The organism is Phocaeicola intestinalis (genome assembly GCF_014837065.1).
Taxonomy (GTDB): Bacteria; Bacteroidota; Bacteroidia; order Bacteroidales; family Bacteroidaceae; genus Phocaeicola; species Phocaeicola intestinalis.
Genome location: NZ_JACSPP010000027.1, coordinates 2,418 through 47,391, shown reverse-complemented (window position 1 = coordinate 47,391; position 44,974 = coordinate 2,418). Strand labels below are relative to the sequence as shown.

38 protein-coding genes, 1 tRNA gene and 1 pseudogene are annotated in these 44,974 nt (G+C 47.7%); 25 read left to right on the top strand and 15 right to left on the bottom strand.

Features of this window, described 5'->3' with window-relative positions; translation table 11 throughout:
• On the bottom strand, positions 1 to 577 hold a 577-nt coding region (locus H9625_RS09850; protein ID WP_191764131.1), incomplete at its 3' end, for an AAA family ATPase.
• Positions 578 to 819: 242 nt separating this feature from the next.
• On the opposite strand from H9625_RS09850, the pseudogene H9625_RS09845 reads away from it, so the two are divergent.
• Positions 820 to 942, top strand: a pseudogene (locus H9625_RS09845) (energy transducer TonB); the annotation flags it as partial.
• Here the strand turns inward: H9625_RS09845 and H9625_RS09840 are convergent.
• Positions 939 to 2,522, bottom strand: coding sequence for an ATP-binding protein (locus H9625_RS09840; protein ID WP_191764129.1), 1,584 nt, complete (start codon positions 2,520 to 2,522; stop codon positions 939 to 941). The pseudogene H9625_RS09845 and the gene H9625_RS09840 overlap by 4 nt on opposite strands.
• A 364-nt stretch (positions 2,523 to 2,886) precedes the next feature.
• Here H9625_RS09840 and H9625_RS09835 point away from each other — a divergent pair, with 364 nt between their 5' ends.
• From H9625_RS09835 to H9625_RS09820, 4 genes are all read left to right on the top strand, one after another.
• Complete coding sequence (locus H9625_RS09835) at positions 2,887 to 3,912, top strand: glycoside hydrolase family 43 protein (protein WP_022040208.1); 1,026 nt, start codon at positions 2,887 to 2,889, stop codon at positions 3,910 to 3,912.
• Positions 3,913 to 4,002: 90 nt separating this feature from the next.
• Positions 4,003 to 6,501 carry an alpha-L-arabinofuranosidase C-terminal domain-containing protein gene (locus tag H9625_RS09830; RefSeq protein ID WP_191764127.1) on the top strand — a complete coding sequence of 833 codons (2,499 nt, stop codon included), beginning with the start codon at positions 4,003 to 4,005 and terminating at the stop codon, positions 6,499 to 6,501.
• A gap of 20 nt (positions 6,502 to 6,521) precedes the next feature.
• Positions 6,522 to 7,802 (top strand): alpha-l-rhamnosidase, encoded by a 1,281-nt coding sequence (locus tag H9625_RS09825; protein ID WP_087250915.1) that lies wholly within the window; start codon positions 6,522 to 6,524, stop codon positions 7,800 to 7,802.
• A gap of 119 nt (positions 7,803 to 7,921) precedes the next feature.
• Entirely contained in the window at positions 7,922 to 10,234 is a 2,313-nt protein-coding gene (locus tag H9625_RS09820; protein ID WP_191764126.1) for a DUF2264 domain-containing protein, read from the top strand.
• A 143-nt stretch (positions 10,235 to 10,377) separates the two neighbouring features.
• On the opposite strand, the gene H9625_RS09815 is transcribed toward H9625_RS09820, so the two are convergent.
• Together H9625_RS09815 and H9625_RS09810 are read right to left on the bottom strand one after the other, a co-directional pair.
• On the bottom strand, positions 10,378 to 11,628 hold the full coding sequence (locus H9625_RS09815; RefSeq protein WP_191764124.1) for an ABC transporter permease: 1,251 nt from the start codon (positions 11,626 to 11,628) through the stop codon (positions 10,378 to 10,380).
• A 2-nt stretch (positions 11,629 to 11,630) separates the two neighbouring features.
• Positions 11,631 to 12,833, bottom strand: coding sequence for a pyridoxal phosphate-dependent aminotransferase (locus tag H9625_RS09810; protein ID WP_022040203.1), 1,203 nt, complete (start codon positions 12,831 to 12,833; stop codon positions 11,631 to 11,633).
• Between the two features lie 479 nt (positions 12,834 to 13,312).
• On the opposite strand from H9625_RS09810, the gene H9625_RS09805 reads away from it, so the two are divergent.
• The 16 genes from H9625_RS09805 (at position 13,313) to H9625_RS09730 (ending at position 30,366) form a co-directional block, all read left to right on the top strand.
• On the top strand, positions 13,313 to 14,548 hold the full coding sequence (locus tag H9625_RS09805) for a fucose isomerase (RefSeq protein WP_191764122.1): 1,236 nt from the start codon (positions 13,313 to 13,315) through the stop codon (positions 14,546 to 14,548).
• A 186-nt stretch (positions 14,549 to 14,734) separates the two neighbouring features.
• Positions 14,735 to 15,217: a DUF4494 domain-containing protein gene (locus H9625_RS09800; protein ID WP_087207283.1), complete on the top strand. Its 483-nt coding sequence runs from the start codon at positions 14,735 to 14,737 to the stop codon at positions 15,215 to 15,217.
• 114 nt (positions 15,218 to 15,331) lie between these two features.
• Entirely contained in the window at positions 15,332 to 16,000 is a 669-nt protein-coding gene (locus H9625_RS09795) for a YggS family pyridoxal phosphate-dependent enzyme (protein ID WP_022040200.1), read from the top strand.
• 44 nt (positions 16,001 to 16,044) lie between these two features.
• A complete protein-coding gene (locus H9625_RS09790) occupies positions 16,045 to 17,022 on the top strand; it encodes a dihydroorotate dehydrogenase-like protein (RefSeq protein WP_022040199.1) in 978 nt (325 codons plus the stop codon).
• Between the two features lie 256 nt (positions 17,023 to 17,278).
• Positions 17,279 to 18,937, top strand: a complete 1,659-nt coding sequence (locus H9625_RS09785) for an AMP-binding protein (RefSeq protein WP_022040198.1) — start codon at positions 17,279 to 17,281, stop codon at positions 18,935 to 18,937.
• A 129-nt stretch (positions 18,938 to 19,066) separates the two neighbouring features.
• Entirely contained in the window at positions 19,067 to 20,320 is a 1,254-nt protein-coding gene (locus H9625_RS09780) for an LA_2272 family surface repeat-containing protein (RefSeq protein WP_191764120.1), read from the top strand.
• A gap of 105 nt (positions 20,321 to 20,425) precedes the next feature.
• On the top strand, positions 20,426 to 21,022 hold the full coding sequence (gene hisH, locus H9625_RS09775) for an imidazole glycerol phosphate synthase subunit HisH (protein WP_087207291.1): 597 nt from the start codon (positions 20,426 to 20,428) through the stop codon (positions 21,020 to 21,022).
• Between the two features lies 1 nt (position 21,023).
• Positions 21,024 to 21,746, top strand: coding sequence for a 1-(5-phosphoribosyl)-5-[(5-phosphoribosylamino)methylideneamino]imidazole-4-carboxamide isomerase (gene hisA, locus H9625_RS09770; protein ID WP_013616980.1), 723 nt, complete (start codon positions 21,024 to 21,026; stop codon positions 21,744 to 21,746).
• Between the two features lie 15 nt (positions 21,747 to 21,761).
• Positions 21,762 to 22,517, top strand: coding sequence for an imidazole glycerol phosphate synthase subunit HisF (gene hisF / locus H9625_RS09765; protein WP_191764118.1), 756 nt, complete (start codon positions 21,762 to 21,764; stop codon positions 22,515 to 22,517).
• 38 nt (positions 22,518 to 22,555) lie between these two features.
• Positions 22,556 to 23,167 (top strand): bifunctional phosphoribosyl-AMP cyclohydrolase/phosphoribosyl-ATP diphosphatase HisIE, encoded by a 612-nt coding sequence (hisIE, locus tag H9625_RS09760; protein WP_087250891.1) that lies wholly within the window; start codon positions 22,556 to 22,558, stop codon positions 23,165 to 23,167.
• 6 nt (positions 23,168 to 23,173) lie between these two features.
• Positions 23,174 to 23,854: a cell division ATP-binding protein FtsE gene (locus H9625_RS09755; protein WP_022040194.1), complete on the top strand. Its 681-nt coding sequence runs from the start codon at positions 23,174 to 23,176 to the stop codon at positions 23,852 to 23,854.
• 121 nt (positions 23,855 to 23,975) lie between these two features.
• A complete protein-coding gene (locus tag H9625_RS09750; protein ID WP_191764116.1) occupies positions 23,976 to 25,298 on the top strand; it encodes an aspartate kinase in 1,323 nt (440 codons plus the stop codon).
• Between the two features lie 104 nt (positions 25,299 to 25,402).
• Positions 25,403 to 26,563 carry a diaminopimelate decarboxylase gene (gene lysA / locus H9625_RS09745; RefSeq protein WP_022040192.1) on the top strand — a complete coding sequence of 387 codons (1,161 nt, stop codon included), beginning with the start codon at positions 25,403 to 25,405 and terminating at the stop codon, positions 26,561 to 26,563.
• Positions 26,564 to 26,870: 307 nt separating this feature from the next.
• Entirely contained in the window at positions 26,871 to 29,498 is a 2,628-nt protein-coding gene (locus tag H9625_RS09740) for a valine--tRNA ligase (protein WP_191764114.1), read from the top strand.
• A gap of 100 nt (positions 29,499 to 29,598) precedes the next feature.
• On the top strand, positions 29,599 to 29,883 hold the full coding sequence (locus H9625_RS09735) for a DUF4884 domain-containing protein (protein ID WP_191764104.1): 285 nt from the start codon (positions 29,599 to 29,601) through the stop codon (positions 29,881 to 29,883).
• A gap of 213 nt (positions 29,884 to 30,096) precedes the next feature.
• Positions 30,097 to 30,366: a hypothetical protein gene (locus H9625_RS09730; protein ID WP_191764102.1), complete on the top strand. Its 270-nt coding sequence runs from the start codon at positions 30,097 to 30,099 to the stop codon at positions 30,364 to 30,366.
• Positions 30,367 to 30,640: 274 nt separating this feature from the next.
• On the opposite strand, the gene H9625_RS09725 is transcribed toward H9625_RS09730, so the two are convergent.
• The 5 genes from H9625_RS09725 to H9625_RS09705 form a co-directional block, all read right to left on the bottom strand.
• The gene (locus tag H9625_RS09725; RefSeq protein WP_087250848.1) at positions 30,641 to 31,639 is read right to left on the bottom strand and encodes an MBL fold metallo-hydrolase; all 999 of its coding nucleotides are present in this window, start codon (positions 31,637 to 31,639) and stop codon (positions 30,641 to 30,643) included.
• Positions 31,640 to 31,722: 83 nt separating this feature from the next.
• Positions 31,723 to 32,172, bottom strand: coding sequence for a hypothetical protein (locus H9625_RS09720; RefSeq protein ID WP_022040524.1), 450 nt, complete (start codon positions 32,170 to 32,172; stop codon positions 31,723 to 31,725).
• A 55-nt stretch (positions 32,173 to 32,227) separates the two neighbouring features.
• Entirely contained in the window at positions 32,228 to 33,232 is a 1,005-nt protein-coding gene (locus tag H9625_RS09715; RefSeq protein ID WP_191764100.1) for a DUF6340 family protein, read from the bottom strand.
• 77 nt (positions 33,233 to 33,309) lie between these two features.
• Entirely contained in the window at positions 33,310 to 33,549 is a 240-nt protein-coding gene (locus H9625_RS09710) for a hypothetical protein (RefSeq protein ID WP_191764098.1), read from the bottom strand.
• Positions 33,550 to 33,721: 172 nt separating this feature from the next.
• A tRNA-Arg gene (locus tag H9625_RS09705) sits at positions 33,722 to 33,793 on the bottom strand.
• Positions 33,794 to 34,024: 231 nt separating this feature from the next.
• On the opposite strand from H9625_RS09705, the gene asnA reads away from it, so the two are divergent.
• Together asnA and H9625_RS09695 are read left to right on the top strand one after the other, a co-directional pair.
• The gene (gene asnA / locus H9625_RS09700) at positions 34,025 to 35,065 is read left to right on the top strand and encodes an aspartate--ammonia ligase (RefSeq protein WP_191764096.1); all 1,041 of its coding nucleotides are present in this window, start codon (positions 34,025 to 34,027) and stop codon (positions 35,063 to 35,065) included.
• Positions 35,066 to 35,174: 109 nt separating this feature from the next.
• Positions 35,175 to 35,837, top strand: coding sequence for a uracil-DNA glycosylase (locus tag H9625_RS09695; RefSeq protein ID WP_087207307.1), 663 nt, complete (start codon positions 35,175 to 35,177; stop codon positions 35,835 to 35,837).
• 475 nt (positions 35,838 to 36,312) lie between these two features.
• Here the strand turns inward: H9625_RS09695 and H9625_RS09690 are convergent, their stop codons facing one another.
• The 4 genes from H9625_RS09690 to H9625_RS09675 all read right to left on the bottom strand — a co-directional run bounded on the left by H9625_RS09690 (position 36,313) and on the right by H9625_RS09675 (position 40,208).
• A complete protein-coding gene (locus H9625_RS09690; RefSeq protein ID WP_087207309.1) occupies positions 36,313 to 36,987 on the bottom strand; it encodes an ABC transporter ATP-binding protein in 675 nt (224 codons plus the stop codon).
• Between the two features lie 88 nt (positions 36,988 to 37,075).
• A complete protein-coding gene (locus H9625_RS09685) occupies positions 37,076 to 37,246 on the bottom strand; it encodes a hypothetical protein (RefSeq protein WP_158100135.1) in 171 nt (56 codons plus the stop codon).
• 95 nt (positions 37,247 to 37,341) lie between these two features.
• Positions 37,342 to 38,082 carry a tRNA threonylcarbamoyladenosine dehydratase gene (locus tag H9625_RS09680; RefSeq protein WP_191764094.1) on the bottom strand — a complete coding sequence of 247 codons (741 nt, stop codon included), beginning with the start codon at positions 38,080 to 38,082 and terminating at the stop codon, positions 37,342 to 37,344.
• Entirely contained in the window at positions 38,061 to 40,208 is a 2,148-nt protein-coding gene (locus H9625_RS09675; protein ID WP_191764092.1) for a cation:proton antiporter, read from the bottom strand. Before H9625_RS09675 ends, H9625_RS09680 begins: the two co-directional genes overlap by 22 nt.
• 178 nt (positions 40,209 to 40,386) lie before the next feature.
• On the opposite strand from H9625_RS09675, the gene H9625_RS09670 reads away from it, so the two are divergent.
• Positions 40,387 to 41,397, top strand: coding sequence for an aspartate-semialdehyde dehydrogenase (locus H9625_RS09670; protein ID WP_022040517.1), 1,011 nt, complete (start codon positions 40,387 to 40,389; stop codon positions 41,395 to 41,397).
• A gap of 102 nt (positions 41,398 to 41,499) precedes the next feature.
• Positions 41,500 to 43,476, top strand: coding sequence for a family 43 glycosylhydrolase (locus H9625_RS09665; RefSeq protein WP_022040516.1), 1,977 nt, complete (start codon positions 41,500 to 41,502; stop codon positions 43,474 to 43,476).
• A gap of 117 nt (positions 43,477 to 43,593) precedes the next feature.
• On the opposite strand, the gene H9625_RS09660 is transcribed toward H9625_RS09665, so the two are convergent.
• Positions 43,594 to 44,301 (bottom strand): AlkZ-related protein, encoded by a 708-nt coding sequence (locus tag H9625_RS09660; RefSeq protein ID WP_022040515.1) that lies wholly within the window; start codon positions 44,299 to 44,301, stop codon positions 43,594 to 43,596.
• On the bottom strand, positions 44,298 to 44,861 hold the full coding sequence (locus H9625_RS09655; protein ID WP_191764090.1) for a flavin reductase family protein: 564 nt from the start codon (positions 44,859 to 44,861) through the stop codon (positions 44,298 to 44,300). Before H9625_RS09655 ends, H9625_RS09660 begins: the two co-directional genes overlap by 4 nt.
• Positions 44,862 to 44,974: the final 113 nt, after the last annotated feature.

The following is a 44,974-nucleotide window of genomic DNA, read 5'->3' as shown; positions in this document are numbered from 1 at the left end:
ACTGCAGGTCATCGTCCGCAGCCTTGAATACCGAATAGAATCCTTTCAGCACTTCCCGGTTCCGGTCCTCCAGCAGCATTTCCTCCTGTTCTCCCTTAATGCCCGTATCAAGCACGTCCAGGATAGGCTTGTCGTATTCGTCAATCAACACCACGCACCGTCTTCCCGATTGCTCATGGGCTTGTTTGAGCACGTAGGCAAAACGTTTCCCAATATCCGTATAGTCCTGGCTCTTTCCGTATTCCCGTTCCCAACCTTTTATGGTGCCCTCCAGTATATCTTCCAATGTACCCGGAACGGTGAAGTTGCTTCCGTTGAAGTCGATGTGGAATACGGGATATTCCCTCCATTCCGTTTCCAGTTTCTCGATGGCAAGTCCTTTGAACAGCTCTTTCTTGCCTAAGAAATAATTTTTCAAAGTAGATACAAGCAGGCTTTTCCCGAACCTGCGCGGACGGCTGAGGAAATAAATCTTCCCTGTTGATACCAGCTGGTATATCAGGGCGGTTTTGTCTACATACGTGTAGTGGTCCTCTCTTATCTGTGCAAAGCTCTGGATGCCTATCGGGTATTTCATATCGTATGCTTATTGGTATAGCACAAAAATAGTGAGAATATTTTATATTGCCAAATTTATTAGGGACGCAGAATTTTTCGTATATTGGGGCATGGAGTTATGGATAGGCTATGAGAGTAAATACATTGATATGGTTTGTGTTATTGGTTTTGACCGGGTGCGGAGGCAGGCAAATGCGAGGAATCGATTCTTCGGATACATTGGTGGTAAAATCCTCACCTGTGGAAACGGAAAAGCTTACTGCCCACCTTTATCCCGATGTGCATCCCAACAAACCCGGACGTTACCGTTATTTCAAAGAAATCACGATTGGGGATAATCGTGAAAAGATTCTGTTAATGGCAGAGTTCCGTCTGGAAGATTAGCCTTGAATCTTCCAGTCGTCAATGGTCCCGGTCTGTGAAGAGAAGCTGGAACCTATTTTATAGATAAGTCGCCTGTCGGAAGCATACGGGCGTGCGTAGCCTTTTTCTTCTATCTGCTTTAGGGCTTCGTCTGCCGAACCGTCCAGTTTGAACTCGAAAATGTAGACGTAATCGGGTGTCTCTACGATGCAGTCCACCCGTCCTTCGCTCTGTTCCTTTTCGGTATAGACCGTATAGACGCTGACCAAACGGAATATCAGGTAGAACGTATAGTGGAAATAACGCTCCCTTTCCCTCTCGTCCTGCTTGCGACGCATGGTGTAGGGGATGTCGGCAAGGAAGGAGGTGAACAGCTTGTTTAATTTCTCCAATTCTCCTCTGCGCAAAGATAGGACCACATTACGCACCCAACTGCCCATTTCTTGCCGGGGCTTCAAATAATCTGAAGCAATCAATGCCACAAATCCTTTCTTGACTTCGTTGTTGGGGAAGTCGAGCAGGAATGTCCCGAAATCGCGGTCATAACCTTTGATAGTGAGATACCCGCTCTGGTAAATCATCGGCAACGGTTTTTCTACGTTTGCCTTATAGTCGATAAACTCCTGCGGGTCGTAATATTTTCCGGTCAGTTCATCCAGGTTCTCATCGGTATGCGCAAGCAGGCGGATTAGGTATGAAGGCGTACCGCTACGGAACCAGTAATCACGGATAGAGCCGGAAGCAAAAGCATTGAGCAGGCTGAAAGGATTGTAGACATCGGTCATCTTCTCACTGAAATGATATCCGTCGTACTGGCGTTTGAGCAGACCGGTCATTTCTTCCTTGGATATGCCTTCCCTGTCTGCCATATCACTTATCGGACCGGCAAAGTAGTGTTCCAGTTCTTCCTGGGTGATACCGCACAGGGCTTCATAGCGTATGTCCATGCTGATGTCTGCAGGCTGGTTGAAACCGCTGAACACGCTTACCTGCGAGAACTTGGTAACCCCCGTAAGCAAGACGAACTGCAGGTCATCGTCCGCAGCCTTGAATACCGAATAGAATCCTTTCAGCACTTCCCGGTTCCGGTCCTCCAGCAGCATTTCCTCCTGTTCTCCCTTAATGCCCGTATCAAGCACGTCCAGGATAGGCTTGTCGTATTCGTCAATCAACACCACGCACCGTCTTCCCGATTGCTCATGGGCTTGTTTGAGCACGTAAGCAAAGCGGTCTCCCACATCCGTCAGATAAGTGCTTTTCCCGTATTGGGCTTCCCAACCGGCAATGTATCCTTCCAGTTTCTTTTCCAACGTTCCCGGAACGGTGAAGTTGCTTCCGTTGAAGTCGATATGGAATACGGGATATTCCCTCCATTCCGTTTCCAGCTTCTCGATGGCAAGCCCCTTGAACAGCTCTTTCCTACCTGAGAAATAGTTCTTCAGGGTAGACACAAGCAGGCTTTTCCCGAACCGCCTCGGACGGCTGAGGAAATAAATCTTCCCTGTTGATACCAGCTGGTATATCAGGGCGGTTTTGTCTACATACGTGTAGTGGTCCTCTCTTATCTGTGCAAAGCTCTGGATGCCTATCGGGTATTTCATATCGTATGGCTTATTGGTATAGCACAAAAATAGTGAGAATATTTTAGAAACAGCTTTTAATTTCTACAAAAAGTTTTTCTTGGCTTGATGTGTTCGTTTTCGTATGCGCTTTGGACAATAAATTCGAAACAGTTTCTGAATGTACGCAATCAGACTAATCAGGAATTACCAAGAAGCATTTCCTGGAGACTGTTTACACCTACGGATATTCTCACGCCATGTATTTGCGCATTCTAATGGAACATTCAGGGGCAAAAAATACAGATTGCAGATTTTTCCATCTTTTTTGCTTATTTTTTTGCCTTACTTTCTCAATGGGAAAACCTATCTTTGTGTGACATTTTTTTATAAAAAACATACGACCATGAAAAAAACATTTTTGATTGCTGGAATCATAAGCTTGTTCCTGGCTTTCCCACTGGTGGGTAAAGCACAATACACAGAGTTCCGTCCTGGAGAAGTATGGAACGATACGGAAGGAAACTATATCAATGCACACGGTGGAGGCATTCTTTACCACAACGGTACATACTATTGGTATGGAGAATACAAGAAAGGAAAGACCATTTTGCCCGAAGGAGCTACGTGGGAATGCTACCGTACGGATGTGACAGGAGTGGGATGTTATTCATCGAAAGACCTGATGAACTGGAAATTCGAGGGTATCGTACTGCCTTCGGTAAAAGATGACCCTAACCACGACCTGCATCCATCGAAGGTATTGGAACGCCCGAAGGTTATCTATAACCGAAAGACGGGAAAGTTTGTGATGTGGATGCACGTAGACAGTGCCGATTATGGCAAGGCAAGTGCCGGTGTAGCAGTATCCGATTCGCCTACGGGAACATTTACTTATTTAGGCAGTTTCCGCCCCAACGATGCGATGAGCCGCGACCAGACCGTGTTTGTAGACGATGACGGACGTGCCTATCAGTTTTATTCTTCGGAAAACAACGCAACGATGTATATCAGCCTCCTTACCGATGATTATCTGAAACCTTCGGGACGTTTTACACGTAACTTTATCGGCATGTCGCGCGAGGCTCCGGCTGTATTCAAGCACGATGGAAAATATTATCTGATTACATCGGGATGTACAGGTTGGGACCCGAATGTAGCAGAAATAGCCGTAGCGGACTCCATTATGGGTGAATGGAAAACCATCGGTAATCCGTGTACAGGACCGGACGCCGAAAAGACATTTTATGCCCAAAGTACATTCGTAATGCCAGTAGCCGGCAAGAAAGATGCTTATATCGCGATGTTCGACCGGTGGAACAAAACGGATCTGCGCAACTCGCGCTATGTATGGCTTCCAATTGTATTCAAGGACGGAAAGGTTACGATTCCCTGGCGCAAAGAGTGGACATTGGACGTATTTGGCAAATGACAAGTTTTTGCCTGTTTACTTAGGAATTCTGCCGGAATAACCGTATCTTCGCAGGAAAAGACCTGTCAAACAATTTAAACTTTTGGTAACATGAAATGGAAACACTGGGTTGCTTTAGGGGCAGCGTTATGCTTTTTGCCGGATATGTCTTATGCACAAGACGTAGCAAACCGGCTTGACTCGGTTTATATTTTCTCGTATGCTACAGCCTCTGATGCCGGACGTAGCGGACTGAAACTGGCGTGGAGCCGGGATACTGAACGCTGGTACAGCGTGGGCGACGGTTATGGCTATGTAAAGAGCGACTATGGAGCATGGGGCTCGGAAAAAAGAATGATTCGCCCACATCTCATGCGGGGAACAGATGGCAAATGGCATTGCGTATGGCAATTGAATGAAGAGGGAAAAGAACTGGCACATGCAGCATCTGCCGACCTGACCGACTGGAAACGCCAGACGTATTTCCTAAAAGGGAACGAAAGACAAATAAAACCGGAATTTACTCCTGCCGGCCATGAGCAACCTGCAAGTGTATGGGTAGAAGGTACCCTGCAACAAGGCTATGTGCAGAAAGCCGCCTGGACGGAAGTGGATCACCTGATTCGGTTTGCAAGCTATCGTGCCAATAAAGCAAGAATGGAAGGTGAGCAGACTGTACAAGATGCCGAACGCTTTGCCGGACTGAAAGAAGTGAACCTGCAAGTAGATGTACATCCTGACAAGGCACGCCCCATCAGCGATAAATTAATAGGTGTATTTTTTGAGGACATCAACTATGGAGCCGACGGAGGACTTTATGCCGAGCTGATACAGAACCGGGACTTCGAATATTCGTCTGCCGACCGGAAAGAATGGAACGGAGCGTATGCCTGGACCCTGGAGGGTGATGGTGGAAAATTTACAGTAGAGGCCGGTACCGAACCGATACACGCCAACAATCCTCATTATGCCATACTCGACATACACCAGCCGGGAGTAATGCTGAAAAACACAGGCTACGACGGCATTGTATTAAAGAAAGGTGAAAAATACGACTTCTCTTTGTTCGGACGGATACCGGCAGGCAAAAAGGGAGGCAAAATACATGTACTGCTACTGGATAAGGACGGAAAAGAAGTAGCAAGGACTTCGGTGAAAATCACCTCGGCAAACTGGAAGAAGCAACAGGCAGTGCTGAAGGTGAACGCAGATGTCAATGCAGGCTCACTGGCACTGATACCCCAGCAAGCCGGTACGTATGAACTGGACATGATTTCGCTCTTCCCACAACACACGTTCCACGGGCATACAAACGGGCTTCGTGCCGACCTGGCACAGGCTATAGCCGACCTTCATCCACGTTTCGTACGTTTTCCGGGTGGATGTGTAGCTCATGGAAACGGTATTGCCAACATTTACGACTGGAAAGGTTCTATCGGTCCGCTGGAAGCCCGCAAGCCTCTGCGCAACTTATGGGGTTATCACCAGACACGCGGATTGGGTTATTTCGAATATTTCCAGTTCTGCGAGGATATGGGAGCCGAACCCGTTCCGGTAGTAGCTGCCGGCGTACCCTGCCAGAACTCGGCATGTATCCCGGGCAAGCTCTTGAGCGGAGGCCAGCAAGGAGGTATCCCGATGGAAGAAATGGATGCCTACGTGCAAGACATACTTGACCTGATTGAATATGCTAACGGTGATCCCCAAACCAACAAGTGGGCAAAAATGCGTGCCGAAGCCGGACATCCCGAACCGTTCAACCTGAAATACATCGGCATCGGCAACGAAGACCTGATAACCGACATATTCGAGGAACGCTTTACGATGATATACGAGGCTGTAAAGAAACAATATCCCGAAGTGACCGTCATCGGTACGGTAGGACCATTCTACGAAGGATCTGACTATGAGGAAGGCTGGGAACTTGCCACTCGCCTCAACGTGCCGATGGTGGACGAACATTACTACAACACACCAGGATGGTTTATCAACAACCAGGACTTTTACGACCGCTACGACCGCTCGAAACCGAAAGTTTATCTGGGAGAATATGCCGCGCACTTGCTTGGACGTCCCAACAACATCGAGACAGCACTTGCCGAAGCGCTTTACCTCACTTCGGTAGAACGGAACGGCGATGTAGTACAGATGTCATCATACGCTCCGCTGCTGGCAAAGGAAGGACACACCCAATGGAACCCTGACCTAATTTACTTCAACAACCAGGAAGTGAAGCCTACGGTGGGCTATTATACCCAGCTGCTTTACGGACAACATACAGGCGACAGTTACTTGCCTTCGGAAAACCGTACAGATAATCCACGCGCTGATGTGAATAAACGCATCGCCTCATCGGTAGTACGTGATAGCCGCACAGGAGATATCATCGTGAAGCTAGTCAACCTCTTGCCTGTAACGGTGAATACCCAAGTAAACCTTCCGGCAGGTATTGATGGAAAAACGGCAACCTTGTACATGCTTTCAGGCAAGCCTGATGACAAACAGGCAAAACCTACAGAAAGTACGCTGGAGGTAAACAATGCATTCGCATACCAAATGCCAGCATACTCGCTGAACGTCATCCGTATCCCGATGGGAACCGAGAAATAATGGTAAATGTAAATGAAATCATGAAACAGCAAACATTCATTTTGTGGATACTTCTTTTCGTTTCCAGCACCATCTGTGCCCAGCAGTTGGTGAGGGTAGGCGAAGGATATAGCAATACATCGGTCAACACCACGGTGTTCCGCAACAATTCGCTGGTGACCCAAGGCAATACGCAATACATCGCCTATTACGCCCCCGACGGATACCTGATGCTGGGCAAACGTACACTGGGTGATACCGAATGGACTTTGCACCGTTCCCAATATAAGGGAAATGTGGAAGACGCACACAACATCATCAGCCTGATGGTGGACGGAAAAGGATACCTGCATGTAGCCTTCGACCATCACGGGCATCCGCTCAATTATTGCCGAAGCATAAAACCCGGCTCGCTGGAACTAGGTGACAAGGAATCCATGACGGGTACCGATGAACAAGACGTGACTTATCCGGAGTTTTACCGTATGCCCGACGGGAACTTGATATTCGTCTATCGCTCCGGAGCATCGGGACGAGGCAATCTTATCATGAACCTATACGACGTGACGACACGCCGGTGGGAACGGATACAGGATGTCCTGATTGACGGTGAAGGCAAGCGTAATGCTTACTGGCAACTCTATGTAGATACGAAAGGCACAATACACCTCTCGTGGGTATGGCGCGAAACCTGGATGGTAGAAACCAACCACGACCTGTGTTATGCCTATTCGCCCGACAAAGGAAAAACCTGGTACAAGTCGACAGGAGATGCATATACCCTACCCATCCGCGAATCAAATGCCGAATGTGCCTGGCATATTCCTCAGAACAGTGAACTGATAAACCAGACCAGCATGTGTACCGATGCCGAAGGACATCCTTACATCGTCACTTATTGGCGTGATGCCACCTCGGAAGTACCGCAATACCGAGTGGTATGGAACGACGGTACCCGCTGGAACATGCGTGAAGTGATGCATCGCAAGCTGGCCTTTTCCCTGAAAGGTGGAGGAACCAAGATGATTCCGGTTTCACGCCCGCGCATTGTAGTAGACGGAAACAAGGCTTACTTTATTTTCCGTGATGCAGAAAGAGGAAGCAAAGTCTCAATGGCATACACCGATGATTTGAAGCAAGATGACTGGCAAGTGAAAGACCTGACCGACTTTCCGGTAGAAGCCTGGGAACCAAGCCTGGACACTGAGCTTTGGAAAAGCCGGAAACAATTGCATCTCTTCGTACAGGTCACCTACCAGGGTGATGGAGAGAAAACCGTCGACCAGGCTCCTACACCGGTATATGTACTGGAATTGGAATGAACGCAGGCTACAAGTTGACAAGCAGACGAGTGTAAAAAACTTCAAGCAAGCATTTAAGACCTTGTCTTCTTGTCAACCGATACCTCAATCAAACACTAACCATAAAAATAATAAGACCCATGAAAAAACTTTACCTGTTGGCTAGGGCATGCCTACTCGCCCTCTTACCCCTTACTTGCGCTTTCGCCAAGCCCTCTGAGGCAGAGAAGGTGCGCCAAATTATCGACAAAGTGAATCAGCACTGGCAAGCGAAAAATCCGCCCGAAGTACGTGCCTTTTGGGACAATGCCGCCTACCATACTGGCAATATGGAAGCTTATTACCTGACCGGAAACCCTGCTTATCGAGCTTATTCCGAAGCATGGGCTACACATAATGAATGGAAAGGAGCAAAAAGCAACAACCGCTCCACATGGAAATATTCGTATGGCGAGACTGATGAGTATGTGCTCTTCGGTGACTGGCAAGTGTGTTTCCAAACTTACATCGACCTATACCAGCTCGACCCAGACGACCGGAAGATACGCCGCGCCCGTGAGGTAATGGAATATGAAATGAGTACCCCCCGGCATGACTACTGGTGGTGGAGCGACGGACTGTACATGGTGATGCCCGTCATGACCAAACTCTACAAGCTGACCCATAACCCACTGTACTTGGACAAGCTGTACGAATACATCACCTACTCAGACAGTATCATGTTCGACCCCGAAGAGAACCTGTATTACCGCGATGCTAAATACGTCTATCCCAAACATAAAAGCCTGAACGGGAAAAAAGACTTTTGGGCACGGGGCGACGGATGGGTATTGGCCGGACTGGCGAAAGTGTTAAAGGACTTACCCGCCGACTATGCACACCGCAGGTTCTTTATAGAAAAATACCAAAAGATGGCACAAGCGGTAGCAGCAATCCAACAACCCGAAGGATACTGGACACGCAGCATGATGGACCCCGAACATGCTCCCGGACCTGAGACCAGCGGTACAGCTTTCTTTACCTACGGACTATTATGGGGAGTAAACCATGGTTATCTGGACGAAACCACCTACATGCCTGTCATTAGCAAGGCATGGACGTATCTATCAGAAACCGCATTACAAAAAGACGGTTCAGTAGGTTACGTGCAACCCATTGGTGAAAAGGCGATACCCGGACAGGTGGTCGATGCCAAGTCTACCGCCAATTTCGGTGTAGGAGCTTTCCTGCTGGCGGCATGCGAGTACGTACGCTATCTGGAAGCTGGAAGCCAGCCCGACCGTGCTTACTGGTGTAAGCTGGCTTATGACATGGCAGCTCCTGTATTAAGCAACATGGCAAAAGAGGAACTGCAGAAAAACATGCAAGTGGAAGTCAGTCCTACCTGGGACGGACGCGACAAGCGAGTCACTTATATGGAATGTTTCGGACGCCTGATGGCAGGCATTGCCCCATGGCTTGCCCTGCCCGATGATGAGACCGAAGAAGGAGCCATGCGCAAGCAGTTGCGTGAATGGGCATTGCAGAGCTACGTTCATGCAGTCGACCCTGATTCGCCCGACTATCTCTTATGGCGCAACGAAGGTCAGCCGCTAGTGGATGCCGCATACGTGGCAGAAAGTTTCCTCCGTGCCTTCGACCAGCTTTGGATGCCACTTGATGAAACTACGAAGAAACGTTACATCGAAGAGTTTACCCAGCTTCGGCGTATCGACCCGCCTTATACCAACTGGCTGCTCTTCTCAGCTACTATCGAGAGTTTCCTCGCCAAGGCCGGTGCACCTTTTGATATCTACCGCATCAATTCTGCCATCCGCAAGGTAGAAGAATGGTATACAGGCGACGGCTGGTATGCCGACGGACCTTCATTTGCCTTCGACTATTATAGCAGCTATGTATTCCACCCTATGTACCTCGAAACCCTTGATGCACTGATTGACGCCAATAAACATTCACGCCTTGACTATCCGAAGTATTACCGCCGTGCACTGAAACGTGCGCAAAAGTACAGCCTGGTACTGGAACGGTTTATCTCGCCCGAAGGAACCTTCCCAGTCTTCGGCCGTTCTATCCCTTACCGCATGGCTACGATGCAACCTTTGGCTCTGATGGCATGGTACCGTGAATTACCAGCCAGTGTCACTCCAGCCCAAGTGCGTTGCGGACTTACTGCCGTACTGAAGCGTATGTTTGCCAATGGGGATAACTTTAATGAAGGCGGATTCCTTACCATCGGATTTACCGGACGCCAACCTAACGTAGCCGACTGGTACACGAATAACGGAAGCTTGTATATGACCTCGCTCGCCTTCCTTCCGCTGGGACTTCCGGCAAGCGATGCCTTCTGGACAGATGCTCCGCAAGACTGGACCAGCAAGAAAGCATGGAGCGGCCAACCCTTCCCGAAGGACCATCATTGGAGCGATGACATCGTAACAAGAGACCTTTATTGATTGGGAGACATGTCAACCATCATAACAGGCAAATGACCCGGAAAGGCGTATACGGACACAGATTTTCATTTACTCTTCTGTGTTTCTCTATGCCTTTCCGGGTCATCTGTATGCCATGAGACAATTACCGTACACCATATATATTATTCGAAACGGATGGAACGTGCCGGATGGATACGGCTAATCAGGTAAGAAGGTCCCACCAGCATCAGAACCGATACTACCAGCGTACCGGCATTGAGTAACAACCATATCCATAGATTCAACTCTATAGGGACGGCATCGATGTAATATACCGCAGGGTCGAGCCTGACAGGACGGAAAAAATACTGCACGGCACAACAGGTCAGGGCAATGACATTTCCCCACAACATCCCTTTCCGGATAAGGAACACGGCAAACGAAAGGAAAACCTTACGGATAGCAGTATTGTCTGCACCCAATGCCTTCAGCACACCAATCATGTTGGTACGTTCCAGAATAATGATAAGCAACCCTGAAATCATTGTGAAACCCGCCACACCAACCATCAAGACCAGAATAACCCATACGTTGATGTCAAGCAGGTCGAGCCATGCGAAAATTTGCGGATATACCTCTTCAATGGTTTGTGCATAATAACGACCTCCATACTTGTCGGTCTTCTTATCGAGTGAAGACAGTATATACCCGTTTGTTTCATCTAGCAAGTCATAATCGGTCACCTGTATTTCCAAGCCACCCACCTGCCCAGGCTCCCAATTGTTCAGCCGCTCCACCGTGCGAAGGTCGGTCAGCAGGAAAAGGTCGTCGTATGAAGAAAAATTAGTCTGATAGATACCAGCTACGGTCAGCCGACGGGCACGAATATTGTTTTCCAAATAATATGTATAAAGTTTGTCTCCCACTCTCACCCCCAGACGGTCGGCTATCGTTTTCGAAACCAACACCTGATTGGAAGAAACCGAATCGGTAAAAGCGGGAATATGCCCTTCCTCCAAATGACGGTGGAGGAACGTCGTGTCATATTCTTGCCCGATACCTTTCAATACGATTCCCTGAAAATTATCGGAAGTCATAATCATACCCGGCTTGGTGGCATAGCGCTGCACATGTTTTACACCCGGCATCTTTCCCAATGCCGATATCAGACTATCGTCACCTACCACGGGAGTGACTTGATACGACTGTACTACATCCAGACTGGTTACCAGAATATCCGCCCCTAGCCCGATGACCTTATCGCGCACTTCATGCTTGAAGCCGACAACCACTGCCACCGAAAGAATCATCACGGCAAGCCCGATGGCAATGCCCACCATCGCAATGCGTACGGCAGGCTTCGAAACATTCCGGTCACCTTCCTTTTCTTTGGTCTGATAAATCCGGCGGGCTATGAAAAGCTTCCAGTTCATGATTAGTCGTCTACACGTCCGGGATAAGCCTCCAATGCCTTACGTAATACAAACAACGCCCGGAGCAAGTCTTCTTTCTTCAAGACGTATGCCAAACGCACCTCGTTCACTCCAGCCCCCGGTGTGGTGTAAAACCCTGCAGCAGGAGCCAGCATCACAGTCTCGCCTTCGTAATCGAAATCGCTCAGACACCATGCACAGAACTTCTCGCTATCATCCACCGGAAGCTTTGCTACGGTATAGAATGCCCCCATCGGGATAGGAGAATATACGCCCGGTATGCGGTTCAACCCGTCTATCAGACATTTGCGGCGTTCCACGTATTCATCGTACGTTTCCCGTGCATATTCTTCAGGTTCGTCGAGCGAAGCCTCGGCTGCTATCTGCCCGATGAGCGGAGGACTCAAGCGTGCCTGGCAGAACTTCATCACCGCCTTACGCACTTCTTCATTCTTCGTAATCAACGCACCGATACGGATGCCACACTCCGAATAGCGTTTCGACACCGAGTCTATCAGCACCACGTTCTGCTCAATCCCCTCCAGGTGACAGGCAGAAATATAAGGAGAGCCGGTATAGATAAACTCGCGATACACTTCATCGGAAAAAAGAAACAGGTCGTATTTCTTCACCAGGTCACGAATTTGGTTCATCTCGCGACGTGTATAAAGATAGCCGGTCGGATTATTGGGATTACATATCAGAATACCCTTCGTCCGTTCGTTAATCAGCTCTTCGAACTTCTCCACCTTGGGCAACGAAAAACCTTCATCGATGGTAGTAGTCACCGTACGGATTACCGCCCCTGCTGATATGGCAAAAGCCATGTAATTGGCATACGCCGGCTCGGGCACAATGATTTCGTCGCCCGGATTCAGACAGCTCAGAAAAGCAAACAATACGGCTTCCGACCCGCCTGTGGTGACGATAATATCATCGGCATCCAAATGGATATCGTATTTCTTGTAATAGCCTACCAGCTTCTCGCGATAGCTGCGATATCCCTGACTCGGACTATACTCCAGCACCGTGCGGTCGATATGGCGAATCGCATCAAGGGCCGCTCGCGGGGTAGGAAGGTCTGGCTGACCAATGTTCAGGTGATAGACGTGGATTCCTCTCGCTTTCGCAGCTTCTGCCAACGGCGCCAATTTCCGGATAGGCGACTCGGGCATTTCTGTTCCTCTGATGGATATATGTGGCATAAATACAAATTTTATTAAATGTGCTCGCAAAGATAGTTATTTTTGAACACAGAGACACAAAGACACCGTGTTTTTTTATTTTTTAGACAGGAAGAGGTTGAATACTGAATACAAGAACACCCGTATCCGCCCCATTATACATAAAGGATCATTCGCCGTAAGATTAATAATCTTCAGGCTGCAAGATTATTAATCTTACAAGCGGAAGATTATTAATCTTACACCAGACGAAGTTATCTGCGTGCAAAACGAAGATATCTTCATAAGGCATTTCAGTTGGTTGCTACAGCCCATGAAGACAACTGAAACGATAAAGGTATCCCCTCAAAAAGAAAAAGGCAGTTCACTTCTGCCCTTGAATAAAAGGACACTAAACTCTATCAAAAAACATAAAAAGCCCTTGCCCGTTTGCCCGCTTATCAGGAAAAAGCCCTATATTCGTCCACGTTAATAATCTCTTCTGTTTTAACTTAACGATTATGGATTTATATTTGCTCATATTCACATCTGAAGACTACCGCGCGGAACAAATTTACAAGTGCCATCAAGAACTTTTCATGGCATTAGAGAAGCATTTCACCCTCCATCTGGTACCCTACACCGAAGTAGACCACATTCCGGCAGGAGCCTACAAGATGCCTTTCATCGCCGACGGATGTGTGGCAGATGTCGTAATCCGCAACTTCAGCATATTCCCCTATCCCATCACCATATTGAGCGACGGACAGAACAATTCGCTGGCAGCAGCCCTCGAAATAGCAGCCTGGATAAGGACAAAAGACATGCGGGCGACTATCATTTACGGAAAAGTATCCGACATGGTACGTCAAGTATTGTTTCATTACCAGGCTTTTGCCGCCAAACACAAGCTGAAAGGAAAGCGCATCGGACTGATAGGAACACCTGCCCCGTGGCTAGTGGCAAGTCATGCCGACTATCTGCTGACCAACCGCCGGTGGGGAGTAAATTTTATTGACATACCGGCCGAAGAAGTGTACAAGCTCTATTACGACATCACCGATGAAGAAGTAGGCGTGGAAGCCTCGATACTTGCCAACAGAGCCCAAGCCTGCCAAGACACCACCCCTGAAGACCTGCTCCGGGAAATGCGTCTGTATTATGCTACCAAGCAAGTATGCGAAAAATACCAGCTGGATGCCGTGACCCTTTCCAGTTTCTCGATGTATCAGGATTTAAAAAGTACGGGCTGCCTGGCGGTGGCACTCTTGAATGATGAAGGCATACCAGCCGGAAGTGAAGGCGACCTGCAAGCCATCATGACTCTGCTGATGGTGAAAGTGCTAACCGGACAACAGGGCTTCATCGCCAATCCATCGTTCATCGATGTTGAAAAGAACGAAGTATTGTTGGCACACGACACCATCGGTACAAAAATGGCCGAACGGTTCATCCTCCGAAGTCATTTCGACACCGAAAAGGGCATCGCTGTACAAGGCATCCTCCACGAAGGAGAAGTAACCGTATTCAAATGTGGAAGCGAATGTCTGGACGAATATTATGTGTCGCCCGGCTACCTGACCGAAAACACCAACATCATCTCTTTATGCCGCACACAACTGCTGGTAAAACTGGGCAAGCCTGTAGAGTATTTCCTGAGAAATCCGCTGGGCAATCACCACATCCTCATTCAAGGGAACTATTGCGACATAATACAGGAGTTCATGCAACAAAACCGGTGTAAACTGAGGGATTAAACACAGCAGACAGGGTATCGGTTGACAAGGTTCTGAATGCTATCCAAAACCTGGTCAACTTGCCAACCGATACTCCGTCAACCCATAAATTTACACCCCGCCAAGCATTACCGTATCAAATTTATGCGTACCTTTGCACGAAAAGAAAACAAATATATTCATCTTCAAAACAGAAAAAAGACATAAATTATGATGCATAATTGGTTCGAATGCAAAATCCGCTACGAGAAAGTGGCAGAAAATGGCATGAACAAGAAAGTAACAGAACCCTATCTGGTCGATGCGCTGAGCTTCACAGAAGCCGAATCGCGCATCATCGAAGAAATAACCCCGTTCATCAGTGGAGAATTTACCGTTGCCGACATCAAGCGGGCAAACTACAGCGAACTTTTCCCTTCTGAAGAAGAAGCCGCCGACCGCTGGTTCAAGTGCAAGCTCTATTTTATCACCCTTGACGAAAAGAGCGGAGCGGAAAAGAAAACATCTGCCAACATGTTGGTACAAGCGGCCGACCTGCGCGATGCCGTGAAAAAACTCGATGAAGGCATGAAAGGCACTATGGCGGATTACGTCATCGCATCCATCGCCGAAACTGCTATCATGGATGTATACCCTTACTCGGCAGAGCCTGACGTGAAGCCAGAGTTTCCCGATGCTGACAAAAGATAAAAACGACCTATAAATGTCCTGTTTTTTAGTTTTTGAGTTTGTAAGTTTATCAGTTTTGACATACTTCAGCTTAAAAACTAAAAAACGTACAAACTCTAATAAACGTATCTATTTATGGACATCCAGACAAATTTACGAAACGTGCTTGCCGAACTGCCCGACGGCGTACGGTTAGTGGCGGTATCCAAGTTCCATCCCGCCGAAGCCATCCGCGAAGCCTACGAAGCAGGGCAACGCATCTTCGGTGAAAGCAAGGAACAAGAACTGGCAGAAAAACAGAAAACACTGCCCAATGACATCGAATGGCATTTCATCGGGCACCTGCAAACCAACAAGGTGAAATATATCGCTCCTTACATCGCCCTGATACAAGCCGTAGACTCGTATAAGCTGCTGGCGGAAATCAACAAGCAGGCAGCAAAATATAACCGTGTCATCCCCTGTCTGCTCGAAATACATATTGCACGCGAAGAAAGCAAGTACGGATTCACCCCCCAAGCTTGCCGGGAAATGCTGGAAGCAGGTGAATGGAAAAAACTGGACCACGTCCGCATAGCCGGTGTGATGGGAATGGCGACCAACACCGATGATGAGGAACAGATAGCACACGAGTTTCATACCCTGAAAGACTTGTTCGATGAATGGAAACAGGCTTTTTTCGCCGAAGAACCGACTTTTAAGGAAGTCTCGATGGGTATGTCGCACGATTATGAAATCGCTCTCCGAAACGGTACAACCCTGGTGCGGGTAGGCACCAAAATATTCGGAGAAAGAGTTTATTAAGTTGACAACTTGCCAACAATCCATTAACCTAATTATACAAAGCCATGGCAAACCTGAAAACCACATTTGCGGGACTGAAACTGAAAAACCCCGTTATCATCAGCAGTTCGGGACTGACCGACACCCCCGACAAAATCAAACAACTGGAAAATGCTGGTGCGGCAGCCGTTGTACTGAAATCGGTATTCGAAGAACAAATCCATGCCCAGACTGGAACTCTTCATGGATATGGCTCACCCGAAGCCGACGATTATCTGAACACCTACGTCCGTTCGCACATGCTTGATGCGCACATAAGCCTCCTGAAAGAAACAAAAAAACATTGCACCATTCCCGTTATAGCCAGCATCAACTGTTACAGCGATCAGGAGTGGACCAACTTTGCCGTGCTGATGGAGCAGGCAGGCGCCGATGCTTTGGAAATCAACATTCTCGCTCTACAGACCGAAAAGAACTATATCCCCGGCAGCTTCGAACAACGTCACCTTAACATTCTACGCCGTGTGAAGAAGGAAGTGAAAATACCTGTCATCATGAAACTGGGAAACAACTTCACCAATCCCGTAACTCTTATCGACCAACTCTACGCTAACGGTGCAGATGCCGTGGTTTTATTCAACAGGCTCTACCAGCCCGACATCGACATCGACCGACTTACCATCGGTAGCACCGATGTGATGAGCCAGCCGGGCGAACTAGCCTCCCGCCTGCGTTGGACCGCTATAGCTTCCGCTGCCGTACCCCAACTAGACTACGCCATATCAGGAGGCGTACACAACGGGAAATGCCTCGCTAAGTCAATCTTGGCAGGAGCTGCAGCCGCTGAAGTCTGTACGGCTGTATACCGTCATGGTACCCCTGTCATCGCTACCATGCTTGATGAATTGTCACAATGGATGGACAACAAAGGTTTTGATACGCTGGCGCAATACAAAGGCAAACTCAACGCACAAGTGGCAGGCGACATCAATCCTTTCGAGCGCACGCAATTTATGAAATATTACAGCGAACACCACGAATAAATAAATTCAGGACAAATCGTCAAAAGCCCCCTTAAACGAACATAAGTGATAAGACTGACTCACTTATGTGAAACGCCCGACTTACTTATGTGAAACGGCCAACTCACTTATGTTCATCAAAATGCATGCTTGAAGTCACGATGACGCAGGGAAACACATATTTTGCAAAGAAAACGCCCGTATCATTGCACAGGTAAGAATAAAAGGATATATTTGCACAATATCGCACGAGTTGTGCAACCAATATACCCTAATTATGGAAAAAAGTTTCTTAGCGCTCATAGAGCAGAGCATCAAAACGAACTGGGATCTTGATGCGCTGACCGATTACAAAGGTGCCACCCTGCAATATAAGGATCTGGCACGAAAAATAGAAAAGCTGCATATCCTGCTAAAGGAAAGCGGCATACAGGCCGGCGACAAGGTGGCCATCTGCGGCAGGAACAGTTCGCACTGGGGAGTGGCATTCCTCGCCACACTGACCTACGGCGCAGTGGCAGTACCTATCCTCCACGAATTCAAGGCAGACAATATCCATAACATCGTCAACCATTCGGACGCGCGTCTGCTCTTTGTGGGTGACATGGCATGGGAAAGCCTCAACGAAGCTGAGATGCCCCGGCTGGAAGGCATCATTCTGATGACCGACTTCACCCTGCTGGTATGCCGGAGCAAACAACTGGAATACGCACGCGAGCACTTGAACGAGCTGTTCGGTAAGAAATATCCCCGCAATTTCCGCCGCGAACACGTGACCTACCGTCGCGATGCGGAAGAAGAACTAGCAGTAATCAACTACACATCAGGTACTACCAGCTTCTCAAAAGGAGTTATGCTACCCTACCGCTCACTTTGGTCGAACACCCAGTTCGCCTTCGAAGTACTTCCCCTCCAGCCGGGTAACCGCGTAGTGTCAATGCTTCCTATGGCGCACATGTATGGGTTGGCTTTCGAGTTTCTTTACGAGTTATGCGCCGGGTGCCACGTATTCTTTCTCACGCGTATGCCCAGTCCGAAAATCATCGCTCAGGCATTTACTGACGTGAAGCCACACATCGTTATTGCCGTGCCGCTCATCATCGAGAAAATCATCAAAAAAGGTGTACAGCCAAAAACTGAAACACTCAAGATGAAAATGCTCATGAAACTCCCCATCATCAACGGAAAGATAAACGAAGCCATCCGTGAACAACTGGTGAAGGGATTCGGAGGACAGTTCTACGAAATCATCGTAGGCGGCGCCGCTTTCAACAGTGAAGTGGAAACTTTCCTGAAAGGGCTGGATTTCCCCTACACCGTAGGCTACGGAATGACAGAATGTGGTCCCATCATTAGTTACGAAGACTGGAAACGATTCCGCCCAGGCTCATGTGGAAAAGCTGCGCCACGGATGGAAATACGTATCGATAGCCCCGAACCACATTATACGGTGGGCGAAATTCTGGTGCGGGGTGACAACGTAATGTTAGGTTACTACAAGAACCCCGAATCTACCGCCCAGGCAATTGATAAGGACGGATGGCTACATACGGGCGATTTAGGCATCATCGATGCAGAAGGCAATCTCTTTATTAAGGGACGGAGCAAGAACATGTTGCTCGGTCCGTCAGGACAGAACATCTACCCGGAAGAAATCGAGGAACAACTGAACAACCTTCCGTTCGTAGCAGAATGCATCGTCATCCAACAACGCGACAACCGGCTGGCAGCCTTGATATATCCTGACTTTGAAGCTGCCTATGCTCAGGGGATGACCGACCAAGACATTGAAGCAAAAATGGAAGAAAACCGGACGATGCTGAACGCCGCCCTCCCTTCGTACTCGCAGATAGCCGCCGTACGCATCTATCCCGAGGAATTTGAGAAAACCCCGAAGAAAAGTATCAAGCGTTTCCTGTATCAGGAAGTCAAGTAAAGAGAACGGATTCAATGTATGTCATTTATTCTCATCACGGAGTATGCAGATTCACACGGAGGTTTTTATTTTTCAACGTCCGGTTTTCTCCGCAACTGTATACTCTGTGATAGACAACATTCAAATTATATGAAACCAAACACGCTATTGGCAGGTATTTTATATACCTGCCTGCTTATAGCCACAGTGCTGCCGGCAAACGCCCAACTACACACCCAGAAAGGACAGAAAAAGGGCATCCACCTTGCACTGAACATTACAAATCAGAAAAAGCAGCCTTCGCGCACATACTTCAACCTTGGACTACTGAGTAACTACCCATGTTTGAACGGTATGGGCATCAACGCCTTGTCCAGCGTAACCTACCACCATTCAAAAGGTCTTCAGGTAACAGGACTGACCAATATCACAGGGGTGGACGCTGCAGGATTCCAGCTGGCAGGCATTGCCAATGTAACGGGCAGGAACACATCCGGCATCGTGTTGGGCGGCCTGGTCAATGTAAACGGAGGAACGATAAACGGATTCGCATTGTCAGGCATTGGCAATATGAGTGCAAGAAACACGCGCGGCATTCTTTTCAGCGGGTTGCTGAATATGAGCAATGGAAATTCATCGGGAGTGCAGCTTGCAGGAATAGCCAATATTACCGGACAAGACCAAAACGGACTGATGTTGGGAGGACTGATGAATGCTTGTAAAGACACCATACGCGGTATGCAACTCACCTCTTTACTGAATGTAGTGGGCAGTGCCAACCAAGGCGTACAACTAGCAATGTTAGGTAATGTAGCGGTCACGAACCAAGGCGTGCAACTAGGTCTGGGAAACTACAGTGCTGAAAACAAAGGAGTACAGCTTGGAATAGCCAATATCTCCAGCCATGGTCACAAAAGCCTGCAACTGGGCTTTTTCAACCTCAGCTCAGACAGCCTTGCTCACCAGATAGGGTGCATCAATATTTCACCACGCACACACATTCAGCTGATAGTTTCGAGCGGGAACTTGAATAAAGCAAACGTGGCGGTGCGCTTCAAGAACCGGTTCACTTACACCGAACTGGGCGGAGGTGCATGGTACTTCGATCTTGACCACGATCTCTCGGCTTCTGCTTTCTACCGCGCCGGTATATACCTCCCGCTTTGCCGCCTGTTGGAAATCAGTGCCGATGCAGGATTTTACCACATCGAAACACTTGATAACAAACACAAAGGATATCCTGCACGGACTTATGCCCTTCAACCACGCCTGAATCTGGAGTTCCGCATAACGAAAAGACTGGGCATCTTCGCCTCGGGTGGCTATGCCTGGACACGCCCGTATAGCAAGGGACACACCTTAGACCACAAAGGGACTTTCGAAGCCGGTATCGTTTTATTCTAAATGCAACACATTCCAAACAAAACTACATCTTTCTGCTACAAATAATAGGAATTCAACAATAATTCGCTATTTTTGCAAAAACAAAAAAGAAACAAGAGAAAAAGCATGAATGTAGCGATTATCAAATACAATGCAGGAAACATCTTCTCGATAGACTATGCCTTGCGCCGGTTAGGGATAGAGCCGGTCATTACCGCCGACAAGGAACTTATCCGAAAAGCGGATAAAGTCATCTTTCCGGGCGTCGGAGAAGCCAAGAACACCATGGAATACCTTCAGGAGCATCAGCTGGACCGGCTGATCACCGACCTGAAACAACCCGTTTTAGGCATTTGCCTGGGCATGCAATTGATGTGCCGGCATTCGGAAGAAGGTGATGTCCCGTGCTTGGGCATTTTCGATGTAGATGTCAAGCGTTTCCAGCCTGTCCGCCACGAAGACAAAGTGCCCCACATGGGTTGGAATACCATCCAATGCACAGACAAGCTATTGTTCAACGGTTTCGAACAAGAAGAATTTGTCTATTTCGTGCATAGCTATTACGTTCCGCTAAACGATTTTACGGCAGCCCGGACAGACTATATCCTGCCCTTCAGTGCCGCCCTGCACAAAGACAACTTCTATGCCACCCAGTTTCATCCCGAAAAGAGCGGGAAAACCGGAGAACGTATATTACAGAACTTTTTAAACATAGCATACTGACATGATAGAACTAATCCCAGCCATCGACATCATTGATGGAAAATGTGTCCGTCTCTCGCAAGGCAATTACAATTCGAAGAAGGTCTACAACGAGAATCCGCTGGAAGTAGCCAAAGAGTTCGAAGCATACGGCATCCGCAGATTACATGTGGTCGACTTAGACGGAGCCGCATCCCACCATATCGTGAATTACCGCACATTGGAACAGATTGCCACTCATACCTCGCTCATCATCGATTTCGGCGGAGGAATCAAGACATCGGGCGATATCGAAATCGCATTCGAGAGCGGTGCCGAAATGGTCACACTGGGCAGCGTAGCCGTGAAACACCCCGAATGGTTCTGTGAATGGCTGCAAACCTACGGGAACGAGAAAATCATTCTGGGAGCGGATGTGAAAGACCGCAAAATCGCCATCAACGGCTGGAAAGAAGAAAGCCCGATGGAACTGATGCCCTTCTTAGAGCAATACACACAAAAAGGAATCACCAAGGTATTGTGTACCGACATCAGCCATGACGGAATGCTGGACGGTCCTTCCCTCCCGCTCTATCAAGACATACTGAAAGCCTGTCCGGGACTTTACCTGATAGCCAGCGGAGGCATCAGCTGTATGGATGATATCCTGAAACTGGATGAAGCAGGCATCCCAGCCGTTGTATTCGGGAAAGCCATTTACGAAGGACGGATTTCACTAAAAGAACTTAGCCACTATATAATATAATAAGGAGTAGAGCGCATGTTAGCAAAACGAATCATACCCTGTCTGGATATAAAGAACGGACAAACCGTAAAAGGAACCAACTTCATCAACTTGCGCGAAGCAGGCGACCCCGTGGAACTGGGACAACTCTACAGCGGGCAAGGAGCCGATGAACTGGTCTACCTGGACATTACAGCCAGCCACGAAGGACGGAAAACGTTTACCGACTTAGTGAAACGCATAGCTGCCTGCATCAATATCCCGTTTACCGTAGGCGGAGGCATTCACGAGCTAAGCGATGTGGAGCGCCTGCTGAATGCCGGTGCCGATAAAGTATCGGTCAATTCTGCCGCTATCCGGAATCCCCAACTCATTGATGACATAGCCCAGCATTTCGGTTCTCAAGTATGTGTGGTTGCCATTGATGCCCGCCAAACGGAAAAAGGATGGAAATGTTATCTGAACGGAGGACGGGTGGAAACCGAAAAGGACTTGTTCAATTGGGCGCATGAAACCAACGAACGGGGAGCCGGAGAGATACTTTTCACCAGCATGGACCACGACGGAGTGAAAAACGGATACGCAAACAAGGCACTGGCAATACTGAGCGACACATTAACCATTCCGGTCATCGCTTCGGGAGGAGCCGGGAACAAACAGCATTTCAAAGACGCGTTCACGCAAGGGAAAGCCGATGCGGCACTGGCGGCAAGTGTATTCCATTTCGGCGAAATACCCATACCCGAACTGAAAGCATACCTCCATACGGAAGGCATTAACGTAAGAATTTAACTGATTATATATCTCATAACCCTTAAAATGAAAAAACTATGCAACCCGACTTTGATAAAATGGACGGATTAGTCCCTGCCATTATCCAAGACAGCTACACCCAAAAAGTGCTTATGCTTGGATTCATGAACAAAGAAGCCTACGAAAAGACCTTGACAACAGGCAAAGTCACGTTCTATAGCCGTACCAAACAACGCTTATGGACGAAAGGCGAAACCAGCGGGAACTTTCTGGAAGTAGTTTCCATAAAGAGCGATTGCGACAATGATACCTTGCTCATTCAGGCACACCCGACCGGTCCTGTATGCCATACGGGCACCGACACCTGCTGGGGAGAAAAAAACGAGCAAGACATCATGTTCTTGAAAGAATTGCAAGACTTCATCGACAAGCGCCACGAAGAAATGCCCGAACACTCGTATACTACCAGCCTGTTCCGCTCCGGAGTCAATAAGATGGCACAAAAAGTAGGCGAAGAAGCTGTAGAAACCATTATCGAGGCTTGTAACGGTACTGATGAACGTCTGATTTACGAAGGAGCCGACCTGCTGTATCACCTGATTGTACTACTCACCTCAAAAGGATACCGCATCGAAGACCTGGCACGGGAATTGAAAGAACGTCATAGCGCAACCTGGAAAAAACATTGATGACTTATGGACGAAACACCGCTAATCCGATACAAAGGAGTGGAAATCGACCAACAGGCTCTCTGCGTCCTGCATGATGTGGACTTCGAACTGCATAAAGGAGAGTTCGTCTACATCATCGGCAAAGTGGGAAGCGGAAAATCTACTCTCCTGAAAACAATTTACGGAGAACTGGACATTGCGAAAGGAGAAGCCACCGTATTGGGCTATGATATGAAAAAACTGAAGCAAAAGAATATTTCCGAATTGCGGCGTAAACTGGGTATCGTGTTCCAAGACTTCCAGCTACTTATCGACCGGACCGTACACGACAACCTGGAATTTGTGTTGCGTGCCACCGGATGGAGACAACGGCAAGCCATCGAAAACCGTATTGCGGAAGTACTCGAACGGGTAGGCATGGAAAACAAAGGCTATAAGATGCCCAACGAACTGTCCGGAGGCGAACAGCAACGCATCGTGATAGCGCGCGCCATACTGAACAGTCCAGATATTATCCTCGCCGATGAACCGACGGGAAATCTGGATGTGGAAACCGGACGAAACATCGTGGAACTGCTGAAGGAAATATGCAATCAAGGCTCGGCTATCATTATGACTACCCATAACCTTCACCTACTCTCCGAATATCCGGGAATCGTTTACCGTTGCGAACAGCATCATTTGCAACGCATTGGCGAATCCTAAAAAAAACAAAGAGACCAAGATTTTAGCGGCAAATCATAAAAAGACCGTGAAATATTCGTATCTTTGCGCACAGAAAAGAAAAAAGTATTTAAACAGAACAATTAAAAATTCGAAACTGAAAATGAAAGTTTTAAAGTTTGGAGGAACGTCGGTAGGCTCGGCACAGAGAATGAAAGACGTTGCCAAATTGATTACCGACGGCGAACAGAAAATCGTAGTCCTGTCTGCCATGTCGGGTACAACCAATACCTTGGTCGAAATTTCAGATTATCTGTACAAGAAAAACCCAGAAGGTGCGAATGAAATCATCAACAGGTTGGAAAGCAAATACAAACAACACATTGATGAACTTTATTCTACAGAGGAGTACAAACAGAAGACACTGGAATTTGTAAAATCGGTATTCGATTACATCCGGTCGTTTACAAAAGATATTTTTACGTTGTTCGAAGAAAAGGTAATCTTGGCACAAGGAGAAATCATCTCTACCAACATGGTTACCAACTACCTGTGCGAACAAGGCGTAAAAGCCTATTTGATTCCTGCACTGGAATTCATGCGCACGGACAAAAACAGTGAACCTGACTTGAATTATATCCGCGAGAAACTTGCCGCACAGCTGGAAGCACATGCGGGACAAGACATCTACATCACCCAAGGATTCATCTGCCGCAACGCATACGGCGAAATCGACAACCTGCAACGGGGCGGAAGCGACTATACCGCATCCCTCATCGGAGCCGCTATCAACGCTTCTGAAATCCAGATATGGACCGACATCGACGGCATGCACGACAATGACCCGCGTGTGGTTGACAAAACATCGCCCGTACGCCAGCTGCATTTCGAAGAAGCCGCAGAACTGGCATACTTCGGTGCTAAAATCCTGCACCCCACCTGCATCCAGCCTGCCAAATATGCCAATATTCCGGTGCGCCTGCTGAATACGATGGAACCAAGCGCCCCCGGTACCTTGATTTCAAATGATACCGAAAAGGGGAAAATCAAAGCCGTAGCTGCCAAAGACAACATAACAGCCATTAAAATCAAGTCGAGCCGTATGCTGCTGGCTTACGGGTTCTTGCGGAAAGTATTCGAAATATTCGAAAGCTACCAGACCGCCATTGATATGGTCTGCACCTCGGAAGTAGGCGTATCGATGTCGATAGACAATACCAAACATTTAAATGAAATTGTCAATGACTTGAAGAAATACGGCACCGTTACCGTTGACCACGACATGTGCATCGTCTGTGTTGTGGGCGACCTGGAATGGGAAAACGTGGGCTTCGAAGCCAAAGCGCTCGATGCGATGCGTGACATTCCGGTACGTATGATTTCATTCGGAGGCAGCAACTATAACATCTCGTTCCTGATTCGGGAATGCGACAAGAAGAAAGCCTTGCAATCCTTGAGCGACGTGCTGTTCAATGCCGGCAAGTAATGAAATCTTCTTCATAACTTTTATATAACACGAAAAGCGGATGGTACGGTTGTAACACAAACCGCATCGTCCGCTTTTTTTATAATACTTAATACAAATCGATTATGAAAGGTATTTTTCCTGTAGAGAGATTCCAAAACGTAGAAACTCCTTTTTATTATTACAACGCCGACCTGTTGCGCGAGACCTTAAACGTTATCCGCACCGAAGCCGGAAAGTACAACAAATTCTGTGTGCACTATGCCATCAAGGCAAACGCCAATCCTAAAATCTTAGGCATCATCCGCGAGAGCGGACTGGGAGTGGATTGCGTAAGCGGCTGGGAGATAGAAGCGGCTATCCAAGCAGGGTTTCCCGCAAGCAAGATCGTATTTGCCGGCGTAGGCAAGACCGACAAGGAAATCAACCTTGCACTCGACCACGACATCTTTTGCTTCAACGTAGAGTCTGTTCCCGAACTGGAAGTCATCAACCAGCTGGCTGCCGGCAAGAACAAGATAGCACGCGTAGCTTTCCGCATCAATCCCGATGTAGGAGCACATACACATGCCAATATCACCACAGGCCTTGCCGAAAACAAGTTCGGCATCAGCATGCAGGATATGGATAAGGTTATCGACCGGGCACTCGAAATGAACCACGTGAAGTTCGTCGGCCTGCACTTCCACATCGGTTCGCAAATCCTGGACATGGGAGACTTCATCGCCCTGTGCAACCGTGTAAACGAATTGCAGGAAAAACTCTACGCACGCCAAATCATCGTGGAACATATCAACGTAGGAGGAGGGCTGGGCATCGATTACGCGCATCCCAACCGTCAATCCATCCCCGACTTTGCCGAATACTTTGCTACCTACCACAAGCACCTGAAGCTTCGCCCGCAACAGACTTTGCACTTCGAGCTGGGCCGTTCTGTAGTAGGACAATGCGGAAGCCTCATCACACGCGTCATATACGTGAAACAAGGCACCAACAAGCAATTCGCCATCGCCGATGCAGGTATGACCGACCTCATCCGCCCTGCCCTTTACCAGGCATACCACAAGATAGAAAACATTTCCTCCGAAGAACCGGTGGAAACCTACGATGTAGTAGGGCCTATTTGCGAATCGTCCGATGTCTTTGGAAAAGCCATCGACCTGAACCGCACACATCGTGGCGATTTTCTTGCCATCCGCTCTGCAGGCGCATACGGAGAAATCATGGCATCCGGGTACAATTGCCGACCGCTCCCGAAAGGCTACACGTCGGACGAACTGAGATAACACATTCCCAGTTCTTTACTCCTGCAAACAAATACCTGACCGCTCCGCCAGATGCGTGCAGATGCATCTGGCGGAGCGGCTTAGTTTCAGACCGGTTTCAACAGGCTAAAACTACCGTTCTCACCCGATAAAACCTTTAATACAAACCGGCATTCCTTCCCGTACAGCTCCATAGCTTCATCCGCTTGCCTCGGCACATCATGTCACGCCATTTGATTCTGCTGATTTTATATGCATATTCCAAAGAATTTATTACCTTTGCACGCTGAAGCAGAATAAGGTAAACATTAAAAACGAATAAAATAAGATGGAATTAGCAAGTAAGTACAATCCCGCAGATGTGGAGGGGAAATGGTACCAGTATTGGCTGGACAACAAACTATTCAGTTCGAAACCCGACGGACGTGAGCCGTACACCATCGTCATCCCGCCGCCCAACGTGACCGGCGTGCTCCACATGGGACACATGCTTAACAATACCATTCAGGACATCCTGGTGCGCCGCGCACGCATGACCGGCAAGAATGCCTGCTGGGTGCCGGGAACCGACCATGCCTCTATCGCTACCGAAGCCAAAGTAGTAAACAAGCTGGCACAAGAAGGCATTAAGAAAACCGACCTGACACGCGATGAATTCCTGAAACACGCATGGGCGTGGACAGACGAACACGGAGGCATCATCCTGAAGCAATTACGCAAGCTGGGCGCATCGTGCGACTGGGACCGCACGGCATTCACCATGGACGAAACGCGCAGCAAGAGCGTCATCCGTGTCTTTGTAGACTTATACAATAAAGGACTTATCTATCGCGGTGTGCGAATGGTGAACTGGGACCCGAAAGCCCTGACCGCACTTTCTGACGAAGAAGTTATCTATAAGGAAGAACATAGCAAGCTCTATTATCTCCGCTATAAGGTAGAAGGAGATTCCGAAGGACGCTATGCCGTAGTAGCCACCACCCGTCCCGAAACCATCATGGGTGATACGGCGATGTGTATCAACCCCAACGACCCGAAAAACCAATGGCTGAAAGGCAAGAAAGTGATTGTTCCGCTGGTGAACCGTGTGATTCCGGTTATCGAAGATGATTATGTGGATATCGAATTCGGTACAGGCTGCTTGAAGGTTACGCCGGCACACGATGTAAACGACTATATGCTGGGCGAAAAGCACAACTTGCAAAGCATCGATATCTTCAACGACAACGGAACCATCAGCGAAGCCGCCGGACTATATGTGGGCATGGACCGCTTCGAGGTGCGCAAGCAAATCGAGAAAGACCTGGAAGAAGCCGGACTGATGGAGAAAGTGGAAGCCTATACCAACAAGGTAGGCTTTTCGGAACGCACCAACGTGCCTATCGAGCCGAAGCTCTCGATGCAATGGTTCCTCAAAATGCAGCACTTTGCCGATATGGCATTGCCTCCGGTAATGAACGATGAACTGAAATTCTATCCTGCCAAGTACAAGAATACGTACCGCAATTGGCTGGAGAACATCAAGGACTGGTGCATCAGCCGCCAGCTTTGGTGGGGACACCGCATCCCGGCTTATTATCTTCCCCAAGGCGGATACGTAGTAGCTGAAACGCCGGAAGAGGCATTGAAGTTGGCACAAGAGAAGACTGGAAACGCCGCTTTAACCATCTCCGACCTCCGTCAGGACGAAGACTGCCTCGATACGTGGTTCTCTTCATGGCTTTGGCCTATCTCGCTCTTCAATGGCATTCTCGACCCGGACAATGAGGAAATCAACTACTACTATCCGACGAGCGACTTGGTGACCGGACCGGACATCATCTTCTTCTGGGTGGCACGCATGATTATGGCAGGTTATGAATACAAACACGATATGCCGTTCCGCAACGTATACTTCACCGGCATCGTGCGCGATAAAATCGGACGCAAGATGTCGAAGTCACTGGGCAACTCGCCCGACCCGCTGGAACTGATTGACAAATACGGTGCCGACGGCGTGCGCATGGGTATGATGCTTTCGGCTCCCGCCGGAAACGATATCCTGTTCGACGATGCGCTTTGCGAACAAGGACGTAATTTCAACAACAAGATATGGAACGCCTTCCGTCTGGTGAAAGGATGGAACGTGGCCGACATCGAACAGCCCGAATATGCCCGCATCGCCACGGAATGGTTCAAGGCAATGCTGGCAAAAACCACCCTTGAAGTGACAGACTTATTCGGCAAATACCGCCTGAGCGAAGCTCTGATGGCAGTTTACAAACTCTTCTGGGACGAATTCTCAAGCTGGTACCTCGAAATGGTGAAGCCCGCATACGGACAACCCATCGACCGCACCACCTACGAACAGACTCTGAAGTTCTTCGAAGCCTTGCTCATGCAGTTGCATCCGTTCATGCCGTTCATCACCGAAGAATTGTGGCAACACATCTACGACCGCCAGCCCGGCGAAAGCATCATGACGCAACAGCTGGACAAAGCGGAAGGGTTCAACGAAGCTTTGGTAAACGATTTCGAGAAGGTAAAAGAAGTCATCGGAGGCATCCGCACCATCCGCTTGCAAAAGAACATTGCACAGAAAGAAACCCTGGCTTTGGAAGTGGTTGGAGCAAATCCGGTATCCGCATTCAATTCTATCCTGGCAAAGATGGGAAACCTGTCCGATATCCATACGGTAGAAGCAAAAGCAGAAGGCGCAGCGGCCTTCATGGTAAGTACTACCGAATATGCCGTGCCATTGGGCAACCTCATCAATGTAGAAGAAGAATTGAAAAAGCTGGAAGCCGACCTGAAATACCAGGAAGGATTCCTGCAGAGCGTGCTGAAAAAGTTAGGCAACGAGAAGTTCGTAAGCAAAGCGCCTGCCAATGTGATTGAAATGGAGCGCAAGAAGCAGGCAGATGCTGAAACTAAGATTGCCGCACTGAAAGAAAGTATCGCCGCACTGAAGAAATAACTTTTTTAGAATGAAGAATGAAGAGTTAAGAATGAAGAATGAGAATAAGGTTAACTGATAAGTTTCTCTTCTTCATTCTTAACTCTTCAACCTTACCAATATGAAAAAACGCTTCCAATTCTGCCTGCTCGTATGCAGTACCTTAATTATCTCTGCTTGCAACCTGAATGTCCCTTTGCGATACGAAAAGCCAAGCAATAACGATACCTATACGATAGATTACCTGTTCCAGCACGACGGAGTAAAAGTATACCGTTTCCGGGACAGAGGAAACTACGTATATTTCACGACTCGTGGAGATGTAACCAGCATCCACGCAGATTCAACCAAACAACGTACCATCACCATCCATCGGGAAGACAGCATTGTTTCCCCGATTTGGTAAGAAAGGATTTAATCCGTTCAGCAATTTAGTCGCACATTTTTTCGGAGATATGGAAGAAAACTTGTAATTTTTCCGCCGGAAATAAACTGATTGCTTTCCTCTGCTTTTCCATTATTTCGTGAAACCGGTAAAAGTCCACCTTTTTCCATTGGCACTTATCTTCCTTACATTTATTGAGATAGAATTAAGAAGCTGTTTTGAATTTATCGTGCGATGATTTGGGATGAGTTTTTGAGGCATTTTCGCTTTTGTGATGAGGAAGATAGCGGGCTATCTGACGAAGAACAGGAGCGGAAAGGACCAAAAAATCGCCCAAAGCACACACGAAAACGGATACATCAAGCCAAGAAAAACTTTTTGGAGAAATTCAAAACAGCTTCTAAGTCTTCGTGGAAAAACATGAATACCCTACTGGCACAAAGCCGGTATCTTGATAGGAATGGCAAAAGAAAAGCAAACAGCCCCTGTAGGCAAATTGGGTAAAATGAAGGCATTCATATTTTTAGTTACATATAAGTTCATCTGGTGCAAGATTATTAATCTTCAAGCTGCAAGATTATTAATCTTACAAGCGGAAGATTATTAATCTTACACCAGACGAAGCTATATTTAATTTTACGATTTGACAATTTACTATCTACTATTTGAGCATTAAATCGTACTTCGTAAATCGAAAAATAGTAAATCAAAAGAATCTGCGAAAATCTGTGTTTCTGATAATATTATTTCATTTTGCACACTTGCTTAATACATAGATTTACCGCAAAGGCTTCAACTTGACAATCTCCCCCAGTTCGGGAACAATGACGGGCATGTTACGCTTCTTTGCTTCCGCCTTAAACACATGGGGAGGGTCAAACAAAGGTTCGTCCGAGAGGTCGAACGTACCGTAATGCATCGGGATAGTCATGCAGGCATGCATCTCGGCAGAAGCCGTCAACGCATCGTACGGAGAAATGTGGTTCGGTTTCATAAACCAGCGAGGCTTGTAGGCACCGATGCCGATCATGCAATAATCGATATGCGGAAACATGTCGGGCAATTCTTGAAAATGTTGCGCATAACCGGTATCTCCACTGTTGTAAATAGTAATTCCGCCCGCTTCTATCATAAAAGCCCCCCAAAGCCTCATTCCCCCATCATTCACGCCCCGTTTGCTCCAATGCTGGGCAGGCAGGAAAGTGAGCCGCACCCCGTCTGCCTCATATTGCTGATACCAGGCAGCTTCTATCACTTCCATTGCCGGGAACCAACTCTGAATCAACGTACCTGTATTAATGCCGCAAAACAACTTCATCTGCGGATTATCGGCAAACAGGCGTGCCACACTCGGCTTGTCCAAATGGTCGAAATGGTCGTGGCTGATAAGCAAATAGTCGATGTCCTTAAAAACAGATACATTGGCGGGAAACGGGCTCCGGCGTTTCACGAAAGGAATGCTTCCATACACCGGGTCTATCATAAACCGCTTGCCCCCCAACTGGAGAAAGAAAGAATTATGTCCTAGCCAAATCAACGAATTGCCCACTACGGCGTCCAGCGAACGAAGGAAATGCACTTTCGGATCCCATTTGATGGTGCGTTTTTCTTTCCGTTGCGGATTGGGAGACAGGCGCCATTTCAATACACTCCCCATCCCCGGCCGCCAACGGTGCTGGCGGTTAAAAAACTTTCCCCCTGCTGTAGGATTGCCACGCCAATGTGGATTGACCGTGCGCAACCGCTCGTTTCTGCGAAATGAAATGCGCTCTCCCATAAGCCTTTTAGTAATGAAGAATGAAAAATTAAGAAACAACGTTCGGCGTAAGCCAATGAAGAACAACGTACTTCATCCACATCTTATTTTTCCAACAAGTCTTTCAAAAATGCGTCCAGTTCCTCATCCAGTCCTTTCAGCAATTCATCGTTTAAGAACAAGGTTTCATTGTCATCCATCAGCAACAGGTCTGCTACAGTCTCCTTCTCGTCATCCACCAGCACAAACGAATACGGCTTCATCAGCGAAAGCTTGTCCAGCAATCCCTGTTCCTTCAATGCCGTCACTTCAGCACGAAGTAGAGGTTCTATTTCCGTATAGAAATCGTCTCCTTCATAATTCACCCATTCGGCAATGACCGTACGTGCCAGCACTTCATCATCATCGTCATAAATCACCAACTCTCCATTCTCCTGTCCCGGATGCAAATGTATGTCTGTCAGCACCGATTCCTCGCCGTTACCACGATATCTCCCGATAGCTTCTTTCAGAGCCGAAGCAATAGCCTTATGCGACTGTTCACTAATATCCATCATATCTACGTTATTATCTTGACCAAATGTACAAAAAAATTCAATAACAACAATTTTATTCCGACAAATTGTTTCCAAAACGCCCCATTTGGATATTCAGATGAGGGAACTGCCGCATCCGTTTCTCCAGTTGCAGAGCCGAGAACTTCCATACCTGCTCCTCTTCCGATCCGGATCCGACATACTTCTTTGCATCATCCAGCCATTTCCTTGCTTCATCCAGCTTACCCAACATTTCAGAGGCTAAAGCCAAATTGATAGCAGCACGCCCTTTCACTTTACCCGATTTGCGCTTCCCGTAAAGCGAATGCCACAACGCTTTGGCTCCTTCCCAGTCACCTTCATTGACACATACCGCCGCATCGCGCATTTCGACACACCCTCCGGCAAAATAAACCCGGTCGGTACGCTCCCAATAAGGTGCAACCTGACGTGCCAGCAAGTGTGCCGAGAAATCTGCCACATATTTCAGCAAGACCTTATCGGAAGGCATCTGGTCCAGATCCCAGTCCAGACTGTCTACCGGAGCCACCACACGGAGCGGCCGTTCGCGCACCGGCGAATAAATACTCAATACCGGAGTGACCTGTGTCAGTACAACAGGCCAAGGCTCAATCAGTCCCGGATACATCACTTCCCGCTTAACGTTCTGCACAAACACACGGTCTAATGAAAAAAGCATGTCCACACCCAATTCCCGGGTCAATCTGCCCACTTCCTCCTTCGACAACGGACGGATTTCGGCATTATCCGAAGCAACCTTGTCATTCAGTGCCGAATCGCATATTATCACCTGATTGAAATATCTGGAATCGGCCAATGCAGCGGCAAATGCTTCCGCCGTCTGCTTTCCGTCACCGTTTAAGCTGCCCAGTGTAGCCACACTGTTCTTTGCCAGCGGTATCGAAGGCATATTATTGACTACTGCAACCGATTCAACCTGTCCCGGCAAGCTGACTTCTGCCGGACATAGCTGGTCGAACGAAAGGGTCTGCACAGACACACACGATGCAAATCCCCATGCCACCAGCATACAACAACATAAAATCCGTATGTTCATAAACATATTCTTTTTCCTTGGTAATGCACAAAGATAAGGAGAAAAAGTGAAACTCCCCCTCATCCTGCATGGTTTTATCACATTTTCATAACCGATAACAGCATGAAAAACATCCCGCCGGCACCAAGGGCACAAATATCGCGAATCATAGAAGCTGTTTTGAATTTCTCCAAAAAGTTTTTCTTGGCTTGATGTATCCGTTTTCGTGTGTGCTTTGGGCGATTTTTTGGTCCTTTTCGCTCCTGTTCTTCGTCAGATAGCCCGCTATCTTCCTCATCACAGAAGCGAAAATGCCTCAAAAACTCATCACAAATCATCACACGATAAATTCAAAACAGCTTCATAAAAAGAAACAAAGAAAGCGGAAGTCACCGATTATGTCACCCCAAAAAAGTGTACGGATTTTCGGGATAGCAAGAGCAAGAAAACAAAAAACCCACTAAAGTAACTTATTTAGTGGGTTTTTATCCGTTTATGACTTGGCAGTAGTACACCCGTGGGGAGTCGAACCCCAATCGTCGGAACCGGAATCCGATATTCTATCCATTGAACTACGGGTGCATTGTTTTTTTAATTGCGGCACAAAAATACAATTATTCTTCATTCTATCCTAATGATTCGGATAAAAAATTCGTATGAGCCTATGAAAACAAGGAATAAAAGCATGTCATTTTTCCCATAAACAAAAATAATCCATTTACATTATGACAATATTATCAATAAAAGCATTGCAATTTTACAAAACATTTATACCTTTGCATAACTTTACAAATAATTAATCACGCAAAAATTATGAGCTATCTGATAAAACCAGCAAACTACAAACCCCTGCTCGACATGAAACAGACAGAGCTTGGCATCAAACAAATCAAGGATTTCTTCCAGCAAAACCTATCCTCCGAACTACGCCTGCGAAGGGTGACAGCTCCCCTGTTCGTCTTAAAAGGTATGGGAATCAACGATGACCTGAACGGTGTGGAACGTCCCGTCACATTCCCCATCAAAGACCTTGCCGACCAACAGGCCGAAGTGGTACACTCGCTTGCCAAATGGAAAAGAGTGACCCTTGCCGACTATCACATCGAACCGGGATATGGCATCTACACAGACATGAATGCCATCCGTGCCGACGAAGAACTGGGCAACCTGCACTCGCTTTACGTCGACCAATGGGACTGGGAACGGGTCATCACGCCCGAACAACGCACCGTAGAATTTCTGAAAAGCATCGTGACACGCATCTATGCCGCCATGCGCCGCACTGAATTCATGATTTGCGAAGCATATCCGCAGATTACCCCCTTTCTTGCCCATGATATCCACTTCATCCATGCACAAGACCTGCTGGACATGTACCCGGACAAGACCCCCAAAGAACGTGAGAACCTGATTACCGAACGGTTAGGCTCTGTTTTCATCATAGGAATCGGAGGCAAACTAAGTGACGGAAAGCCTCATGACCTCCGTGCCCCGGATTATGATGACTATACAACCATCGACCCCAAAACCGGACTTCCGGGACTGAACGGTGACCTGCTGGTATGGAACGAGGTATTAGGCCGCGCCATTGAGCTCTCTTCCATGGGTATACGCGTAGACAAAGCCGCCATGCTGAAACAACTGGAACTGACAGGCAAAGAAGAACGTACCAAGCTTTATTTCCACAAACGGCTGCTCGAAGGTTCGCTGCCCCTCAGCATCGGTGGTGGAATCGGACAGTCACGCCTATGTATGCTCTACTTGAAAAAAGCACATATCGGAGAAATACAGGCAAGCATCTGGCCCGAAGACATGCGGAAAGAATGTGCCGATTGGGGAATGCAGTTGATATAATTTAATCAGGGACTAGGTGACCAGGTTTTGAATACCTTAGTAAATCTATCTAAAACCTAGTCCCTAGTCACCTAGTACCTAGCCACCTAGTCACCTAAAAAAATAACTCATGAATGTACAGATAGAAGAATCGTGGAAGCAAATTTTGGCTCCCGAATTTGAAAAAGACTATTTTATCCGTCTGACCGACTTCGTCAGGCAAGAATACCACAACACAACCGTTTATCCGCCGGGCAAGCTGATATTCAACGCGTTCAACCTTTGCCCTTACGATAAAGTAAAAGTAGTCATCATCGGACAAGACCCTTATCACGGACCCGGACAGGCACACGGACTATGCTTCTCCGTCAATGACGGCGTGCCGTTTCCTCCTTCACTACAAAACATTTTCAAAGAAATACACGATGATTTGGGAAGCCCTATACCTGCAAGCGGCAACCTGACCCGCTGGGCACAGCAAGGCGTGCTGCTGCTCAACGCCACACTTACAGTACGTGCACATCAGGCAGGTTCGCACCAGAAAAAGGGTTGGGAAGAATTTACCGATGCAGCCATCCGTGCCTTGGCGGAAAACCGCGAACACCTGGTCTTTATCTTATGGGGGTCGTATGCACAGAAGAAAGGTGCCTTTATCGACCGGAACAAGCATCTCGTACTTACTTCTGTCCACCCCTCTCCCCTATCCGCCTATCACGGCTTTTTCGGCAACAAACACTTCAGCCGTACCAACGAATACCTCATCCAGCATGGGAAGACACCGATTAACTGGTAGATTCAACATTTGAAAGTTGACAAGGTGACGAGTTGACAAGGTACTAGGCTTCAGATAGCTTTGGTTGGCGCCTACAAAAACTATTCAGAACCTAGCCAACTAGTACCTGTATGCTGCAAAAGTACGCAATCCTTTCCATACGGCAATGGATTTGGAAACGGTTGGTTTGAAAATCTATTAACAGCATTCTGTTTTACCCCGTATGTAGCTGCAAATAAGCAAATAACGGAATCAAAAAAAATAATATATCATACAAGTCCATATTTTCGATGCCATAGATAAACAAAAGCAATTGTCATTGCCCGTTGTGATGCAACTATATTGGATGCAGGATACACATATATGCACATGCGGACGGATATAGCTGCGCTGCGCAGTGCACTCGGTATCCCCAAAAGGAACTGGCGGATATTCAAATAAATCAAAGATGTTCAGCTGCTTGTATCAATCGTTCGATTTCGGGCGGAGAAAGTGTTTATCGGAATGGATTAGCACTTTCTCCACTGATTTTTCCATCCACCAGATGAATGGTCCGGTCTGTTTGCGAGGCAAGTGCCTCATCGTGAGTCACGATAACGAACGTCTGCCCCAGCTTGTCACGAAGTTCGAAAAAGAGACGATGCAATTCTTCCTTGTTCTGCGTGTCCAGACTGCCCGAAGGCTCATCGGCCAAGACTACAGAAGGATGGTTTATCAAGGCACGCGCCACAGCTACCCGTTGCTTCTCGCCGCCCGATAACTGGGCAGGCTTATGCAAAGCGCGTTCTCCCAACCCCAAAAATGAAAGCATCTCCTCCGCTTCTCTACGGGCAGACTTTCCTGACACGCCCTGTATCAAAAGTGGAATCATCACATTCTCTTCTGCCGTAAACTCGGGAAGCAATTGATGAAACTGAAACACAAAACCTATTTCCTTGTTGCGGAACGCCGCCAACCCTTTATCTTTAAGACGGTTCACCTCTACACCATTCAGTACAATCCGTCCGGCGTCAGGCTTGTCCAAGGTGCCCATTATCTGCAACAACGTAGTCTTTCCAGCCCCACTCGGTCCCACGATACTGACCACTTCTCCCTTATTTATTGTCAAGTCGATTCCTTTCAATACTTGCAGCGAACCAAAACTTTTCGTTATTCCTTCCAGTTGAATCATAATTTCCGAATTAAATAACTAATCTTAATTAGTTTGTATTAACGAGTCTGTTTTGAAACACGGATCAACGCGGATAATAATTTAATTATTAAGAAGCTGTTTTGAATTTCTCCAAAAAGTTTTTCTTGGCTTGATGTATCTGTTTTCGTGTGTGCTTTGGGCGATTTTTTGGTCCTTTTCGCTCCTGTTCTTCGTCAGATAGCCCGCTATCTTCCTCATCACAGAAGCGAAAATGCCTCAAAAACTCATCCCAAATCATCGCACGATAAATTCAAAACAGCTTCTAATTCAATCTGCGTAAATCCGCGAATATCTGCGTTTCTCCGTCATATCAATTAATTTGTACATTACTTATTATAATTTACGTATGACATATTCTGCCAGATAGCAGCCGAACACTGCCGGCATATAGCTGACGGTACCAGCGGTAGACTTCTTGTTCTGCTCGCCATCTACCAGCATCACAGCTTCCGGGTCTGCCTGTTCGGTACTGAACACAACAGGCAATTTCCGCTTCATTCCCATCTTCTGCAACCGCTTGCGCACCGCTTTGCTCAACCCGCAATGATAGGTTTCCCATAAGTCGGCAAAACGTATCTGGGTTATGTCTTTCTTGGCACCTGCCCCCATGCTGCTTACTATTTTCAGCCCACGCTGTAAAGCATGATAAATCAAATAACACTTAGGGGCAACGGTATCGATGGCATCTACGATGAAATCGAATCGCGCACTATCCAGCAGTGCGGGTATCGCCTCGTCTTTCAGATACACGGGTAATACCTTCAGCTGTATATCGGGATTGATGTCGCGGAAACGTGCCGCAAGAACTTCAGCCTTAGCCTGTCCCAATGTAGAATGCAGTGCCGGAAGCTGACGGTTGATATTGGATGGCTGCACCGTGTCGGCATCCACCAAGGTCAGTTGTCCCACTCCTGCCCGGCACAACATCTCGGCGGCATACGCTCCTACTCCTCCCAATCCTACTACCAACACATGCGCCCGGCGCAGGCGTTCTGTCTTGTCCTTGCCCAACAGCAATTCCGTACGTTGCTGCCACTCTTTGCCTGTCATGCTCATGAATTTTTCTTGAACCATTTATAAATCCAGTTTCCTACTTTATCATAATACTGCGTTTCCGCCCATCCACGCGGGTCAGAGAAAGAAAGACTCTCATTCGGGTCACCCTTCTGCTCGGGATAAAGCAACATGATACTGTTGTTATTGAAATACTTCGAAACTTGCATCGGAAGTTTCTCGAACGAAGAATCATACGATATCGAGCCACGCCGTGCACTCACGATGACCAGCAAATGATCGTAGTTAACCTGTCCGGTCAGCAACAGCAAGTCGTCCCACTCTTCCAGCTCCGAATAGACGGCACGCGTATCCTTGTATTTCTTTTGGATAAAGCCACTGATATACCCCAATGTCCGCGAAGAAGCATAAAACTGCACCCGGCACCCTAACTGGCTGCTCAGCCGGCACATATAAGTTATCCACTTGGTAAACCCGTGCTCGAACTCGGCTTTCGGGGGAACTGCCACAATAATGCGGCGCAATGTATTGACCGGCATCAGGAAGCGCACCACCATTACCTGCAGATAAGTATTCTTCAACAGGTTCTCAGTCAGATTGCCGAAAAACGAATCCACAATACTCGCCTTATAATGTAGCCCCACGATGATGCCCGTAGCCTCGTATTCCTTGGCTGTATGCAAGATACCGGTTGTAATGTTCAAATCAAAACGGCTGACCGTCTTCAACTGTACATTGGTAGATGCAGCAATCTGCGCAGCTTTTTCCAAATTACGTTTACTGCGCATTTCCTGCTTTACCGAATCATTACTGTCATTGATAACACTCAGTGCTACCAGATTATCGTTTATCTTCTCATCGCGCAATACCAATGCCAGGCTCATCAGTCCTTCCAAGGTTTCGGGGTTGGCGATGGGAACCAAGAAACGTTCTTTTTCCTGCTCCTTTTCCTCGTTCACTCCAATATCATCACTCGTCGCAATCCGCTTGGCTGCATGTTCGGTTATAAAAGAACTGACAATGCATGTCACCAAAATCAGCAAAATCGTACCGTTCAGCACATCTTCGTTCAGCAAACGTTCGCCCGAAGGCAGAATGATATCATAACCTACCAATACCGCAGCCAGTGTAGCAGCGGCCTGTGCATTGCTCAAACCGAACATCAATTCCCGTTCGACAGCACGCATCCGGTAAATCTTCTGGGTAAGCCACGAAGCAATCCATTTTCCCACCAAGGCAACCACTATCATAACGCCCGCTACCTTTATCGAATCGATATGCCCGAACAGAACGTTGACATTGATAAGCATCCCCACACCTATCAGGAAATAAGGGATAAACAAGGCATTGCCCACAAACTCCAGATGGTTCATCAGCGGTGACACGTGCGGAATAAGCCGGTTCAACACCAATCCGGCAAGAAAGGCTCCCAGAATTCCCTCCATACCGACTACCTCCATCAATCCGGCACCAAGGAAAACCATCGCCATCACAAAAATGTATTGCACCACATTATCACTATACCGCCGGAAAAACCAACGGGCTATGGGCGGGAAAGTATACATAATGACAGAGCCAAGTATAATCACTTTTAAGACCAACCATACCCAGAACATATCCGACGATTCGCCTTTATACAGGCCACCGATAACTGCCAGCACCAGCAAAGTCAACGTATCGGTCACAGCCGTACCACCTACAGCAATACCCACCGCCCGCTGACGGTTGATGCCATAACGGATTACAATAGGATATGCGATAAGGGTATGTGATGCATACATACTGGCAAGCAAGACAGAAGTAACAACACCATAATCCAATATATGAATATTGGTCCAGAATCCAATACCCAGCGGAAAGATGAATGCCAGCAAGCCCAATACCATCGCCTTGGCACGGATACTTTTGAAATCCTCCATATTCATTTCCAATCCGGCAAGGAACATTATATAATACAGCCCCACTTTGCCAAACAATTCGAAACTGCTGTCACGGGCCAAGATGTTGAACCCATGTTCGCCGATTACTACTCCAGCCAATATCATCCCGATGATGTGTGGTATACGCAACCGCTCCAAAATAATAGGAGCAAAAAGAATAATCACCAGTACAAGAAAAAAAATCCACGTAGGATCGGTAATCGGAAAATGGATATCAAGACAAAAAAAATCAAGCAATTCTTTCATAAACCGGTATCGTCATTTTGCATTCATCGAACAAAAGTAGAAAAAAACTTCCGAGTTTCCATATTAATCGGACAGAATGTTTTATTTTTGCAGTCGAAATCGTCATAAACGATACAGTCCGATTAAAAATAACAAGATATAGTCAGAAAAAGTATTAACTTAACAGAATTACAAAAACATGAAAGTAGCAATTGTTGGTGCAAGCGGAGCCGTAGGACAAGAGTTCCTGCGTGTGCTCGATGAAAGAAATTTTCCAATAGACGAACTGTTGTTGTTCGGTTCCCAGCGCAGTGCCGGGCGAAAATACACCTTCCGCGGAAAAGAAATCGAAGTGAAACTGCTGCAACACAATGATGATTTCAAAGGAGTTGACATTGCTTTCACTTCTGCAGGAGCAGGAACTTCCAAAGAGTTCGCAGATACCATTACCCGATACGGAGCAGTGATGATTGACAATTCAAGTGCATTCCGCATGGATGCAGACATTCCGCTGGTAGTACCCGAAGTCAATGCCCAAGACGCATTGAACCGTCCGCGAGGCATCATCGCCAACCCCAACTGTACCACCATACAGATGGTTGTGGCACTAAAAGCCATCGAAAACCTGACCCATATCAAGCGGGTACACGTTTCTACATACCAGGCTGCCAGCGGTGCGGGAGCAGCCGCCATGGACGAACTTTACGAACAATACCGTCAAGTATTAAACAATGAGCCGGTGAAAGTAGAGAAATTCGCCTACCAGCTCGCTTTCAACCTGATTCCGCAAATCGATGTCTTTACCGACAACGGATATACGAAAGAAGAAATGAAAATGTACAACGAGACGCGTAAAATCATGCACTCCGATGTAAAGGTAAGCGCTACATGCGTACGCGTTCCGGCACTTCGTTCGCACTCGGAAAGCATCTGGATAGAAACAGAACGCCCCGTGTCGGTAGAAGAAGCCCGCAAAGCATTCGCAGAAGGAGAAGGACTGGTACTGATGGACAATCCGGAAAAGAAAGAATATCCGATGCCGTTGTTCCTTGCCGGCAAAGACCCTGTCTACGTAGGACGTATCCGCAAAGATTTAAGTGACGAAAACGGACTGACCTTCTGGATTGTAGGCGACCAGATAAAGAAAGGAGCAGCACTAAACGCCGTACAGATTGCCGAATACCTGATTAAGGTGGGCAACATCAGATAAATGGCGATTCAAGCCAAACGCAAAGACGCAAAGGATACAGAAGATACCTCACCTTTGCGTCTTTATGACAACACTCATCTTCATTCAATCAAAACAAAGACTATGAAACTCACCCGAGATGCACTTACCCTGCTGCTTGCCGTAATGGCATGCACCGCCTCTATGGCACAAAACAAAAAACACCCCACATTCCGTACTGCAATCCCACGTGATTCCATCCGGCTCAGCGATCCTTGCATTCTGGCCGATGATGAAACCCGCACCTATTACATGACCGGAACAGGAGGATTATTATGGAAAAGCAAAGACCTTGACCGATGGGACGGACCTTACATCGTAGCCGAAACAGATCCAGACTCATGGATGGGGCACAAGCCACAAATATGGGCAGCCGAACTCCATAAATACAAAGGAAAGTATTATTATTTCGCAACTTTTACCAACGACTCCATTCTTATCGGGAACTACCGGGGAAACGACATTCCCCGACGCGCCTGCCACGTACTGGAAAGCGACCGTCCTGAAGGACCTTACCGCCCAATGAAAGATAAAGTCTACCTCCCCGCTAATGTCCCCACACTAGACGGTACACTATGGGAAGATACCGACGGAAAGCCTTACATGATATATTGCGGCGAATGGCTCCAGAACTGGAACGGCACAATCGAGAAAATAGCACTCAAGACAGACCTCAGCGGAACAACGGGTAAAAGCGAAGTGCTGTTCCGTGCAAGCGATTCACCCTGGAGCCGCGAGACAGGAACAGACAAACCCAATCGTGTGACAGACGGGCCATGGCTCTTCCGCACCGGAACCGGAAGACTGGGAATGCTATGGACAAGCTGGATAGAAGACGTATATACCCAAGGAGTAGCCTACTCGGAAAGCGGAACCCTGGAAGGCCCGTGGATACAAGAAACCGAACCGATTACACCTCCAAACTATGGACATGGCATGCTGTTTAAAGACTTCAACGGACGCTGGCTGATGTCTGTACATAGCCACAACAACGACAATGGAAGATACATACGCATTCCTCAGTTATTCGAAGTGGATTTATCGGGTGACAAACTCAAGCTGGGACGACGCCTGTGCACCTCAGAGCAAAACATGGGAGCGTATCTATTTGTATTTTTCAGCGACCCGACACATAGCCTGTTCATGGCTACGAGCCGCGACGGCTATACATTTACTGCGGTCAACGATGGACAACCAATCATCAGCGGAGATACCATCGCCGAACAACGAGGCATACGCGACCCACATATCTATCGCGGACCAGACGGTGCTTTTTATCTTGCCATGACCGACTTGCATATCTTTGCCCAACGGGAAGGCATACGCGAAACCGAATGGGAACGGGACGGAAAACAGTACGGATGGGGGAATAACCGCGGACTGGTACTGATGAAATCGCACGACCTTATCCACTGGACTCACAGCAACATACGGGTAGACAAAGCTTACCCCGATAAATTCGGCGATATCGGATGTGCCTGGGCACCCGAAACCATCTATGACCCTCAGGCAGGTAAAATGATGATTTATTTCACGATGCGTCACGGCAACGGAAGGAGTACACTTTATTACGCCTATACCGACAATGATTTCACCCAGCTCACCAGTGAACCCAAACAACTCTTCGAATATCCTGACCCCAAAATCCAAATACTGGATGCCGACATATCCCTATTGCCCGACGGACGTGCCTGCATGATGTATGTAGCCCAAGAAAATCCCGGAGGAATCCGCATGGCTATCAGCAATAACGGAAACGTAACCGGTCCCTACCGCTACATAGATAAATGGATAGACTTTGAACCGGGAGCATGTGAAGCACCGAACGTGTGGAAACGTATCGGTGAAGATAAATGGGTAGTGATGTACGACATCTTCAGCATCCAACCACACAACTTCGGGTTCTGCGAAACCAGCGATTTCAAACATTTCACCAACCTGGGGCATTTCAACGAAGGAGCAATGAAAGCCGTTAACTTCATCTCACCCAAGCACGGCACTGTAATTCAAATCACTCCTGCCGAAGCTGATGCACTGGAAGCATACTGGAAGCAGCATTAATACCCACATACAGAGACACACAGAGACAAACTTCTTCGTTCTGTGTGCCTCTTCCAACCGTAATATCTTGACGGATAAAATCAACCGGAAAAACGTTGAAAAATGCTCTAGAAGCTATCAACCTATCAGTTCTTGCAATTTTTTTTCAGAAGCGCCAGGCAGCAAACTACGAAGATGTCCATATATCTGCCGATACGACTCTTCGGGTGTGCATCCGGCATCCTGCCTGCCATAAAGCACTTCAGGAGAAGTATAACGGGCAACTCCCCAACCATAAGGACGACCGTGACGATCAATATTGTATTCAAAATCGGAAATAACAACATGCATCCCCATCATCAACCGTGTCAGTATAGGTTCAAGCGAAATCTTGCCATCACTCTGCATTGCATCCACCAGATCTGTCTCGCATCGACGCCCACGCCTCTTGGCAAAACCGAGTAAGCAGCGTAACTCTTTCACCGTCACACTGCCTTCTCCCCAAATAGCCTGAAGCACCACATCATCAAGTGCAGCAGTATCTTCGTCTTTCGCATAACGGCGTGAACGCCGCCAGTTCATCAGATGAGGAAGCCATTCCAGACTGACATAACCCGCTTTCTTATTGTACAGCTTGCCATAGGCGCAATGTCCCTCGCGGATGACGGGGCCTTTCCATTCCCACGGACCTTCTTCTTCGTCCGAGAACCAATATTCAGTTGCCGTCCGTTCTTCGATGGAGAAACCGGGAATGCCGCATCGGAAAAACGGCAGGAAGCCCAAAGCCAATACCTGCCGTTCCATATCTTCCGCCGTGCGTATCTTGTCTTTGGTGCACATCATCATTTTTTCAATGCTATACCGTCCTTGAACGCACTGCCCACATGCCCGCCTACTTCCAGATAGGCATTGTGTACGGGGTCGAACGAAATCGGGCGCAATTTAGCAGGGTCTATCTTGCCCTTCTCGTCCAAAATGCGCTCGTCGGCAGATACATTCACAATCCGACCTACCAGATGGCACATTTCCGGGTCGTAAGAAACAAGCTCGCACTCCACTGCCATCGGCAATTCTTCGATGAGCGGGGCGTTGACAAACTCCGACTTTACGGCATGGAATCCCGCACGGAAAAACTTGTCGGGCACATCGTTTGCCGAAACGATGCCTACATAATCGCAAGCCGTCAGCTGGTCTGCTGTTGCCATACTTACGGTGAATGCTTTTGTCTTTAGCAAGTTCTTTACGGTCTTATGCCCTGCACTCAGACACAGGTTGATTTGATCGTCGTAATCGATGCCTCCCCAAGCGGCATTCATCGCGTCGGGGTTTCCTTCTCCATCGTAAGTAGCAACGATAAATACAGGCTGTGGATACGTCCACGGCTTTGCTCCAAAATTCTTTCTCATAAAGCTTTCCTCCTTATTTTAATGTGATAATGTGGCAATGTGATAATGTGGCAATGTGATAATGTGGCAATGTGATAATGTGGCAATGTGATAATGTGGCAATGTGATAATGT

Bases quoted from the DNA above. Each gene is read 5' to 3' on its own strand.
- H9625_RS09840 (WP_191764129.1), bottom strand. From the start codon at position 2,522: ATGAAATACCCGATAGGCATCCAGAGCTTTGCACAGATAAGAGAGGAC.
- H9625_RS09835 (WP_022040208.1), top strand. From the start codon at position 2,887: ATGAAAAAAACATTTTTGATTGCTGGAATCATAAGCTTGTTCCTGGCT.
- H9625_RS09830 (WP_191764127.1), top strand. From the start codon at position 4,003: ATGAAATGGAAACACTGGGTTGCTTTAGGGGCAGCGTTATGCTTTTTG.
- H9625_RS09825 (WP_087250915.1), top strand. From the start codon at position 6,522: ATGAAACAGCAAACATTCATTTTGTGGATACTTCTTTTCGTTTCCAGC.
- H9625_RS09820 (WP_191764126.1), top strand. From the start codon at position 7,922: ATGAAAAAACTTTACCTGTTGGCTAGGGCATGCCTACTCGCCCTCTTA.
- H9625_RS09815 (WP_191764124.1), bottom strand. From the start codon at position 11,628: ATGAACTGGAAGCTTTTCATAGCCCGCCGGATTTATCAGACCAAAGAA.
- H9625_RS09810 (WP_022040203.1), bottom strand. From the start codon at position 12,833: ATGCCACATATATCCATCAGAGGAACAGAAATGCCCGAGTCGCCTATC.
- H9625_RS09805 (WP_191764122.1), top strand. From the start codon at position 13,313: ATGGATTTATATTTGCTCATATTCACATCTGAAGACTACCGCGCGGAA.
- H9625_RS09795 (WP_022040200.1), top strand. From the start codon at position 15,332: ATGGACATCCAGACAAATTTACGAAACGTGCTTGCCGAACTGCCCGAC.
- H9625_RS09790 (WP_022040199.1), top strand. From the start codon at position 16,045: ATGGCAAACCTGAAAACCACATTTGCGGGACTGAAACTGAAAAACCCC.
- H9625_RS09785 (WP_022040198.1), top strand. From the start codon at position 17,279: ATGGAAAAAAGTTTCTTAGCGCTCATAGAGCAGAGCATCAAAACGAAC.
- H9625_RS09780 (WP_191764120.1), top strand. From the start codon at position 19,067: ATGAAACCAAACACGCTATTGGCAGGTATTTTATATACCTGCCTGCTT.
- hisH (WP_087207291.1), top strand. From the start codon at position 20,426: ATGAATGTAGCGATTATCAAATACAATGCAGGAAACATCTTCTCGATA.
- hisA (WP_013616980.1), top strand. From the start codon at position 21,024: ATGATAGAACTAATCCCAGCCATCGACATCATTGATGGAAAATGTGTC.
- hisF (WP_191764118.1), top strand. From the start codon at position 21,762: ATGTTAGCAAAACGAATCATACCCTGTCTGGATATAAAGAACGGACAA.
- hisIE (WP_087250891.1), top strand. From the start codon at position 22,556: ATGCAACCCGACTTTGATAAAATGGACGGATTAGTCCCTGCCATTATC.
- H9625_RS09755 (WP_022040194.1), top strand. From the start codon at position 23,174: ATGGACGAAACACCGCTAATCCGATACAAAGGAGTGGAAATCGACCAA.
- H9625_RS09750 (WP_191764116.1), top strand. From the start codon at position 23,976: ATGAAAGTTTTAAAGTTTGGAGGAACGTCGGTAGGCTCGGCACAGAGA.
- lysA (WP_022040192.1), top strand. From the start codon at position 25,403: ATGAAAGGTATTTTTCCTGTAGAGAGATTCCAAAACGTAGAAACTCCT.
- H9625_RS09740 (WP_191764114.1), top strand. From the start codon at position 26,871: ATGGAATTAGCAAGTAAGTACAATCCCGCAGATGTGGAGGGGAAATGG.
- H9625_RS09735 (WP_191764104.1), top strand. From the start codon at position 29,599: ATGAAAAAACGCTTCCAATTCTGCCTGCTCGTATGCAGTACCTTAATT.
- H9625_RS09730 (WP_191764102.1), top strand. From the start codon at position 30,097: ATGATTTGGGATGAGTTTTTGAGGCATTTTCGCTTTTGTGATGAGGAA.
- H9625_RS09725 (WP_087250848.1), bottom strand. From the start codon at position 31,639: ATGGGAGAGCGCATTTCATTTCGCAGAAACGAGCGGTTGCGCACGGTC.
- H9625_RS09720 (WP_022040524.1), bottom strand. From the start codon at position 32,172: ATGGATATTAGTGAACAGTCGCATAAGGCTATTGCTTCGGCTCTGAAA.
- H9625_RS09715 (WP_191764100.1), bottom strand. From the start codon at position 33,232: ATGAACATACGGATTTTATGTTGTTGTATGCTGGTGGCATGGGGATTT.
- H9625_RS09710 (WP_191764098.1), bottom strand. From the start codon at position 33,549: ATGATTTGTGATGAGTTTTTGAGGCATTTTCGCTTCTGTGATGAGGAA.
- asnA (WP_191764096.1), top strand. From the start codon at position 34,025: ATGAGCTATCTGATAAAACCAGCAAACTACAAACCCCTGCTCGACATG.
- H9625_RS09695 (WP_087207307.1), top strand. From the start codon at position 35,175: ATGAATGTACAGATAGAAGAATCGTGGAAGCAAATTTTGGCTCCCGAA.
- H9625_RS09690 (WP_087207309.1), bottom strand. From the start codon at position 36,987: ATGATTCAACTGGAAGGAATAACGAAAAGTTTTGGTTCGCTGCAAGTA.
- H9625_RS09685 (WP_158100135.1), bottom strand. From the start codon at position 37,246: ATGATTTGGGATGAGTTTTTGAGGCATTTTCGCTTCTGTGATGAGGAA.
- H9625_RS09680 (WP_191764094.1), bottom strand. From the start codon at position 38,082: ATGGTTCAAGAAAAATTCATGAGCATGACAGGCAAAGAGTGGCAGCAA.
- H9625_RS09675 (WP_191764092.1), bottom strand. From the start codon at position 40,208: ATGAAAGAATTGCTTGATTTTTTTTGTCTTGATATCCATTTTCCGATT.
- H9625_RS09670 (WP_022040517.1), top strand. From the start codon at position 40,387: ATGAAAGTAGCAATTGTTGGTGCAAGCGGAGCCGTAGGACAAGAGTTC.
- H9625_RS09665 (WP_022040516.1), top strand. From the start codon at position 41,500: ATGAAACTCACCCGAGATGCACTTACCCTGCTGCTTGCCGTAATGGCA.
- H9625_RS09660 (WP_022040515.1), bottom strand. From the start codon at position 44,301: ATGATGATGTGCACCAAAGACAAGATACGCACGGCGGAAGATATGGAA.
- H9625_RS09655 (WP_191764090.1), bottom strand. From the start codon at position 44,861: ATGAGAAAGAATTTTGGAGCAAAGCCGTGGACGTATCCACAGCCTGTA.